At 70.4% G+C, this 56,292-nt stretch carries 53 protein-coding genes and 2 pseudogenes (1 of these 55 only partly in view); 22 read left to right on the plus strand and 33 right to left on the minus strand.

The genetic code is table 11. The features are described 5' to 3' along the window. Positions 1-224: transposase (locus tag H5397_RS11250; RefSeq protein WP_182814264.1), on the plus strand; the 224-nt coding region annotated here is incomplete at its 5' end. Between the two features lie 70 nt (positions 225-294). Next, entirely contained in the window at positions 295-1,227 is a 933-nt protein-coding gene (locus H5397_RS11255) for a DMT family transporter (protein WP_182817502.1), read from the plus strand. Positions 1,228-1,242: 15 nt separating this feature from the next. Here H5397_RS11255 and H5397_RS11260 read toward each other — a convergent pair whose 3' ends face one another. From H5397_RS11260 to H5397_RS11270, 3 genes are read right to left on the minus strand one after another with little or no spacing between them, the layout of a single operon-like run. After that, the gene (locus H5397_RS11260) at positions 1,243-2,091 is read right to left on the minus strand and encodes a MaoC/PaaZ C-terminal domain-containing protein (RefSeq protein ID WP_182817504.1); all 849 of its coding nucleotides are present in this window, start codon (positions 2,089-2,091) and stop codon (positions 1,243-1,245) included. 3 nt (positions 2,092-2,094) lie between these two features. Then, positions 2,095-3,492, minus strand: a complete 1,398-nt coding sequence (locus H5397_RS11265) for a 3-oxoacyl-ACP reductase (RefSeq protein WP_182817505.1) — start codon at positions 3,490-3,492, stop codon at positions 2,095-2,097. Then, the gene (locus H5397_RS11270; RefSeq protein ID WP_182817506.1) at positions 3,492-4,733 is read right to left on the minus strand and encodes an acetyl-CoA C-acetyltransferase; all 1,242 of its coding nucleotides are present in this window, start codon (positions 4,731-4,733) and stop codon (positions 3,492-3,494) included. The genes H5397_RS11265 and H5397_RS11270 overlap by 1 nt, the downstream gene beginning before the upstream one ends. A 76-nt stretch (positions 4,734-4,809) precedes the next feature. Here H5397_RS11270 and H5397_RS11275 point away from each other — a divergent pair, with 76 nt between their 5' ends. From H5397_RS11275 to H5397_RS11300, 6 genes are all read left to right on the plus strand, one after another. Then, positions 4,810-5,427 (plus strand): TetR/AcrR family transcriptional regulator, encoded by a 618-nt coding sequence (locus H5397_RS11275; RefSeq protein ID WP_182817508.1) that lies wholly within the window; start codon positions 4,810-4,812, stop codon positions 5,425-5,427. After that, positions 5,424-7,343: an acyl-CoA dehydrogenase gene (locus H5397_RS11280; RefSeq protein WP_182817509.1), complete on the plus strand. Its 1,920-nt coding sequence runs from the start codon at positions 5,424-5,426 to the stop codon at positions 7,341-7,343. Before H5397_RS11275 ends, H5397_RS11280 begins: the two co-directional genes overlap by 4 nt. A 20-nt stretch (positions 7,344-7,363) precedes the next feature. Next, positions 7,364-8,776 (plus strand): bifunctional ADP-dependent NAD(P)H-hydrate dehydratase/NAD(P)H-hydrate epimerase, encoded by a 1,413-nt coding sequence (locus H5397_RS11285; RefSeq protein ID WP_182817511.1) that lies wholly within the window; start codon positions 7,364-7,366, stop codon positions 8,774-8,776. Between the two features lie 48 nt (positions 8,777-8,824). Beyond that, a complete protein-coding gene (locus H5397_RS11290; protein WP_182817512.1) occupies positions 8,825-9,994 on the plus strand; it encodes a M20 family metallopeptidase in 1,170 nt (389 codons plus the stop codon). Between the two features lie 70 nt (positions 9,995-10,064). Further along, positions 10,065-11,588: an aldehyde dehydrogenase family protein gene (locus H5397_RS11295; RefSeq protein WP_182817514.1), complete on the plus strand. Its 1,524-nt coding sequence runs from the start codon at positions 10,065-10,067 to the stop codon at positions 11,586-11,588. After that, positions 11,588-12,010 (plus strand): DUF779 domain-containing protein, encoded by a 423-nt coding sequence (locus tag H5397_RS11300; protein WP_182817516.1) that lies wholly within the window; start codon positions 11,588-11,590, stop codon positions 12,008-12,010. Before H5397_RS11295 ends, H5397_RS11300 begins: the two co-directional genes overlap by 1 nt. A gap of 206 nt (positions 12,011-12,216) precedes the next feature. Here the strand turns inward: H5397_RS11300 and H5397_RS11305 are convergent, their stop codons facing one another. From H5397_RS11305 to H5397_RS11335, 7 genes are all read right to left on the minus strand, one after another. Further along, the gene (locus tag H5397_RS11305; RefSeq protein ID WP_182817518.1) at positions 12,217-13,338 is read right to left on the minus strand and encodes a sodium ion-translocating decarboxylase subunit beta; all 1,122 of its coding nucleotides are present in this window, start codon (positions 13,336-13,338) and stop codon (positions 12,217-12,219) included. Between the two features lies 1 nt (position 13,339). Beyond that, positions 13,340-13,873, minus strand: a complete 534-nt coding sequence (locus tag H5397_RS11310; RefSeq protein ID WP_182817519.1) for an acetyl-CoA carboxylase biotin carboxyl carrier protein subunit — start codon at positions 13,871-13,873, stop codon at positions 13,340-13,342. Between the two features lie 3 nt (positions 13,874-13,876). Further along, complete coding sequence (locus H5397_RS11315) at positions 13,877-14,299, minus strand: OadG family transporter subunit (RefSeq protein WP_182817520.1); 423 nt, start codon at positions 14,297-14,299, stop codon at positions 13,877-13,879. 31 nt (positions 14,300-14,330) lie between these two features. Beyond that, on the minus strand, positions 14,331-15,896 hold the full coding sequence (locus tag H5397_RS11320) for an acyl-CoA carboxylase subunit beta (RefSeq protein WP_220492207.1): 1,566 nt from the start codon (positions 15,894-15,896) through the stop codon (positions 14,331-14,333). 145 nt (positions 15,897-16,041) lie between these two features. Further along, entirely contained in the window at positions 16,042-16,536 is a 495-nt protein-coding gene (locus H5397_RS11325; RefSeq protein WP_182817523.1) for a DUF456 domain-containing protein, read from the minus strand. Positions 16,537-16,642: 106 nt separating this feature from the next. Beyond that, positions 16,643-18,244, minus strand: a complete 1,602-nt coding sequence (locus H5397_RS11330) for an ABC-F family ATP-binding cassette domain-containing protein (protein WP_182817524.1) — start codon at positions 18,242-18,244, stop codon at positions 16,643-16,645. Positions 18,245-18,290: 46 nt separating this feature from the next. After that, positions 18,291-19,142: a M20/M25/M40 family metallo-hydrolase gene (locus H5397_RS11335; protein WP_309224348.1), complete on the minus strand. Its 852-nt coding sequence runs from the start codon at positions 19,140-19,142 to the stop codon at positions 18,291-18,293. A gap of 70 nt (positions 19,143-19,212) precedes the next feature. Between H5397_RS11335 and H5397_RS11340 the strand changes: the two are divergent. The 3 genes and pseudogenes from H5397_RS11340 to H5397_RS18335 form a co-directional block, all read left to right on the plus strand. Continuing rightward, positions 19,213-19,770 (plus strand): annotated as a pseudogene (locus H5397_RS11340) (beta-galactosidase small subunit); the annotation flags it as partial. Position 19,771: 1 nt separating this feature from the next. Continuing rightward, on the plus strand, positions 19,772-20,209 hold the full coding sequence (locus tag H5397_RS11345; RefSeq protein ID WP_182817528.1) for a beta-galactosidase subunit beta: 438 nt from the start codon (positions 19,772-19,774) through the stop codon (positions 20,207-20,209). Positions 20,210-20,254: 45 nt separating this feature from the next. Continuing rightward, positions 20,255-21,553 (plus strand): annotated as a pseudogene (locus H5397_RS18335) (amino acid permease); the annotation flags it as partial. 232 nt (positions 21,554-21,785) lie between these two features. Here the strand turns inward: H5397_RS18335 and H5397_RS18895 are convergent. Genes H5397_RS18895 through H5397_RS11380 form a run of 6 tightly spaced genes read right to left on the minus strand, consistent with a single transcriptional unit; the run spans position 21,786 to position 28,044 of the window. Beyond that, positions 21,786-23,594 carry a glycoside hydrolase family 13 protein gene (locus H5397_RS18895; RefSeq protein ID WP_220492208.1) on the minus strand — a complete coding sequence of 603 codons (1,809 nt, stop codon included), beginning with the start codon at positions 23,592-23,594 and terminating at the stop codon, positions 21,786-21,788. Between the two features lie 22 nt (positions 23,595-23,616). Beyond that, positions 23,617-25,161, minus strand: coding sequence for an amylo-alpha-1,6-glucosidase (locus H5397_RS11360; protein WP_182817531.1), 1,545 nt, complete (start codon positions 25,159-25,161; stop codon positions 23,617-23,619). After that, on the minus strand, positions 25,161-26,036 hold the full coding sequence (locus H5397_RS11365; protein ID WP_182817532.1) for a carbohydrate ABC transporter permease: 876 nt from the start codon (positions 26,034-26,036) through the stop codon (positions 25,161-25,163). Before H5397_RS11365 ends, H5397_RS11360 begins: the two co-directional genes overlap by 1 nt. A 3-nt stretch (positions 26,037-26,039) precedes the next feature. Then, positions 26,040-26,960, minus strand: a complete 921-nt coding sequence (locus H5397_RS11370; protein WP_220492209.1) for a carbohydrate ABC transporter permease — start codon at positions 26,958-26,960, stop codon at positions 26,040-26,042. Beyond that, positions 26,960-27,538 (minus strand): extracellular solute-binding protein, encoded by a 579-nt coding sequence (locus H5397_RS11375; RefSeq protein ID WP_182817533.1) that lies wholly within the window; start codon positions 27,536-27,538, stop codon positions 26,960-26,962. Before H5397_RS11375 ends, H5397_RS11370 begins: the two co-directional genes overlap by 1 nt. Then, positions 27,535-28,044, minus strand: coding sequence for a M20/M25/M40 family metallo-hydrolase (locus H5397_RS11380; RefSeq protein WP_182817535.1), 510 nt, complete (start codon positions 28,042-28,044; stop codon positions 27,535-27,537). The genes H5397_RS11375 and H5397_RS11380 overlap by 4 nt, the downstream gene beginning before the upstream one ends. A 70-nt stretch (positions 28,045-28,114) precedes the next feature. Between H5397_RS11380 and H5397_RS11385 the strand changes: the two genes are divergently transcribed. Beyond that, complete coding sequence (locus H5397_RS11385) at positions 28,115-29,350, plus strand: AI-2E family transporter (protein ID WP_182817536.1); 1,236 nt, start codon at positions 28,115-28,117, stop codon at positions 29,348-29,350. 4 nt (positions 29,351-29,354) lie between these two features. On the opposite strand, the gene H5397_RS11390 is transcribed toward H5397_RS11385, so the two are convergent. The 8 genes from H5397_RS11390 to H5397_RS11425 are packed head-to-tail and all read right to left on the minus strand — an operon-like array spanning position 29,355 to position 35,964. Then, positions 29,355-29,744: a metal-sulfur cluster assembly factor gene (locus H5397_RS11390; RefSeq protein ID WP_182817538.1), complete on the minus strand. Its 390-nt coding sequence runs from the start codon at positions 29,742-29,744 to the stop codon at positions 29,355-29,357. After that, positions 29,741-30,190: a Fe-S cluster assembly sulfur transfer protein SufU gene (gene sufU / locus H5397_RS11395; RefSeq protein WP_182817539.1), complete on the minus strand. Its 450-nt coding sequence runs from the start codon at positions 30,188-30,190 to the stop codon at positions 29,741-29,743. Before sufU ends, H5397_RS11390 begins: the two co-directional genes overlap by 4 nt. Continuing rightward, positions 30,187-31,515 carry a cysteine desulfurase gene (locus H5397_RS11400; protein ID WP_182817540.1) on the minus strand — a complete coding sequence of 443 codons (1,329 nt, stop codon included), beginning with the start codon at positions 31,513-31,515 and terminating at the stop codon, positions 30,187-30,189. Before H5397_RS11400 ends, sufU begins: the two co-directional genes overlap by 4 nt. Then, complete coding sequence (sufC, locus tag H5397_RS11405; RefSeq protein WP_182817541.1) at positions 31,508-32,272, minus strand: Fe-S cluster assembly ATPase SufC; 765 nt, start codon at positions 32,270-32,272, stop codon at positions 31,508-31,510. The genes H5397_RS11400 and sufC overlap by 8 nt, the downstream gene beginning before the upstream one ends. 30 nt (positions 32,273-32,302) lie before the next feature. After that, the gene (locus tag H5397_RS11410) at positions 32,303-32,629 is read right to left on the minus strand and encodes a non-heme iron oxygenase ferredoxin subunit (protein WP_182817543.1); all 327 of its coding nucleotides are present in this window, start codon (positions 32,627-32,629) and stop codon (positions 32,303-32,305) included. Continuing rightward, on the minus strand, positions 32,629-33,828 hold the full coding sequence (gene sufD / locus H5397_RS11415; protein WP_309224349.1) for a Fe-S cluster assembly protein SufD: 1,200 nt from the start codon (positions 33,826-33,828) through the stop codon (positions 32,629-32,631). Before sufD ends, H5397_RS11410 begins: the two co-directional genes overlap by 1 nt. A 22-nt stretch (positions 33,829-33,850) precedes the next feature. Then, positions 33,851-35,287, minus strand: coding sequence for a Fe-S cluster assembly protein SufB (sufB, locus tag H5397_RS11420; RefSeq protein ID WP_182817544.1), 1,437 nt, complete (start codon positions 35,285-35,287; stop codon positions 33,851-33,853). Next, positions 35,284-35,964 carry a metalloregulator ArsR/SmtB family transcription factor gene (locus H5397_RS11425; RefSeq protein ID WP_182817545.1) on the minus strand — a complete coding sequence of 227 codons (681 nt, stop codon included), beginning with the start codon at positions 35,962-35,964 and terminating at the stop codon, positions 35,284-35,286. The genes sufB and H5397_RS11425 overlap by 4 nt, the downstream gene beginning before the upstream one ends. Before the next feature lie 230 nt (positions 35,965-36,194). Here H5397_RS11425 and H5397_RS11430 point away from each other — a divergent pair, with 230 nt between their 5' ends. The 5 genes from H5397_RS11430 (at position 36,195) to H5397_RS11450 (ending at position 43,799) form a co-directional block, all read left to right on the plus strand. Next, positions 36,195-38,693 (plus strand): sodium-translocating pyrophosphatase, encoded by a 2,499-nt coding sequence (locus H5397_RS11430; RefSeq protein WP_309224350.1) that lies wholly within the window; start codon positions 36,195-36,197, stop codon positions 38,691-38,693. A 193-nt stretch (positions 38,694-38,886) separates the two neighbouring features. Continuing rightward, on the plus strand, positions 38,887-41,376 hold the full coding sequence (locus tag H5397_RS11435; RefSeq protein WP_375539437.1) for a sodium-translocating pyrophosphatase: 2,490 nt from the start codon (positions 38,887-38,889) through the stop codon (positions 41,374-41,376). 31 nt (positions 41,377-41,407) lie between these two features. After that, the gene (locus H5397_RS11440; RefSeq protein ID WP_182817550.1) at positions 41,408-42,115 is read left to right on the plus strand and encodes an ABC transporter ATP-binding protein; all 708 of its coding nucleotides are present in this window, start codon (positions 41,408-41,410) and stop codon (positions 42,113-42,115) included. Then, positions 42,112-42,876, plus strand: coding sequence for an ABC transporter permease (locus tag H5397_RS11445; RefSeq protein WP_182817551.1), 765 nt, complete (start codon positions 42,112-42,114; stop codon positions 42,874-42,876). Before H5397_RS11440 ends, H5397_RS11445 begins: the two co-directional genes overlap by 4 nt. After that, on the plus strand, positions 42,864-43,799 hold the full coding sequence (locus H5397_RS11450; protein ID WP_131167014.1) for a heme A synthase: 936 nt from the start codon (positions 42,864-42,866) through the stop codon (positions 43,797-43,799). Before H5397_RS11445 ends, H5397_RS11450 begins: the two co-directional genes overlap by 13 nt. Here the strand turns inward: H5397_RS11450 and H5397_RS11455 are convergent. Beyond that, positions 43,772-44,356: an alkaline phosphatase PhoX gene (locus H5397_RS11455; RefSeq protein WP_309224351.1), complete on the minus strand. Its 585-nt coding sequence runs from the start codon at positions 44,354-44,356 to the stop codon at positions 43,772-43,774. The genes H5397_RS11450 and H5397_RS11455 overlap by 28 nt on opposite strands. Before the next feature lie 9 nt (positions 44,357-44,365). On the opposite strand from H5397_RS11455, the gene H5397_RS11460 reads away from it, so the two are divergent. Further along, positions 44,366-45,832 (plus strand): MauE/DoxX family redox-associated membrane protein, encoded by a 1,467-nt coding sequence (locus H5397_RS11460; RefSeq protein WP_182817555.1) that lies wholly within the window; start codon positions 44,366-44,368, stop codon positions 45,830-45,832. 7 nt (positions 45,833-45,839) lie between these two features. Here the strand turns inward: H5397_RS11460 and H5397_RS11465 are convergent, their stop codons facing one another. Continuing rightward, entirely contained in the window at positions 45,840-46,778 is a 939-nt protein-coding gene (locus tag H5397_RS11465; protein ID WP_182817556.1) for a heme o synthase, read from the minus strand. A gap of 188 nt (positions 46,779-46,966) precedes the next feature. On the opposite strand from H5397_RS11465, the gene tal reads away from it, so the two are divergent. From tal to pgl, 4 genes are all read left to right on the plus strand, one after another. Beyond that, entirely contained in the window at positions 46,967-48,073 is a 1,107-nt protein-coding gene (tal, locus tag H5397_RS11470; protein WP_182817557.1) for a transaldolase, read from the plus strand. Between the two features lie 65 nt (positions 48,074-48,138). Beyond that, positions 48,139-49,674, plus strand: a complete 1,536-nt coding sequence (gene zwf, locus H5397_RS11475; RefSeq protein WP_182817559.1) for a glucose-6-phosphate dehydrogenase — start codon at positions 48,139-48,141, stop codon at positions 49,672-49,674. A 15-nt stretch (positions 49,675-49,689) separates the two neighbouring features. Further along, positions 49,690-50,607 carry a glucose-6-phosphate dehydrogenase assembly protein OpcA gene (locus tag H5397_RS11480; RefSeq protein ID WP_182817560.1) on the plus strand — a complete coding sequence of 306 codons (918 nt, stop codon included), beginning with the start codon at positions 49,690-49,692 and terminating at the stop codon, positions 50,605-50,607. Position 50,608: 1 nt separating this feature from the next. Continuing rightward, entirely contained in the window at positions 50,609-51,337 is a 729-nt protein-coding gene (gene pgl / locus H5397_RS11485; RefSeq protein ID WP_309224352.1) for a 6-phosphogluconolactonase, read from the plus strand. A 51-nt stretch (positions 51,338-51,388) separates the two neighbouring features. Here pgl and H5397_RS11490 read toward each other — a convergent pair whose 3' ends face one another. From H5397_RS11490 to gap, 7 genes are all read right to left on the minus strand, one after another. Next, entirely contained in the window at positions 51,389-51,745 is a 357-nt protein-coding gene (locus tag H5397_RS11490) for a GntR family transcriptional regulator (RefSeq protein WP_182817561.1), read from the minus strand. Next, complete coding sequence (locus H5397_RS11495) at positions 51,732-52,565, minus strand: hypothetical protein (protein ID WP_182817562.1); 834 nt, start codon at positions 52,563-52,565, stop codon at positions 51,732-51,734. Before H5397_RS11495 ends, H5397_RS11490 begins: the two co-directional genes overlap by 14 nt. Before the next feature lie 118 nt (positions 52,566-52,683). After that, positions 52,684-53,040, minus strand: coding sequence for an RNA polymerase-binding protein RbpA (locus tag H5397_RS11500; RefSeq protein WP_182817563.1), 357 nt, complete (start codon positions 53,038-53,040; stop codon positions 52,684-52,686). 50 nt (positions 53,041-53,090) lie between these two features. Further along, positions 53,091-53,351 (minus strand): preprotein translocase subunit SecG, encoded by a 261-nt coding sequence (secG, locus tag H5397_RS11505; RefSeq protein WP_182817580.1) that lies wholly within the window; start codon positions 53,349-53,351, stop codon positions 53,091-53,093. Between the two features lie 140 nt (positions 53,352-53,491). Next, complete coding sequence (tpiA, locus tag H5397_RS11510) at positions 53,492-54,253, minus strand: triose-phosphate isomerase (protein ID WP_220492217.1); 762 nt, start codon at positions 54,251-54,253, stop codon at positions 53,492-53,494. 27 nt (positions 54,254-54,280) lie between these two features. Then, positions 54,281-55,483, minus strand: coding sequence for a phosphoglycerate kinase (locus H5397_RS11515; protein WP_182817566.1), 1,203 nt, complete (start codon positions 55,481-55,483; stop codon positions 54,281-54,283). Between the two features lie 39 nt (positions 55,484-55,522). Then, positions 55,523-56,292 carry the 3' portion of a type I glyceraldehyde-3-phosphate dehydrogenase gene (gap, locus tag H5397_RS11520; protein WP_182817568.1) on the minus strand. The gene runs 235 nt beyond the window's last position, so the window shows 770 of its 1,005 coding nt (coding positions 236-1,005); its start codon lies beyond the right edge, outside the window — the gene reads right to left on this strand; its stop codon occupies positions 55,523-55,525.

A 56,292-nucleotide genomic window follows, 5' to 3' on the forward strand; every position in this document is an offset into this window, starting at 1 on the left:
AGATCGCCCGTCGCAAGGCCAAGGGCAGCCGCGGCGGTCGCCCACCTGCCTTCGATCCCACCATCTACAAGGGCAGGAACGTGGTGGAACGCTTCTTCAACCGGATCAAGGAGTTCCGCGCCATCGCCACCCGCTACGACAAACTCGCTCGCAACTACCGCGCCGGCCTCGTCCTGGCCAGCACCATCATCTGCCTACGAGACCAGTTACGCGACACGCCCTAGGCCGTGGGGTCGGCGTCCGCCTGTCGGCGACGGCCCACCCACATCTGGCGCGGAACTACATTGACCGGCCATGGACAGGTCGACGCGCACGGGGGTGCTGGCGGCGCTCGGCACGGAGGCGCTGTACGGCGGCTCGTTCGTCTTCACCAAGGGCGTGACCGCCACGATCGACCCGTTCACGCTGCTGGCCTGGCGGTTCGCGACGGCCCTGGCCGTCCTGGGCGTGCTGGTCGCGCTGCGCGTCGTCCGGCTCTCCCTCGACCGCGCCGTGGTGAAGCCCCTGCTGGTGCTCGCGCTGCTGCAGCCGCTGGTCTACTACACGGCCGAGACGTACGGCGTCATGCGCACGACGGCGTCGGAGAGCGCGCTGATCATCTCGGCGATCCCCGTGGCGATGCTGGCGACGGCGGCGGTGCTCCTGGGGACCAGGCCCTCGCGGCGGCAGGCCGCGGGCATCGCGGTCACCCTGGTCGGCGTCCTCGTCACGGTCGTCGCCGGCGGCCTCTCGGCCCGGTTCGACGCGTGGGGTTACGCCCTGCTGTTCGTCGCCGTCCTCGCGTTCTCGCTGTACGCCGCCCTCGCGCACCGGTTCGCCCACACCCGCGACGTCGACCGGACGTTCGTGATGGTCGCCTCCGGCGCCGTCGTGTTCGGGACCATCGCCGCGGCCCAGCACGCCGCCGGCGGGACGCTGGGCAGGCTGGCCACGCTGCCGCTGGCGGAGCCCTCGTTCGGACTGTCGGTCGCGGCGCTGGCACTCGGGCCGACCATCGGGGCGTTCTTCCTGCAGAACGTGGCGATCCGGAACCTGGGCGCCACCCGCTTCTCGACGTTCATCGGCATCTCGACGCTGGTCACCCTCGCGCTCGGCGCCGCCGTGCTCGGCGAGCGGCTGGGGTGGGCCCAGTTGCTGGGCGGGGCCGCGATCCTGGGCGGCGTCTACCTCGCCAATCGTCCGCGACGGGGCGAGCCGGCGGCCCTCCCCGACCAGGCCGTGGCCTGATCGGGGAGGGACCGGTCAGGCGGCGGTGATCGCCCCGGTCAGGTAGGGCTTGCCGTCGCGGTTGGTGACGGCGAAGGCCGACCCGTCGGTGGCGAAGCCCACCTTGTTCGGCAGCAGGATCGGCTTGGTGAACCGCACGTCCACCGCGTACGCCTCGGGCAGGCGCGGGCCGAGCGCGGCGAGGGAGCGCGCGTGCGTCCACATGCCGTGCACGATCGGCCGCTTGAAGCCGAACAGCCGCGCGGTCAGCGCGTTGAGGTGGATCGGGTTCACGTCGCCCGACACCTCGGCGTACTGCCGGCCCAGGTCGCCGGGCAGGCGCCACTGCTGGCTCGGTGCCGGCAGCTCGACCACGGACGCCGCGGGCTCGGCCGGCTGCTCCCCGGCCGGGGCCTTGGCCCCGAGCGCCAGGTAGGTGCTGGTGCCGCTCCAGGCGACCTGGCCGCCCTTGCCGCGCACCTCGCCGATGACGTCGAACAGGGCGCCCTTGCGGTGGGCCCGGGCGTTGCCGGTGCGCACGATCAGCGCCAGTTCCTCCCCCACCCCGACGGGGCGGTGCAGCGTCATGCTGTTGGAGGCGTGGACCAAGCCGGCCAGGGCGTAGGGGAAGTCCTTCGCCGCGAGCAGCGCGGTCTGGAGCGGGAACGTCAGCACGTGCAGCCACGTCGCCGGCACCTGGTCGCGCAGGGTGAACCCGCACACCCGGTTGTAGGCGGCGAGGCGGGCCAGGTCCTGCTTGTGCGAGGCCACGATCGCGGACCGCTCGGGCAGCGGGCGGCCACCCTTGGCGCCGATCCCGCCGGCCACGCCCTTGACGAGCAGTGGGGCGATGGCGGGGAGCTCGGAGAAGACGAGGTCAGCCATGGTTCACCGCCCGATCAGGTTCTGGCCGCAGACCCGGATGACCTGCCCGTCGACGCCGCTGGAGGCGGGGTCGCACAGGTAGGCGATGGTCTCGGCGACGTCGACCGGCTGGCCGCCCTGCGACAGTGAGTTGGTCCGGCGGAACACCTCGCGCTGCACGTAGGGGATCTTGCCGGTCATCTCGGTCTCGATGAAGCCGGGAGCCACGCCGTTGGTGGTGACGCGGCTGTCGGCGAGCTCGTCGCGCATCGCCCAGACCAGGCCCATCACGCCGGCCTTGGACGCCGCGTAGTTGGTCTGGCCCTTGTTCCCGGCCCAGCCGGAGGTCGACGCGATGCCGACGATGCGGCCGTCCTCGGCGAGCGCGCCGGGGCGGTCGTGGTCGAGGAGGACCTCGTTGATCCGCATCTCGGCGGCGAGGTTGACGTCGAGCACGGACGCCCAGACCTTCTCGTCCAGGTTGGCCAGCATCTTGTCGCGGGTGATGCCGGCGTTGTGGACCATGGCCCAGATGCGGGCCTCGGGGCCGTGCACGCGGGCCACGTGGTCGGCGATGCGGGCGCCGGCGTCGGGGGCGGTGATGTCGAGCTGCAGGGCCGAGCCCTTGAGCTCGTTCGCCACCTGGGCGAGGCTCTCGCCCGCGGCCGGGATGTCGACCACCACGAGCTTGGCGCCGTCGCGGTGGAAGGTGCGCGCGATGGCCGCGCCGATGCCGCGGGCGGCGCCGGTGACGACGACGACCCGGTCGGCGAAGGGCTTGTCGGACGCCGCGCCCTCGACCGGGGTCTTGGCCGGGGCGACCCGCCAGACCTGGCCCGAGACGAAGGCCGAGCGGCCCTCGAGCAGGAACGACATCGTCGAGACGAGGTCGGACGCCTGAACGCCCTCGGCGAGCAGCACCAGGTTGGCGGTCGAGCCGCCGCGCAGCTCCTTGCCGACGGTGCGCATGATGCCGTCGATGCCCTGGGCCACGGCCTTGGCCTCGAGCCCGTCGACCGCGTCGGCCTCGGTGGCGAGGATGATGACGCGCCCGGACTTCTCCAGGCCCTTCATCACCGGGCGCAGCACCTGGCGGAGCAGCTCGAGCTGCGCGATCTCGCGCACCCCGGTGGCGTCGATGACGAGCGCGCCCGGCCGGGTCTCGTAGCGCGGCGGCTGCGGGCGGCCCTTCTCGTCGTCCGTGCGGTTGCCCGGCAGGTCGAGCAGGGGCTCGACCGGGCTGACGCCCACGGCGTCCAGCACCTCGGCGGCGATGCCGCCTCCGGGCAGGGACGCCAGCGCGACGGGCCCGGCGGGCAGCACCCGGCCGCGGCGCAGGCGCGGCGGCTCGGCGAGGCCGGCCTTGGCGGCGACCTTGCGGCCGACGGGGCTGGTCAGGATTCCCTCGAGGAGGCCGGTCATCACACCGCCTCCAGGATCGCGGTGACGGCCATGCCGCCGGCGGCGCAGATCGAGATGAGGCCCTTCGAGCCGGGGCCCTTCTCGGCGAGCATCTTGGCCAGCGTGGCGACGATGCGCCCGCCGGTCGCCGCGAAGGGGTGGCCGGTGGCCAGCGAGGAGCCGTTCACGTTGAGCCTGGCGCGGTCGATGGTGATGCCGCCCTGCTCGAGCGCGGCGAGCGTGGCCAGCACGGTGGACGCGAACGCCTCGTGGATCTCGAACAGGTCGATGTCCGCGGCGGTCAGGCCGTTGCGCTCGAGCAGTTCGGGGATGGCGCGGGCGCCGGCGAGCAGCAGGTCCTCGTTGCCGGTGACGTAGTCGGACGCCGCGACCTGCGCGTCCACGACCCTGGCCAGGACCGGCCAGTTCTGCGCGCGGGCGTGCGACTCCTCGGCGAGGAGGACGACGGCGGCGCCGTCGGTGAGCGCGGTGGAGTTGCCGGCCGTCATCGTGCCCTCCGGGCCGCCGAAGACGGGCTTGAGCTTGGCCAGGGCGGCGGCGGTGGTCTCGGGGCGGAGGATCTTGTCCTTGGCCACCTTCAGGAAGGGGGTGACCAGGTCGTCGAAGAAGCCGGAGTGCCACGCCTTGGCGAGGTTCTGGTGGGAGGCGAGGGTCAGGGCGTCCTGGTCCTCGCGGCTGATGCCCCACTTCTGGGTGGTCTGCGCCTGGGACTCGCCCATCGACAGGCCGGTGCGCGGCTCGACGACCGCCGGCGGGACCGGCGCGAGGTCGGCGGGGCGGACCTTGGCGAACGCCTTGATCCGGTCGACCGGCTTGCGGGCGTAGGAGGCCTTGAGCAGCGCGCGTCGCAGGCCCTCCTTCACCACGATCGGCGCGTCGGAGGCGGAGTCGACGCCGCCGGCGATGGCCGTGGTGGCCTGGCCGAGGCGGATCTTGTTGGCCGCGTAGATGACGGCCTCGAGGCCGGTGCCGCAGGCCTGCTGCAGGTCGATGGCCGGGGTGTGCGGGTCGAGGGCGGAGCCCAGGACCGACTCGCGGGTCAGGTTGAAGTCACGCGTGTGCTTGAGCACCGCACCGGCCACGACCTCGTCGACCTTGGTGCCGGCGAGCCCGAAGCGGGCCACGAGACCGTCGATGGCCGCGGTGAGCATGTCCTGGTTCGACGCCTGGGCATAGGCGGTGCCGGCCTTGACGAAGGGAGTGCGGTTGCCGCCGACGATGACGGCGTTGCGCTCGAGCATGGGTTCTCCTCTGTGGGAACGGGATTGACCGAAACTCAGGGTAGCAGGTACGTGAAGTTTCGGATACCCTCGGTACATGACAACTTCCGTGGACGGCCGCACCACGCGCTGGGCGGAGCACAACGCCCAGCGTCGGCGCGAGCTCGTCGAGGCCACCCTGCGCGCCATCCGGCGCAAGGGGCACGGCATCGGCATGGACGACCTGGCGGCCGACGCCGGGACGTCCAAGACGGTGTTCTACCGGCACTTCGGCGACCGCGCCGGGCTGTACGCGGCGGTGGTCGAGTCCGTGCAGGAGTTCATCCTGGGCAACCTGACCGGCCACCTGGCGTCCGAGCTACCCCCTGACCGGTTGGTGGCCCAACTCGCGGACGCCTACCTCGCCGTCGTCGAGGCCGACGGCGAGATCTACCGGTTCGTGTCCAACCGGCCGGGTGACTCGCCCGACCCGGTCCTGGGCATCACCAACCGGATCGGCGACGAGGTGTCGGCGGCCTTCCGCCGGTGGCTCGAGGCCGAGGGGCTCGACCCCGATCCCGCCAACATCTGGGGCCATGGCGCCGTCGGCTACATCTGGGCCGTCGCCGACCGGTGGATCCTCACCGACCTGCGGCGTCCGCGCGCCGAGGTCGTCGCCTACGTCAACCAGTTCTTCGTACCCGCGTTCGCCGCACAGACAAGGAAGTCCGCATGACCGCCACCGCACCCGCCCGCACCAGCTCCCTGACCGCCACCGGCGAGGCCCTGCGCCGCGCGCTCGACGGCCCGTTCCACGACGTCAAGCAGCGCTGGCGCGACGAGGTCACCGCCTCCGACTTCGTGCGTGACCCCGACTGGGACATCCCCACCGCCCGCGAGTGGGCCCTCGACAAGCTCCTGGCGCTCGCCGCCCGCGACTTCGCGATCGCCGGTTTCCCCGAGGCCCAGGGCGGCCGCGGCACGGTCGCCGAGTCGGTGGCCCACTTCGAGATGCTCGCCATGGGCGACCTCTCCCTGACCATCAAGTCCGGCGTCCAGCACGGCCTGTGGGGCGGCGCGGTGACCAACCTCGGCACCCAGTGGCACCACGAGACCTGGCTGCCCGGCACCATCACCGGCGAGGCCACCGGCTGCTTCGCCATGACCGAGCTCGGCCACGGCTCCGACGTGCAGTCGATCGAGACCACGATCACGTGGATCCCCGAGGACGGCGAGTTCGAGGTCCACTCCCCCACCCCGGGCTCGACGAAGGCCTACATCGGCAACGCCGCCACCCACGGCAAGTGGGCCGCGGTCTTCGGCCAGTTGATCGTCGACGGCGAGAACCACGGCGTCCACGTGATCGTCGTGCGCATCCGTGAGGAGGACCTCGGCGCGGTCGAGGGCGTCACCTGCGGCGACCAGGGCCACAAGGGCGGCCTGCTCGGCGTCGACAACGGCACCATCACCTTCGACCACGTCCGCGTCCCGCGCGAGCACCTGCTCGACCGCTTCGGCGGCGTGAACGCCGACGGCGTCTACGAGTCGACCATCGAGTCGCGCAACGCCCGCTTCTTCACGATGCTCGGCACGCTGGTCCGCGGCCGCATCTGCGTCGGTGGTGGCGCGGCGTCCGGCACCCGCAAGGCCCTCTCGATCGCCACCCGCTACGCCCTCAAGCGCACCCAGTTCCGCCAGCCGGGCCTGGGCGAGGAGATCCTGCTGCTGGACTACCAGACCCACCAGCGCAAGCTCTTGCCGAACATCGCCAAGGCGTACGCCTACGGCTTCGCGCAGAACGAGATCGCGCTGCAGCTGCAGCGCGTCACCGAGGCCGCCGGCTCCGACCCGACCGCCGCCCGCGAGCTCGAGACCCGCGCCGCCGGCATGAAGGCCCTGCTCACCCGCTGGGCCAACGACACCATCCAGGTCTGCCGCGAGGCCTGCGGCGGCGCCGGCTACCTGAGCGAGAACGGCCTGACCATGCTCCGCCAGGACGCCGACGTCTTCGCCACCTTCGAGGGGGACAACACCGTCCTGCTGCAGCTGGTCGCCAAGGCCCTGCTGCTGGACTACAAGAAGACCTGGGGCGACATGGACATGCGCGGGACCGCCCAGGCGACCGCCCGCATGCTGGGCGGCACGTTCCTCGAGCGCACCACCGCCAAGGCGGTCATCGACCGCATCCTGTCGGGTTCGAAGAGCAAGGACGTCGGCTCCCGCGCCTGGCACATCGAGATGTTCGAGGACCGCGAGAAGCACACCGTCGAGGGCCTGGCCAAGCGCATGCGCGCCGCCGCCAAGGCGTCCGACAGCTTCGCGGCCGTCAACGCCTGCCAGCAGCACATGCTCGCCGCCGCCAGGGCGCACACCGACCGCGTGGTGCTCGAGGCCTTCATCGAGGGCATCCACGAGTGCCAGGACCCGTACATCGCCTCCATCCTCGGCAAGGTCTGCGACCTGTACGCGCTGGCCACCATCGAGGAGAACCGCGGCTGGTACATGGAGCACGAGCGCTTCGACGGCGCCCGCTCCAAGGCCGTCACCGAGGCCGTGGACGCCCTGTGCCGCGACCTGCGGGGCAAGGCGCTGGAGCTCGTCGAGGGCCTGGGCGTCGAGGAGGGCTGGCTCAACGCCGCGATCCTCGACTGAGGACGGCTAGCGTGGGCTCCATGGAGCCCATCGCCAGCGCCCAGTCGATCCGCGACGCCGAGGCCGCGTGGTTCGCCGCCCACCCGGGCGGGGACCTCATGGGGGAGGCGGCCTCGGCGGTCGCACGCACCTGCGCCGAGGTGCTCGCCGGACGCGAGCACCTCGGCGTCCTCGTCGTTGCGGGACCGGGCAACAACGCCGGCGACGCGCTGTTCGCGGCGTCCGAGCTCGGTGAGCTGTGCGAGCGCCGGGTGCCGCTCTGGGTCTGGCCCGTGGTCGACGCCACCCACGCCGACGGGCTGGACGCGGCCCTCGCCGAGGGCGCCGTGGTCGTGGACGCCGCGGCCGCCCTCACGCTCTGCACGGGGGTGGGCCTCGTGCTCGACGGCGTCTCCGGGCTGGGCGGGAGGCCCGGCCTCCCGGACGCCGTGGCCGCGGTCGCCCGCGCGGCGCACGAGGCGGGCGTGCCCGTCGTGGCTGTCGACATCCCCTCCGGCCTGGTGGCCGACTCCCCCGTCGCGCACGACAGCTTCGTCGCCGACGTCACGGTGACCTTCATCGCCCGCAAGCTCGCCCACGTGGCCGAGCCCGCGGCGTCCCGGTGCGGCCGGGTCGAGCTGGTCGACATCGGGGTCGCTCCCCCGGCGGTCGACGTGTGGCGGGTCACCGCGGACGACCTGCGCGCCTGGTACCCCTGGCCCGGCCCCACCTCCGACAAGTACGCCCGCGGCGTGGTCGGGATCGACACCGGCACCGCCACCTACCCGGGTGCGGCCGTGCTCGGGGTCTCGGGCGCCCTGCACGCGGGGGCGGGCATGGTCCGCTACGCCGGGCCCGCCCGCGACGAGGTGCTGCGGGCGTTCCCGAGCGTAGTCGCACCGGTCGACCCGGCCGAGCCGGGGCGCGTCCAGGCCTGGGTGTGCGGTTCCGGCTGGCCGGGCGGTGACGCCGACCGGCTCGCCCGCCGGGTCGACGACTGGGCGCCGATGGTGCTGGACGCCGGCGCCCTCGACGGCCTGCCTGCCGAGCTGCCGGACGGCTCGGTGCTCACCCCGCACGCCGGGGAGCTGGCGCGCCTGCTGGGGGTGGAGCGGTCCGCCGTCGAGGCCGATCCCCTCGGACACGCGCGCCGGGCCGCCGCGGAGACGGGGGCGTGCGTGCTGCTCAAGGGGGCGTCCCAGTACGCGGTGGCACCCGACCGGACCGCGATCCTCGCCGAACCCGGCCCCGCGTGGACCGCCACCGCCGGCTCGGGCGACGTGCTCGCCGGGATGCTGGGCACCCTCCTCGCCGCCGGCGTTCCCTCGTTGTGGGCGGCCGCGCTCGCGGCGTCCCTGCAGGCCCGGGCCGCCGCCGCGCTGCCGGGCCCGCACACCCCCGAGGAGGTCGCGGCGCGCTCCCTGCCCGGGGTGGTCGCCGCGCTCCGAACCTGATGCAGCCGTGCATCAGGTGGGGAGCACGCCTGCACTAGGCTCGCTCGGGTGACCGACTCGCTCCTGCCACGCCTGGTCGCCGGCATCGATGCCGTGCTGCCCGAGGCGGCCTCGCTGCGCCGCGCCATCCACGCCGACCCGCACCTGGGCGGCGACGAGATGGACACCCGGGACTCGATCACCCAGGCGATCGACTGGCTCGACTGGCTGCCCGTCGCCGAGACCGGGGCGTACGCCCGCTTCGGCCCCGCCGGGCCGGCCGTGGGGCTGCGCGCCGAGCTCGACGCCCTGCCCATCACCGAGGCCACGGGGGTCGAGTGGGCCTCCCAGCGCCGCGGGATCATGCACGCCTGCGGCCACGACGTGCACATGGCCGCCCTGTGGGCGGTCGTCACCGCCGCGCGCGACCTCGACCTGCCCGTCGCGATGGTGCCGCTGCTGCAGCCGCGCGAGGAGGAGAACCCGCCGGGCGCGACCGACGTCGTGGCGTCGGGCTTCCTCGACGACGTGGAGGTGGCCGCGATGGTCGGCGTCCACGTGCAGCCGCAGGTCGAGAAGGGCGTCGTCTCCACCGGTGCCGGCGCGGTCAACGCCGCCTTCGACTCCTTCGAGATCACCGTGCGCGGGCGCGGCGGGCACGGGGCCTACCCGCACACCGCGCTCGACCCGATCACCGTGCTCGCCGCGATCGTCGGCGGGCTGGGCGAGCTGCCGCAGCGGATCGTGAACCCCATCCACCCCTCCGTGGTGTCGGTGGGCACGTTCAAGGCCGGCACCGCGGCCAACGTGATCGCCGAGACCGCCACGTGCACGGGGTCGATCCGCACCTTCCACGAGGCCGACCGGGTCGCCCTCCACGAGGCGATCGCGCGTCTGGCCGAGGGCACGGCGCTGGCCCGCGGCGCGACCGCCACGGCGACGTTCGTCCGCGGGGGGCCGGCGCTGGTCAACGACCCCGACCTGTCGCGCCGGGCCGACCACCTGCTGGGTGGGCTCGCGATCCCGGTGGCGCACGTGCCGTTCCGCTCGTGCGGATCGGACGACTTCTCCGAGTACGGCCACGTGGTGCCGTCGCTGATGAGCTTCGTCGGGGTCGGGTCGGAGGGGGGCGTCGGCCTGCACCACGCGCAATTCCTGCCCGGGCGCGGCGCTCTGCGCCTGTGCGCGGTCGCGCTGGCCGCCAACTACGTCGCGGCGGCGGCGCAGATTCGCAGCTGAGGCCCTTCCCGTTGGGGCGGGCCGATCGTTAGGGTGCCCTATCCGCCCAACGACGAACGGAGCCCCTGCAGTGACGCGTTACGCCAGCCCCGGGTCCAGCGACTCGAACATCGAGGTCAAGGACACCTACGGCCACTGGATCAACAACGAGTGGCGCGACCCCATCAAGGGTGAGTACTTCGACAACCCGACGCCGGTCACCGGCGAGGTGTTCACCCGCGTGGCCCGCGGCACCGCCGAGGACATCGACGCCGCCCTCGACGCCGCCCACGCCGCCGCCGACGCGTGGGGCAAGACCTCCCCCGCCGAGCGCGCGAACATCCTCAACCAGATCGCCGACCGGATCGAGGCCAACCTCGAGGACATCGCGGTCATCGAGACGTGGGACAACGGCAAGGCCGTCCGCGAGACCCTCAACGCCGACATCCCGCTGGCCATCGACCACTTCCGCTACTTCGCCGGCTGCATCCGTGCGCAGGAGGGCGGCCTCAGCCAGCTCGACGACACCACGGTCGCCTACCACTTCCACGAGCCGCTGGGCGTCGTGGGCCAAATCATCCCGTGGAACTTCCCGATCCTGATGGCCACCTGGAAGCTCGCCCCCGCCCTGGCCGCCGGCAACTGCATCGTGCTCAAGCCGGCCGAGCAGACCCCGTGGTCGATCCTGAAGCTGTTCGAGATCATCGGCGACCTGCTGCCCCCGGGCGTGGTCAACATCGTCAACGGCTTCGGCGTCGAGGCGGGCAAGCCGCTGGCGTCCAGCCCGCGCATCGCCAAGATCGCGTTCACCGGCGAGACCACCACCGGCCGCCTGATCATGCAGTACGCGAGCCAGAACATCATCCCGGTCACCCTCGAGCTGGGCGGCAAGAGCCCGAACATCTTCTTCGAGGACATCGCCGAGAAGAAGGACAACTTCTACGACAAGGCCCTCGAGGGCTTCGCGTTCTTCGCCCTCAACAACGGCGAGGTCTGCACCTGCCCGAGCCGCGCGCTCATCCAGGCGTCGATCTACGACGAGTTCCTCGCCGACGGCATCAAGCGCGTCGAGGCGGTCAAGCGCGGCCACCCGCTCGACACCGACACGATGATGGGCGCGCAGGCCTCGAACGACCAGTACGAGAAGATCCTCTCCTACATCCAGATCGGCAAGGACGAGGGCGCCAAGGTTCTCAGCGGCGGCAACAAGGTCGACCTCGGCGGCGAGCTGTCGGGCGGCTTCTACATCGAACCGACCGTGTTCGAGGGCGTCAACACGATGCGCATCTTCCAGGAGGAGATCTTCGGCCCGGTCGTCTCGGTGACGAAGTTCGCCGACGACGCCGAGGCGCTGCAGATCGCCAACGACACGCTGTACGGCCTCGGTGCCGGCGTGTGGTCGCGCCACGTGCACCGCGCCTACACCATGGGCCGCGCCATCAAGGCCGGCCGCGTCTGGACCAACTGCTACCACCACTACCCCGCGCACGCGGCGTTCGGCGGCTACAGGCAGTCCGGCATCGGGCGCGAGAACCACAAGATGATGCTGGCCCACTACCAGCAGACGAAGAACCTGCTCGTGTCCTACTCCCAGGACAAGCTGGGCTTTTTCTGATGGACGAGTGCCGGTTCGACGCCGTCGGGGTGGACGAGCTCGTCACCGACGGGCCCACGCGCGTCGCCCTCACCCCGGCGGCGGCCGACCTGCTGCGTACGGTGGTCGGCCGGCACGGGCCGGTGATGTTCCACCAGTCGGGGGGCTGCTGCGACGGCAGCGCGCCCATGTGCTATCCGGTGGGTGACTTCCTGACCGGGGACGCCGACGTGCTGCTCGGCACGCTGGCGGTGCCCGGGCTCGACCCGATCGAAGTCTGGATCGGTCGGGCCCAGTTCGAGGCGTGGAAGCACACGCGCCTCACCATCGACGCCGTCCCCGGACGCGGGGCCGGCTTCTCGCTGGAGGCACCCGAGGGCATGCGGTTCCTCACCCGGTCGCGGCTGTTCACGCAGGAGGAGAAGGACGCCCTGGGCCTGTGAGGCCGAGCCCGCGGCGTCCGGGCCGTGGAACGCCGTGTGGCACCACCGCGGTGCGAAGGGCGCGTCTGGCGCGCCTGCTGCACCGCGGTGGTGCCACACAAGGGTCGGGCCGACCCGCGGTCCGATGCGGGTCGGACCCACCGGCCGGGCACAGGCCCGGTCGGACCCACCGACCGGGGTGGAAGGATCCCCGGCCGGACAACCAGCTAGCTGGCGCCCATCAGGGCCAGCAGCACACCGCCGGCGACGACGGAGGCGACCTGACCGGCCGCGTTCGCGCCCATGGCGTGCATCAGCAGGAAGTTGTCGAAGTTCTCGCGCTGGGCCTCCTTCTGGACGACACGCGCCGCCATCGGGAAGGCCGAGATGCCGGCGGCACCGATCAGCGGGTTGAACTTGCCACCCGAGAACACGTTCATCAGCTTCCCGAACGAGACGCCCATGACGGTGTCGAGCACGAACGCGATCAGGCCCAGCACCAGGATCATCAGGGTCTGCAGGTTGAGGAACTTCTCACCGATCATCGTCGAGCCGATGGCCAGACCGAGGAACAGCGTGACGACGTTGGCGAGCTCGTTCGAGGACGCCCCCACGAGGCGCTCGACGACCTTCGACTCGCGCATCAGGTTGCCCAGCATCAGCATGCCGATCAGCGGCGTCGCGAACGGCACCAGCGTGCCGACGACGATCGTCACGATGATCGGGAACAGGATGCGCGTGCGCTGCGAGATCTCCCGCGACGTGTACGGCATGACGATGGCGCGTTCCTTGGCCGTGGTCAGCGCCCGCATGATCGGCGGCATGATGATCGGCACGAGGCTCATGTACGAGTAGGCGGCCACCGTGATGGGGGCGACCAACTCGGGCGCGAGCTTGTTCGACACGTAGATCGACGTCGGCCCGTCGATGGCGCCGATGATGCCGATCGAGGCGGCCTGGTTGTGGTTGAACCCCAGGAGCAACGCCAGCAGCAGCGTCAGGAAGATGCCGAACTGGCCGGCGGCGCCGAGCAGCACCATCTTCGGGTTCTCCAGCAGGGGCCCGAAGTCGGTCATGGCGCCGATGCCGACGAAGATCAGCAGCGGGAACATCTCGTTGCCCACGCCCATGTCGTAGAGCGCCTGGAGCATGCCGTGCTCCCCCACCATCGGCGAGAGGGGCAGGTTCGCCAGGATCGCGCCCGAGCCGATGGGCAGCAGGAGCAGGGGCTCGTACTCCTTCTTGATCGCCAACCAGATCAGGAGCAGGCCGATGGCGATCATCGTCAGGCTCTGCCAAGTGACGTTGTTGATCCCCTGCAGCAAGTAGTGCAGTGTGTCCGGACTCATCTCAGGCCTCGAACCTCACGAGGGTCTCGCCGAACTTCACCTGCTGGCCGGCCGCCACGTAGATCTCGGCGACGACACCGTCCTTGGGCGCCTTCAGCTCGTTCTTCATCTTCATGGCCTCGAGCACCATAAGCGAGTCGCCCCGCTTCACCGACGCCCCGACCGCCGTGTCGACGGTCAGGATCACGCCGGGCATGGGCGCGGTCATCTTGTCGCGACCGCCACCACCGGCGGCGGCTGCGGCGCGGGGCGCCCCACCTGGCGCCGTGGGTGCAGCCCCCTGCGTGGGTGCGGTGGCCGCCGGGGCTGGGGCGTCCGAGGCCAGGGGCGCGGACGCCGCGGGTGCGGCCGGGGCGGCGGCCACGGCGCGCGCGGTCACCGCGGGCGTGATCGCCGAGTGGGCCAGGTCGCGGTGGTCGTCGAGCGTGACGTCGACGAGGCGTCCGTCGATCTGGACGCGGAAGTTGTTGGCGCCGACGGCCTCGACGTCCACCACCTTGGACGTGTTGTTGACGCTGATCGTGTAGCGGCGCATGGCCTACCTCCGGGAGAACGGGTTGGTCTGGTAGCCCCGGCCGACGGCGAGCCAGCGGCTCGCGAAGAGCTGGCTGCCGGGCGCGTGGGCGCGGGTCTCGGGGCCGGCGGACCGGCGTCGGATCTCGGCGTGCTGGATGACGGCGACCGTGATCGCCGCGACCTGGTTCTCGTCCAGGCCGTCGGCGATGATCCGGACGGCGGGCGCCGCGGGCTTGGCCACGGCGTCCTTCGTCGGGTCACCCTCGCCCGGCATGATCGTGACCAGCTCCTGCTCGGGGTCGCTGCGGCGGGCCTTGAGCGTGGGCGCTCCGGTCCCGTCGAGGCGTCCGATGATCATCAGGACGGCCATGAGTGCCAGCAGCAGGGCGAAGACCACGCCCATGCCGACGACCATCATCATCAGGCCCCAGGAGAGGTCATCCATCGTGGGGAGACTTGGCATCGGGGTTCGCTCCTTACACCGGGAAGAGGCCGTGCTTCTTCGGGATGGTCTGCGTGACCTTGGTCCGCAGCACCTCGAGGGCACGGATCAGGCGCGGACGGGTCTCGCGGGGCTCGATGACCTCGTCGATCTGGCCCACGTCGGCGGCCTGGTAGGGGTTGAAGAACTTCTCCTTGTACTCGGCGATGAAGCGGGCCTCCTCGGCCTTCGGGTCCTCCGCCGCCTCGATCGCCCGGCGGTTCAGCAGCCGCGCGGCCCCCTCGGCGCCCATGACGGCGATCTGGGCCGACGGCCACGCGAACGCGACGTCGTTGTTCATCTGCTTGGAGCTCAGCGCCACGTACGAGCCGCCGTACGCCTTGCGGGTGACGAGGGAGATCTTCGGGACGGTCGCCTGGCAGTACGCGTAGATGATCTTCGCGCCGTGTCGGATGACGCCGTTGTACTCCTGCTCGACGCCGGGGAGGTAGCCGGGGCAGTCCACGAACGTGATGAGCGGGATGTTGAACTGGTCGCACAGCGTGATGTGCCGGGCGATCTTGTCCGAGGCGTTGATGTCGAGGCAGCCGGACATGACCTGCGGGTTGTTGGCGATGTAGCCCACCGCGTGGCCGTCCAGTCGGGCGAACCCGACCAGGGCATTGGCGGCCCAGTCGCTGTGCAGCCCGAACATCGAGTCGCGGTCGAAGACCTGGGCGAGCAGGGCGTTCATGTCGTACGGGACGTTGTCATCCTCCGGGATGTGGTGGTTCAGCGTCTCGTCCATGCGGTCGGCCGGGTCGTACGGCTCGAGCTGCGGCGGGTCCTCGGTGTTGTTCTGCGGCAGGTAGCTGAGCAGCTGCTTGGTCTTGCGCAGCGCGTCGGCCTCGTCGGTGGCGAGGACCTGCGCGACACCCGAGGTGGCGTTGTGCACCCAGGCTCCGCCGAGCTCCTCGGCGGTGACGTCCTCGCCCGTGACGGTCTTGATGATGTCGGGGCCGGTCAGGAACATGTTCGAGGTCTGGTCGACCATGATCGTGATGTCGGTCAGCGCCGGGCTGTACACCGCGCCGCCGGCGCAGGGGCCCAGGATCAGCGACAGCTGGGGCACGACGCCGGACGCCTTGACGTTGCGGACGAACACCTCGCCGTAGGCGGCCAGCGAGCGGACGCCCTCCTGCACGCGCGCGCCGCCGGAGTCGTTCAGGCCGATGACCGGGATGCCGGCCTCGATGGCCAGGTCGAGGATGCGCGAGATCTTGTTCGACTGCACCTCGGAGAACGAGCCGCCGAGCACGGTGAAGTCCTGGGCGTAGACGGCCACGCGGCGTCCGCCGATCTTGCCGAAGCCGGTGATGATGCCGTCGCCGGGGAAGCGCTGCTTGTCCATCCCGAAGTCGGAGTTGTGGTGCGTCGCGAGGGCACCCAGCTCCTGGAAGGAGGCCTCGTCGAGGAGGATCGACAGCCGCTCGCGCGCGGTGAGCTTGCCCTTGGCGTGCTGGGCCTCGATGCGCTTGGCGCCACCTCCCTCGAGCGCCTGTTGCCGCTTGGCCCGAAGTGTCGCCAGTTGGTCACTCATCAGGTAGAACCTCGTCGTCATTGGGGAGATATGGGCGAAATGTGCCTACTACGCACGGTAGCAGTGACCTCTCCGTGACCCAGAAATTTGGGTGGCAACTACCAATGTCCGGACGTTCGCCGCTCAGTGCGTGGACGTCTCCCCGACAACCCCGGCAACCCCGTGGTCAGGGCACCAGGTGCGTGAACACGCCGATGAGCAGGGTGGTCGCCGCGGCGAGGGCCAGCGACAGCTCGACGAGCATCCCGAGGCCGACGGACTTCAGCGCCGCCCAGGAGGTCGACGCCGCCTCACGCAGGTTGCGCACCCGCGCGTACTCGGACGCCAGCAGCCCGACCGTGAAGCCGATCGGAAGCCCCAGGAAGGGCAGCACGAAAAGTCCCACGACCCCGCACACGAGGCCGATGACCACCGAACGGTTGGGGATGGAGCGTTCCTTGAGCCGGCGTCCGGTGATCAGGTACTGGGCACTCATGCCGGCCACGACGAACAGCGCGCCGATGCCGAACACGAGCCAGCCGAAGGGCGACCCGCCCCAGACCGCCCACACCAGCAGGCCACCGAGGATCGCGATGCTCCCCGGCAGCACCGGGACGACGATCCCGCACACGCCGACGACGACGAGCACGACCGACAGGGCGGCGATCAGTTCCACGGGCACCCGGTCAGGGTACAGACGACAGGGTCGTCAGCACAGGCTGTCGGAGCACGGAAGGCAGGCTCTTGGCGCAGGGAGGGCAGGCTGTCGGCCCCGGGGCCGGCCCCGGTCAGGCCAGGGAGACGAGCTCGGCGTACTCGGGGCTCCAGAGGTCCTCGTCGCCGTCGGGGAGGATCAGCACTCGGTCGGGCTGCAGGGCCTCGACGGCACCCTCGTCGTGGGTGACCAGCACAGTCGCGCCCGCGTAGGTGCGGATCGCCTCCAGCACCTCGCGGCGGGACGCCGGGTCGAGGTTGTTCGTGGGCTCGTCCAGCAGCAGCACGTTGGCGGCGGAGACGACCAGCATCGCCAGGGCCAGGCGGGTCTTCTCCCCGCCCGACAGTACGCGCGCGGGCTTGTCGACGTCGTCGCCGGTGAACAGGAACGAGCCGAGGATCTTGCGCACCGCGGTGTCGTCCAGGTTCGGCGAGGCCGAGACCATGTTGTCCAGCACCGAGCGGGAGACGTCGATGGTCTCGTGCTCCTGCGCGTAGTAGCCCAGCTTCAACCCGTGCCCGGGCACGACCTCGCCGGTGTCGGGGGCCTCGATGCCGGCCAGGATGCGCAACAGCGTCGTCTTGCCGGCGCCGTTCAGCCCGAGCACGACCACGTTGGCGCCGCGGTCGATGGCCAGGTCGACCCCGGTGAACACCTCCAGCGACCCGTAGTGCTTGGAGAGGTCGGACGCCGTCAGCGGCACCCGGCCGCACGGCGCGGGCTCGGGGAACCGGATCTTCGCGACCCGGTCGACCGCCCGCTCCCCCTCGGTGGCCGCGAGCATCTTCTCGGCACGCTTGGCCATGTTCTGCGCGGCGGTCGCCTTGGTGGCCTTCGCCCCGAGCTTGGCGGCCTGCTCCAGCAGCCGGGCGGCCTTCTTCTCGGCGTTGGCGCGCTCGCGCTTGCGGCGCTTCTCGTCGACCTCGCGCTGGACGAGGTACTTCTTCCAGTCCAGGTTGTACTGGTCCAGCTCGGCGCGGTTGGCGTCGAGGTGGAAGACCTTGTTCACCACGGCGTCCAGCAGCCCGGTGTCGTGGCTGATCACCAGCACGCCGCCGGGGTAGTTGGCGAGGTATGCGCGCAGCCAGACGATCGAGTCGGCGTCCAGGTGGTTGGTCGGCTCGTCCAGCAGCAGGACGTCGGCGCCCGAGAACAGGATGCGCGCCAGCTCGACGCGGCGGCGCTGACCGCCCGACAGGGTCTCGATCGGCTGGCCCAGCACGCGGTCGGGCAGGCCGAGGTTGGCCGAGATGCGGGCCGCCTCGGACTCGGCACCGTAGCCGCCGGCGGAGTCCAGCTCGGCCTCGGCGCGCGCGTAACGGCGCATGGCCTCGTCGCGGGCGTCGTCGGTGTCGGCGTCCGCGATGGCCGCCGAGTACGTCGCCAGCCGGCGCAGGATCGAGTCCAGCCCACGCGCGGACAGGATGCGGTCGCGGGCCAGCTGGGAGAGGTCGCCGGTGCGCGGGTCCTGGGGCAGGTAGCCGACGAGGCCGGTCCGCGAGACCTGGCCGCCGGACGCCATCCCCTCGCCCGCCAGGATCTTGGTCATGGTGGTCTTGCCGGCGCCGTTGCGGCCGACGAGGCCGATGCGGTCGCCCGACGCGATCTGGAAGTTCGTGGGTTCCAGGAGGGTGCGGGCGCCGACGGCCACCGAGAGCTCGCGCGCGACAATCACGAGGGGCGAGTCTACCTCCCCCCCGGCCGGCCCGGACGCCGCGGGCTCAGCCTGTCGCGAGCTCCAGCAACGCCTCGTGGGCCAGCGCCGCGTACACGGCCATGGCCTCTCCGATCACGGCGTCGTCGAACCACGCGGTCGCCGAGTGGTTGTAGGTGGTGTCGGCCAGGTCGCGGCCCGCGGGCACGCCGGAGTAGAACACGAACGCCCCGGGCACCTGCTCCAGCACCGCCGAGAAGTCCTCCGACCCGGCCAGCGGGTCGGGCATGTCGGCGTAGCGCTCCCCCACCAACCCGCCCACGACCCGGGCGACGAAGGCCGCGGCGTCCGGGTCGTTGACCGTGGGGCCGACGCCCTGGCGGTACTCGACCTCGGCCCGGCAGCCGTGCGCGGCGCACACGCCCTCGACGAGGGCGACCAGCAGCCGCTCGACCTTCTCCCGCGCCCCGGGCGAGAACGAGCGCACCGACATCTCGAGGTGGCACCGCTCGGGGATGACGTTGGCGGCCCCGCCCGCGTTGGCCACGCCCACGTTGACGACCACCGGGTCGGACGCCGGGAACTTCTTCGCCACCATCGTCTGGACCGCGAGGATCACCTCGGCCATGACGGGCACAGGGTCGTTGGCCAGGGACGGGGTCGAGCCGTGGCCGCCGGTCCCGACGATGTCGAGGTACAGCGTGTCGGCGCCGGCCATCAGCGTTCCGGGGCGCGTGGCCCAGCGGCCGCTGGGCAGGACCGAGCTCAGCACGTGCAGCCCGAACGCGCGGTCGACCTTCCGCCCGGCCGCCTCGAGGACGCCCTCGGCCACGTGGCCGCGCCCCTGCGCGTCGGGTTCTGGAAGCCGCTCGTGGACAACCACCAGCAGGAGGCCGACGACCTGTGGACCCCCAACCACCTGCAGATCATGCAGTCCTCCATGCGCAACGTCGAGTGGCGCACGGACGGCAACGCGGTGGTGGTGGAGTACGACGTCAGCGTGGCGCGTCACGCTCGAGGGCGTCGCCACCGTGCGCGTCACGGGCGAGCCCTACGGCGACTACCGCGACATCATCCCGCGCATCGGGCTCAGCCTCGAGGTGCCAGGCGACCTGCGCCGAGTGGAGTGGTTCGGCCGCGGACCGGGGGAGAACTACCCCGATTCGAAGGCAGCCAACACCATCGGTTTCTGGGAGACGACCGTCGACGACATGATCACCCCGTACGTCGTCCCCCAGGACTACGGCAACCGAGGCGACACCCGCTGGATGGCCATCACCGACGACGCGGGCGTGGGTCTCCACGTCAGCCGCCCCAGCGCCGATGCCGGCTTCCACTTCTCGGCGTGGCCCTACACCGAGAAGGACCTCGACGAGTCCGCGCACCGCACCGACCTGGTCGAGCGCGACACCGTCACCCTCAACCTCAACGACCAGGTCATGGGACTCGGCTCCAACTCGTGGGGATCCGAGGTGCTGGACAGCTACCGCACCCGGTTCGAGTCATTCGACTACAGCTTCACGCTGCGTCCCACCCAGGAGGCCTGACATGCGACTGATCACCCGAGCCGAACTCACCGGCCACAAGAAGTGGATCCGGACCCTCGAAGCGCTGGAGGCCGCGCCGGGTCTCGCCGCCGGAGTCGCGTACTCCATCGGTGACTCCCTGACCTACCGCAAGGGCTCGACCGCCGACCTCTCCACCGAGGACTTCGTCGGCCGCCGCCGCTACCACCTCGTCGTCGCGCCACTGGATGGCGACGCGGCCGTCGAGATCGCCCCCAAGGCCAGCCTGGCCGAGCAAGGCGCCTACTCCGACCTCACCGACCGGCAGCCCTTCGCTGGTTCGGGCGAGACGGTGCGCGTCCCCCAAGGAGAGGTGCTCGTCGTCGACATCGACGAAGCCGCCCGCATCCTGCCCGATCCCGCCGCGGAGGCCGTCGTCCTCCACGTGACGGTCGAGGGCGCAACGTTCCACAACAAATAAGGAAGTCGTCGAACCATGACAACGACCAACCGCGCGAAGATCGGCATGTTCGCGCTGCTCACCATGACGGTGGCCGCGGTGTTCAACATCCGCAACGTGATCAACAACAACGTGGCGATCGGGCTCGCCTCCGCGCCCGCATTCTTCTTCGCCACGCTGCTCTACTTCATCCCATTCACCCTTGTCATCGCCGAGTTCGTGGCGCTGAACAAGAACTCTGAGTCGGGCGTCTACCAGTGGGTGAAGACCTCGATGGGCGGCCGCTGGGCCTTCCTGACGGCCTTCTGCTACTGGTTCGTCAACCTGTTCTACTTCGCCTCGCTGCTGCCCCTGATCCTCGTCTTCGCGTCGTACCTGTTCTACGGCGAGGAGAAGCAGCTCTCCCAGCTGTGGATCACCCTGCTGTCGATCATCATCTTCGCGATCGCCACCTGGGTCTCGACGAAGGGCGCCAAGTGGATCGGCTCCGTCACCTCGATCGGCGCCACGCTGGTCCTCCTGCTGACCGGCGCCTTCATCCTCCTGTCGCTGGCCGGCCTGCTCGGCGGCGTCGAGCCCGCGACCCCGATCACCGGTGCCGCGATGACGCCCGACTTCTCGACCTTCGCGACGGCGTGGGCCTTCATGGGCACCTTGGCCTGGATCATCCAGGGCGTGGGCGGCGCTGAGTCCTCCGCCGTGTTCCTCAACGACCTCCGTGGCGGCGTGAAGGCGTTCGTCCGCACGATCGTCCTCGCCGGCATCGTCATCGCCCTGCTCTACGCCACCGCGTCGCTCCTGATGAACGTCTTCGTGCCGGTGGGCACCCTCGACTACTCCAACGGCATCTTCGTCGTCATGGGCGCCGTGGGCGAGTACTTCGGCCTCTCGGCCGGCCTCGTCACCCGCGTCGTCGGCGTGATCCTGCTGGCCGCCACCCTCGGCTCGCTGCTGATGTGGACCTCGACCCCGGTGAAGATCTTCTTCTCCGAGATCCCCAAGGGCATCTTCGGCGGCAAGCTCGTGGAGCTCAACGAGGACGGCATCCCGTGGCGCGCCGCCTGGCTGCAGTTCGCGATCGTCGTCCCGATCCTCGTGATCCCGGCGCTCGGCTCCGGCAACATCAACGACCTGCTCGGCATCGTCATCAACATGACCGCCGCCACGGCGCTGCTGCCTCCGCTGCTGATCCTGCTCGCCTACTTCGTCCTGCGCCGCAAGTACGACAACGTGGCCCGCGAGTTCCGCATGGGCAGCAAGAGCTTCGGCCTGGCCGTCGCGTCCTTCCTGCTCGTGGTGTTCGCCTTCGTGTTCATCGCCGGCACCATCCCGTTGGGCCAGGAGATCTGGCTGACCCTCGTCTACAACGTGGGCGGCGTGGTCGTGTTCCTCGGCCTGGCCATCCTCTGGTACGAGCGCTACATCAAGCGCCTGAAGGTCTCCGACCCGAAGGCCGCGGCCGACGAGCTGCGTCCCTCCGCCGAGCAGATGCCGCGGCGAGTACGTTCCGCCGGCAGAGCAGGGCGATCCGACGCCCGCGTCCTGACCCCTCACACGAGAGCGACCCCCGGCACCCGCCGGGGGTCGCTGTCGTGTGTCACCAGACCCAGACGGCGATGCCCCCGCGCTCGGCCTCCATCACGACCTGGTTGCCCTCGACCCGGATCCCGCTGCCGAGCGCCAGGCGGCCGGACTCGATGCCCGGCAGCAGCGCCGTCGGAACGGTCTTCTGCCCGGTCGCCTCGCGAGCGGCGACCACCAGCGCCGACCCCTGCCGCGACTCACGCACGAACGCGACGGCGTCCTCCGTCGCCCCGATCCAGCGCAGCCCGCCGTGGCGGAGGGCGTGCGAGTCGCGCCGCAGCGCGCCCAGCTCGCGCACTGCCTGGAGGGTGCCGGTCGCCCACGTCTCCTCGGCCTGCCACGGGAAGGGGCGGCGCCCGTACTCGCCGGTCTCACCGACCAGACCGATCTCGTCGCCGTAGTAGACCATCGGCACGCCGGGCAGCGTGTGGGCCAGGCCCAGCGCGGCCATGGCGCGACCCTCGTCGCCCACCCGCCAGCGGATCCGACCCGTGTCGTGGCTGCCCACGATGTTGAACGACGCCGTCGTCACGGCCCAGGGGACCTGCGCCATGAACTCCGCCATCGTCTCGATCATCGCCGGTCCGTCGATCGACGGCAGCAGCCGCGTCACCGAGAAGTGGGCGTCCTCGGCATTGGTCGAAGGCCGCTCGAGCCAGCCCCACACGGGCCGGGAGAACGCTGCGTAGTTCATGGCGCCGTGCCAGGTGCTGCCGTCGACGTCGTGGTGGAGGTCGTAGAAGTGCTCGGCCACCAGCCAGCGGTCGCCCTCGGCGTCGACGGCGGCGCGGGTCCGCGCGGCGACCTCGCGGTTGAGGTCGATCCCGCCCAGGCGGCCGGTCATGTTGGCCACGTCGATGCGCCACCCGTCGAGCCCGAACCGTAGCCAGCGTCGGATTACGCCATCCTCGCCGTAGAGGCGCTCGGTGAGCCCGGGCGAGGCGTGGTTGAGCTTGGGCAGCGACTTGAACCCGAGCCAGCAGGCGTAGCCGGGGTACTCGTCGGTCCAGTAGTAGAAGTCGCGCTCGGGGGCGTTCCCATCGTTCTGCGCGGCGAGGAACCACTCGTGCGTCGCGCCGGTGTGGTTGGCGGTGAAGTCGCCCATCACCCGGATGCCGCGGGCGTGGCAGGCGTCGATGAGCCGGCGCATGGCGTCGTCGCCGCCCAGCAGGTCGTCGATCCGGTCGAACGTGCTGGCGTTGTAGCGGTGGTTGGTGTCGGCCGGGAACGCGGGTGTGAGGTAGAGCACGGTCGCGCCCAGCGAGGCGATGTGGTCGAGGCGCTCGATGATGCCGTCGAGGTCGCCGCCGTAGATCTGGCGGTGTTGCTGCTGGTCGTAGGTGCGCAGCGGCTCGTCCCAGCGGGCGCCATGTGCCCACTCGGGAGTCGGCCGCTCGTCGGCGCGGGCGCTGCGCGCGAACCGGTCGGGGAAGACCTGGTAGACGACGGCGTCGGCCACCCAGGCGGGCGCGGCGGTGGTGATGAGGCGGAAGTCGGCCGCGTCGGTGACGTCTCGACGGTGGACGCCGGAGCCGTTCAGCCAAGCGGTGCCGCCGTCGGCCATGACGAGGAACCAGCGGTACTGGAGGGTCAGGTTGTCCACCAGCACCCGCGCGGCCCACCACTCGTCGGGCCCGGGCCCGTCGGTGGGCGCGGCTGCGACGAACGCCGCCTCGCCGTCGTGCATGTGCCGCAGGTGCACCGCTGCCACCTGGCCGGCGGGCACGCGCACGCGCAGTTCGACGGTGTCGCCCCGGTGGGGGTGGGGGTCCGAGACGTAGAGCTCGGAGGGGTCGTGGTGGGGCTGGCCGAGGAAGGTCACGGCGACCACCCTAGGCCAGGGCTCAGGAGTGGGCCACCGCCAGATCGACGGTCAGCGCGGCGGACCATCCGAACACCGTCGTGGCCCTCGGGGGCTTGACCCCGGTGTCGGGGCGGAAGTACTCGTTGGGTCCTTGCGCCGCGACCAGTTCGAGGGTCGCGCGCTCAAGGCGTTCGGCCTTGTCGATCAGCCCTTGGCGGCGAAGCCCCTGCGCGACGAGCCAGTTGGTGTTGACCCAGACGGGGCCGCGCCACATCCGGGTCTCGGAGAAGTCGGGGTCGCGCACGGCCACGGTCGGGAGCGGATGCGCGGTCGCGAACCTGGTCGGGTCCTCGATGGCTGCGACGATGCCGTCCACGAGGTGCGGCGGCAGGCCGTCGGCCAGCAGCGGCATGAGCGAGACGATGGCCTCGGAGGCGACGACGTCGCCCGCCTCGCCGACGCTGGGGAAGAACTCCCCGTTCCACGACTCGATGAGGGCCGCCAGCTCGGCATCGGCGCGGGCGGTACAGCGCTCGGCCTCCGCGTCGCGGCCGCGCTCGCGCAGCCAGCCGGCCATGAGCCGGTCCGCCAAGACGAGGTAGGCCGACAGGTCGGGGGAGACGAGGATCGCCTCGTGGTCGAAGATCGGGGAGTCGTCCAGGCCTGACGAGTAGGGGTGGAGGTAGGCGGGGCGGCCGGCCGGGGCCGAGTCGCGGTACCACCACTCCTGCGCCGCCAGCATCGTGGCGAGGAACTCGTCGACGACCGACTGGTCACCCATGAGGGCCACGGCCAGCGCCGTGAGCGGCGGCTTGGTGAGGGGGACGGCGGTGTGGGCGAGGCTGGGGGAGGCCATCGCACGGAGATTCTCGAGGTCGCCCGGGGGGAGGTCGTCGGAGGAGGCGAGGATGCCGTCCTCGTGCACGACGTCGGGCAGTTGGCCGGAGGTGCTGGGGTGGGCGAGCGCGATGCGCAGCTGCTCGCGGGCGAGGCCGGGATCGCCGTGGCGCAACCCGATCGCCATGAAGTAGGCGTCCCACTGCCACAGGCCCACGTAGCCGATCTTCGAGGGCACGACGGCGCGGTTCAGCCCGGCTGGGGCGTCGAGGACGAGGGTGTTCACCCCGAGGGTCCACCACGCGAAGCGGGTCACGTCGCGCCACCGTGGGTCGACGGCGGGGCAACGCGCCAGCCACTCCGCAAGGTCGGCGATCACGCCGGCAGGTGGTTCGGCGGGGTGGATGAAGGATGCCTCGCCGAGCGCCGGGCCGGGCACGTGATCCACGGACCAGCCGTCGGGCAGACCGACGGCGATCTCGTCGTCGGGCGTCACCATGAGCCAGGCGCCGCCGGTGAAGCTGATGCGGAATGGATCGGCAGTGGAGACGGGTGCCTCCAGGCCGTCGTCGTCGAGCACCCGCAGGCGCTCGACGACGACGCTGTCCGCGAGGGATCGCTCGTACGCCGCGCGGTGGACGGTGAGCCCCGTCTCCCCGCGGCGGACGAACAGGCGCGAGAAGCGCACGGTGTAGGGCTCCTCGTCGAGGTCGAACCAGTGCGCCAGGTCTGCGCCGAGGTCGATCATCAGCGGCCGCCCAGACCCGAGGTCGCGAGCGATTCGATGATCTGACGCTGGCCGATGACGAATGCGATGAGCATCGGCACCGTGGACAGCGCGGTGGCGGCCATGACCAGGCCGTAGTTCATGCCGCCGTACTGGCCCTGGAACTGGCTCAGGAGCAGCGGGACGGTGAACAGCTCGGTCGAGTTGAGCAGGACGAGGGGAAGCAGGAAGTTGTTCCACGCGTCCAGCGCGACGATGATCGCCAGCGCGCCCAGACCCGGCCGGATGGCGGGCAGGATGATCGTCCAGTAGATCCGCCAACGCGAGGCGCCGTCGATCATGGCGGCCTCCTCGAGTTCGACGGGCACCGAGGCGATGAACTGCCGGGCGAGGAACACACCGAACGGGTTGACCATGATGGCCGGGATGATCAGCGCCAGGTGCGAATCCACCCACCCGATCTGCGCCATGAGGAAGTAGAACGGCACGAGTGTGACCTGCTTGGGCACCATCTGCATCGCGAGGAACACCCAGAAGAGCACCACCTTGGAGCCCTTGAACGGGATGCGCGCGAAGCCGTAGGCGGCCATCGAGGCGGTGAGCAGCGTGCCGAACACGACGAGCACGGTGATGTAGATCGAGTTGGCGTAGGCGCGGCCGAACGGCAACGAGTTCCACGCGTCGGCGAAGTTCGTGAACACCCACGGATCGGGGAAGACCGACAGTGGGTCCTGCAGCAGTTGCGGGAGGCCCTTGAAGGCCGTCAGCAGCATCCACAGGAACGGCGCCACCATGAGGAGCGCGACGGCGAACACCAACGGGTGCTTCAGCCAGCCCCAGGAGAACCGCTTGGCGGTGTGCTCGGGGGCCAGACGTGTCTGTGTGGTGGTGGTCATCACTCAGCCCTCGTAGTGGACGAACTTCTTCTGCGCGCCGAACTGGAGAGCGGTGATCACCAGGGTCAGCACGAGAAGGACGATGGACGCGGCGCTGGACAGGCCGAACTGGCTCTTGGCGAAGCCAAGATCGTAGATGTGGTAGACGATCGTGCGGGTGCCGTTGTCGGGGCCGGCGTTCTTCACGAGGACGAACACCAGGTCGAACGTCTGCAGCGACGAGATGAACGCGACGACGGACTGGTAGAACACGATGGGACTCAGCAGCGGCAGGACCACCTTGAAGAACCGTGAGACGGGGCCGGCGCCGTCGATGGCTGCCGCCTCCATGACCGACGGCGAGATGGACTGCAGGCCCGCCATGAAGATGACGATGTTGAGGCCCAGAGAGCTCCAGATCGTCACCAGACACACGGCCATGAGGGCCAGCCACGGGTGGCCCAGCCAGTCGATCGGCTCAATGCCGAGCGTGTTGGTCAGGAAGCCCGAGATGACGCCGTCGGCGCGCAGCAGCTGCTGCCAAATGAGCGCGATGGCCACCGAGCTCGTGACGACGGGAGCGAAGAACAGCACCAGGTAGAACGGGCGGCCCTTGATCTTGTTGAGCACCACGGAGGCGACGATGGCCAGGAACAGGCCGATCGGCACCGTGATGGCGGCGATCACGAGGGTGTTGATGATGGCGCGGCCGAGCAGCGGGCTGGTCAACTGGTTCGCGAAGTTCTCGAACCCGATCAGCTTGGGCATGCCGAAGCCGTTCCACTCCGTGAACGCGAGCAGGAACGCGGCGAGGAACGGGAGAAGTGTGAACAGCAGCATGCCGAGCGCTTGTGGCGCCACGAAGAACATGCCCCAGTAATTGTCCTTCTCCCGCCAGCCGCGCCGAGGCCCCGTGTGGGCCTCGGCGACAGCGGGCGCGGACATCAGGCCGTCTTCTCCTGGACGAGGGCGGCAACCTCGTTGAGGGCGGTCTTGGCGTCCTTCTTGCCCTCGTAGAGCGGCTGCATGTACTCAACCGCGATGGTGTTGCTCAGATCCGGGACGGCCGCCTCGGTCGCGTAGTTGGAGTAGCCGATGTCGCGCATGTCGAGCATGGTCTGGGCGTGGGCCGGGTAGCCGCCGTCCAGGACCAGGTTGTCGGCACCGTTGATCGACGGCACGGCGTTGCCCTGACCCTCGAGACGCAGGGTCTGGCCTTCCTTGTTGAGGAACGCGGAGAAGAACTTGAGGGCGGCCTCGGGGTCCTTCGTCTTGGCGTTGATGGCGAGGTAGGACGCGGCGACGCCCGTCGGGGCGGCCTTGCCGTCGTGGGTGGGCCAGCGGACGATGTCGTAAAGGTTCTCGTCCACGCCCGCGCCGCGGATCGCGCCGATCGTGTAGCGGCCGGCGGCGAGGAAGCCGAGCTTGTGCGTGACCAGCATCGAGTCGGAGCCGGCGCCCTCGGGGAGGAGGTCGGCGAGCTTGAGTTCGCCCGACTGGAAGCGCTTGGCGTACTCGGTCATGGCGGCGACGGAGTTGGCGTCCTCGTGGGCGACGTACTTGCCGGCGTCGTCGTAGACCTTGCCGCCGTTGGTGGTTCCCCCGGCTGGAACATGAACACCACGTCGCCGGGCAGCTCGTCGCGGTGCGCGTGGAGCAGGTGCGCCGCCCCGACGAGGGTCGCGGTGTGCACGTCGTGGCCGCAGCCGTGCATGTGCCCGTCCCGCTCCGAGGCGAACGGCAGGCCGGTCTCCTCGTGGATCGGCAGGCCGTCCATGTCGCCCCGCAGCAGCACCACCGGTCGACCGGAGGCCGCGGCGTCCGACCCCGCCCTGCCGCGCAGGACCGCGGTGACCGAGGTGGACGCCACCCCGCGCGTGACCTCGAGGTCGAGCCCCTCGAGCGCCGCCAGGACGGCAGCCTGCGTCCGCGGGAGGTCGTTGCCCAGCTCGGGCCAGCGGTGCAGCCGGTGCCGCAGGTCGGTGATCCGGGGGGCGAGTACGGCGGCCTCGGTGAGGTAGTCGGTCATACCGTGAGCGTAGGACGAACCCCCGTGGGCATGTCGAAAACCGTCGGTGCCAGCGACTAGGTTGGGCCGCATGGATCAGCCCACCCGCGTGAACCCGCTCCCGAACGTGTCGGTGATCCTGCTCACGATCACGGCCGCGGTGGCGATCCTGTTCGGCATGCGGCAGTACGCCGAGATCCTCGGCCCACTCCTGCTGACGGTGAACCTGTTCATCGCCGCGTACCCGATCCAGACCTGGCTGGTGAGCCTGAAGGTGCCCCGCCTGCTGGCGCAGGTGGTGCTGGCCCTGACGGTGTTCGCGATCCTCGCCGTGTTCTTCTACGCCCTGACCTGGTCGATCACCGCCCTGGTGCAGGAGCTGCCGATCTACCAGTCGCAGTTCTGGACGCTGTACCACGAGGTCGTGGCCCTGCTGAGCCAGTTCGGCATCTCCGAGCAGCAGGTGGTCGACCAGATCCGCGGGGTGAACCCGACGAGCCTGGCGGGGCTGCTCTCCAGCGCCCTGGGCAGCGTGACGAACATCGTCTCCCTGCTCGCGATCATCGTGGTGATGATCTTCATGATGGCGTTCGACTCCGACAGCTTCGGGGTGCGCAACGCATCGCTCCAGCGCCACCAGCCGCGGGTGTGGCTCTCGATCGCCGACTTCATCGTCGGCGTGCGCCGCTACTGGGTCGTCACCTCGATCTTCGGACTCATCGTCGCCGTCATCGACGTGATCGCCCTGGAGACCCTGGGCGTCCCGCTGGCGCTGGTGTGGGGCATCTTGTCCTTCATCACCAACTACATCCCCAACGTGGGCTTCATCATCGGCCTCGTCCCGCCGGCGATCATGGCGCTGCTGGCCAACGACCCGCTCACCGCCCTCCTCGTCGTGATCATCTACTCGGTGGCCAACTTCGTCATCCAGTCGATCATCCAGCCGAAGTTCAACGGCGACGCCGTGGGCGTGACCGCGCTGGTCTCGTTCCTGTCGCTGCTGCTGTGGAGCTCGGTGCTCGGCGCCCTGGGCGCCCTGCTGGCCCTGCCGATGACCCTGCTGGCCAAGGCGGTCCTGATCGACCACGACCCGCAGATGCGCTGGGTCAACGCGTTCATCTCCAACGACGTGACGATGGCCGACCCGCACCGGCTCCACCTGAGCCGGGCCGCCCTGCCCGAGGGCCAGTCCGCGGCCCTGGCCGCGGTGCACGAATCACCGGTCCACCCCGCGGAGGCGCACGAAGATCCCGACCCCGACCCCGACAAGACGGACGCCCCCGCCCCGGCTCCCGAGGAGCCGGACCAGGGGCGTCCGGAGAGCTGAGCGGCTACAGGTTGTAGCCCACCGCGCGGAGCTGCTCGCGGCCCTCGTCGGTGATGTTGTCCAGCGTCCACGGCGGCAGCCAGACCCAGTTGATGGTGGCCGAGTTCACCAGCGGCCCGAGCGCGACCTGCGTGTCGTACTCGATGCGGTCGGTGAGCGGGCACGTCGGCGAGGTCAGCGTCATGTCGACGGTGGCGTTGTTCTCGTCGTCCAGGTGGATGCCGTAGACGAGGCCGAGGTCGACCACGTTCACCATGAGCTCGGGGTCGACCACGTCGCGCATGGCCTCCTCGAGGTCCTCGATGGTGGGACGGTCCAGCACCGGCGCCGGCTGCTGCTCGGCGTCGGGGAAGGTGTCGCGCACCAGGTCGGACGGGCGCGGTTCGTCGGTCATGATTCCTCCTTGTTGGTGAGGGCGTGGGCGACGGCGTCCTTCCACGCCGACCACCCGAGCAGCGCGCACTTCACGCGCGCGGGGAACTGGGCGACCCCCAGGAACGCGATGCCGTCCTCCAGGACGTCCTCGTCGGGTTCGTGGTTGCCGCGGCTGTGCATCATCTCGGTGAAGGCGGCGGCCGTGGCCATGCCCTCCTCGACCGTGCGGCCGACCACGAGGTCGTGCATCACCGACGTGGACGCCTGCGAGATCGAGCAGCCCACCGCGTCGTAGCTCACGTCGGCGACGGTGTCGCCGTCGAGGTGCACGCGCAGCAGGATCTCGTCGCCGCAGGACGGGTTCACGTGGGTGACCTCGGCCTCGTAGGGGTCACGCAGGCCGGAGCCGTGCTTGGCCTTGTAGTGGTCCAGGATGATCTCCTGGTACATCGACTCGACGCTCATCGTCCTCCCCCGCTGTGCCCGCCGAAGAAGTCGCGGGTGTGGTCGAGCGCCTCGACGAGGGCGTCCACCTCGTCGGGCGTGGTGTACAGGTAGGCCGACGCCCGGCTGGACGCCTGGATGCCCAGGCGGTGGTGCAGCGGGCGTGCGCAGTGGTGGCCACCGCGCACCGCCACGCCCCGCGAGTCGAGGATCTGCATGACGTCGTGGGGGTGGATGTCGAACCCGTCGGAGCTGGTCAGCGTGAACGAGATCGCTCCCCCGCGGTCGACCGCCTCGGTCGGGCCCAGGATGCGCAGGCCCTCGACGCGCTGCAGCTGCTCCAGGGCGTAGGTGGTGATCAGGTGCTCGTGCTCGGCGACCCGGTCCATGCCCAGCATGGTCAGGTAGTCGACGGCCGCGCCCAGGGCGACGACCTCGGCGATCGGCGGCGTCCCGGCCTCGAAGCGGGCCGGCGGGCGGGCGAAGGTCGAGCCCTCCATGCGGACGACCTCGATCATCTCCCCGCCACCCAGGAACGGCGGCAGCTGCTCGAGCAGCTCGTACCGGCCCCACAGCACGCCCAGCCCGGTCGGGCCGAGCATCTTGTGGGCGGTGAAGGCGAGCAGGTCGGCGCCCAGCGTGGTCACGTCGACCGGCATCTGCGGCACGGCCTGCGACCCGTCCACGACGAACACCGCGCCGACGGCGTGGGCCATCTCGGCGAGCTCGGTGACGGGGTTGACCGTGCCGAGCACGTTGCTGACCCACGTCAGCGAGACGACCTTGGTGCGCTCGTTGACCAGGCCCTGCTCGCGCGCGGAGTCGAGGTCGAGGCGTCCGTCGTCGGTGATGTCGAACCAGCGCAGGGTGGCGCCCGTACGCTGGCACAGCAGCTGCCACGGCACGATGTTGGAGTGGTGCTCCATCACCGACACCACGACCTCGTCACCGGGGCCGACCGCGAGGTGCTGGCCGAGGGTGTGCGCGGCCAGGTTCAGCGCCTCGGAGGCGTTCTTGGTGAACACGACCTCCTCGGTCCGCGCGCCGATGAAGGCGGCGACCTTGGCCCGACCCCCCTCGAACGCCTCGGACGCCTCGGCCCCCAGCTGGTGCATGGCCCGGGCGACATTGGCGTTGTGGAACAGCAGGTGGTTGCTCATCGCCTCGACGACCGCCCGCGGCTTCTGGGAGGTGTTCGCCGAGTCGAGGTAGGCCAGCGGGTGCCCGTTCACGTGCCGCTGCAGGACCGGGAAGTCGTCCCGGACGAGCCCCGGCAGCGCGAACGCGGCCGGGGGCGGCTCGGACGCCCCCAGCCAGCCGGCTGCCGAGAGGTCGGTGTCAGGCATTCGCCCGCGCCGCCGCGATGTACGCGTCGTAACCGGTCTCCTCGAGCTTGGCCGCGAGCTCGGGGCCACCCTCGGTGACGACCCGGCCGTCGACGTAGACGTGCACGAAGTCGGGCTTGATGTAGTTCAGGATGCGCGTGTAGTGGGTGATCAGCAGCACGCCGCGGTCGCCCTGGGCGGTGTAGCGGTTGACGCCGTCGGCGACGACGCGCAGCGCGTCGATGTCGAGGCCGGAGTCGGTCTCGTCGAGGATCGCGTACTTCGGGTTGAGCAGCTGCAGCTGGACGATCTCGGCGCGCTTCTTCTCACCACCGGAGAAGCCCTCGTTGAGCGAGCGGGCCGAGAACGAGCTGTCGAGCCCGAGGTCCCCCATCGCCTGGTTGACCTCCTTGACCCACGTGCGGACCTTGGGGGCCTCGCCGTCGATCGCGGTCTTCGCGGTGCGCAGGAAGTTGGACATCGAGACGCCGGGCACCTCAACCGGGTACTGCATGGCGAGGAACAGGCCGGCGCGGGCGCGCTCGTCGACGCTGAGCTCGGCCAGGTCGGTGCCGTCGAGGGTCACCGAGCCCGAGGTGATCTCGTACTTGGGGTGGCCGGCGAGGGCGTAGGCCAGGGTCGACTTGCCCGAGCCGTTGGGACCCATGATGGCGTGGACCTCACCCGGGTTGATGGTCAGGTTGACGCCCTTGAGGATCTCCTTGGGGCCGTCCTCGGTGAGGACGTCGACGTGCAGGTCGCTGATGACGAGGGACATGGGTCTGGTGACTCCTGGTAGCTGGGTTTGTCAGATCGAGTTCAGGGGGTTGTCGAGGTCGACGAGCACGTCGTCGCCCTCGACGGTGACGGGGTAGACCGGCACCGGGCGGGTCGCGGGCAGCTCGAGCGGCTCGCCGGTGCGCAGGTCGAAGCGGCTGCCGTGGGCGAAGCACTCGATGGTGCACTCGTCCACCTCGCCGAGGCTGAGCATGACGCGGCCGTGGCTGCACTCGTCACGGATGGCGAACAACTGCCCCTCGTGCTGGACGAGGGCGACGATCTCGTCGCCCACCTCCGCCGAGAAGGGCTTGTCGTCCTCCAGCTCGATGACGGAGCACGCGCGGGTCCAGGCCATCAGGCCTCCACGGACGCCGCGGGTGCGGCCCCGACGCTGGCGGCGAGCTCGCGCTCGACCTCGGCGATGAGGCGCTCCTCGACGTCGTCGACGCCGATGCGCCGGATGATGTCGATGAAGAAGCCCATCACGACCAGGCGCTTGGCCTCGACGGGGTCGATGCCACGGCTGGTCAGGTAGAACAGGTGCTCGTCGTCGAAGCGGCCGGTCGTCGAGCTGTGCCCGGCGCCGGCGATCTCGCCGGTCTCGATCTCGAGGTTGGGCACCGAGTCGGCGCGGGCGCCCTCGGTGAGCACGAGGTTCTTGTTCGACTCGTAGGTCTCGATCCCCTCGGCGACCTTGCGGATCACCACGTCGCCGATCCAGACGGCGTGGGCGTCCTGCCCCTGGAGCGCGCCGCGGTAGTCGACGTTGCTCTTGGTGTGCGGGGCGTTGTGGTCGACGAACAGGCGGTGCTCGATGTGCTGGCCGGCGTCGGCGAAGTAGAGGCCGAACAACTCCGCCGACCCGCCGGGGCCGTCGTAGGAGACGTTGGTGTGCATGCGCACCAGGTCGCCGCCGAAGCTGACGTTCACGTGCCGGTAGGTCGCGTCGCGGCCCACGCGGGCGGTGTGCTCGGCCGCGTGCAGGGTGTCGTCGTCCCAGTCCTGCAGCGACACGAACGTCAGGTTCGCGCCGTCGCGGACGTCGATCTCGATGTTCTCGAGCTGCTGGGTCGAGCCCGTGTGGCGGAACACCACGGTGGCCTTCGAGTTCGGCTCGGCCACGATCACGTGCACCGCGTTGTTGCGGCGCGCGGCGTCCCGGCCCTCGATGTCGAGCCGGATCGGCTCGGCCACCTCGGTGTTGGCGGGGATGCGCAGGTACAGCGCGTCCTCGCAGCCCAGGTTCGCCAGCGCGGCCGGGCGGTCGCCGGGCGTGAGCACGGTGCCGCGGGGCGCTTGGCCCGCCCTGAGGTTGGACGCCTCGACGCCGGCCACCTCGTGGAGGGTGAACTCGACGGCGTTGTCGCCGGGCTGGTCCTCGTTCGGGCGCTCGGCCAGCAGCGGGGCGATCCGGCGCATCGGGGTGAAGCGCCAGACCTCCTCGCGGCCGTCGGGCATCGGGTGGTCAGCCAGGTCGAAGCTCGGCTGCGGGTGCAGGTGCGACTCGAGGGTCTCGAGCGCGCCGGCGACGTTGGGGACTTCAGTCACGGTCACGTTGTGGTTCCTCCCGCGGGCGTCAGCCCACGGCTCCTTCCATCTGCAGCTCGATCAGGCGGTTCAACTCCAGGGCGTACTCCATCGGCAACTCGCGGGCGATGGGCTCGACGAAGCCGCGCACGATCATCGCCATGGCCTCGTCCTCCTCCATCCCGCGCTGCATCAGGTAGAACAGCTGGTCGTCGGAGACCTTCGACACGGTGGCCTCGTGGGCCATCGACACGTCGTCGACCTGGACGTCGACGTAGGGGTAGGTGTCGGAGCGCGAGACGGTGTCGACGAGCAGGGCGTCACACTTCACCGAGCTGGCCGAGTGGTGCGCCTGCGGCTGCACCTCGACCAGGCCGCGGTAGGACGCCCGACCGCCGCCGCGAGCGACGGACTTGGAGATGATCGAGCTGCTCGTGTGCGGCGCGGCGTGCACCATCTTCGAGCCGGTGTCCTGGTGCTGGCCCTCGCCCGCGAACGCGATCGAGAGGGTCTCCCCCTTGGCGTGCTCGCCGAGCAGCCACACGGCCGGGTACTTCATGGTCACCTTGGACCCGATGTTGCCGTCGACCCACTCCATGGTCGCGCCCTCCTCGCAGGTGGCGCGCTTGGTGACGAGGTTGTACACGTTGTTCGACCAGTTCTGGATCGTCGTGTAGCGCACGCGGGCGTTCTTCTTCACGATGATCTCGACGACGGCCGAGTGCAGCGAGTCCGACTTGTAGATCGGCGCGGTGCAGCCCTCGACGTAGTGCACGTAGGAGCCCTCGTCGGCGATGATCAGCGTGCGCTCGAACTGGCCCATGTTCTCGGTGTTGATCCGGAAGTAGGCCTGCAACGGGATCGAGACGTGGACGCCCTTGGGGACGTAGATGAACGAGCCGCCCGACCAGGTCGCGGTGTTGAGCGCCGAGAACTTGTTGTCGCCGGTGGGGATCACGGTGCCGAAGTACTCCTCGAAGAGCTCGGCGTGCTCCTTCAGGCCCGTGTCGGTGTCGAGGAAGATGACGCCCTGGCGCTCGAGCTCCTCGTTGATCTTGTGGTAGACGACCTCCGACTCGTACTGCGCGGCCACGCCGGCGACGAGGCGCTGCTTCTCGGCGTCGGGGATGCCGAGGCGGTCGTAGGTGTTCTTGATGTCCTCGGGGAGGTCCTCCCACGTCTGCGCCTGGCGCTCGGTGGACCGCACGAAGTACTTGATGTTGTCGAAGTCGATCGTCGACAGGTCCGCACCCCACGTCGGCATCGGCTTGCGCTCGAAGAGCTTGAGGCCGCGCAGGCGGCGCTCGAGCATCCACTCCGGCTCGTTCTTCAACCCGGAGATGTCGCGCACGACGGCCTCGCTCAGACCACGGCGCGCAGAGGCGCCGGCGACGTCCGAGTCGTGCCAGCCGAAGCGGTAGTTCCCGAGGGCCTCGAGGTGCTCGTCCTGTGTGGCACCGAGCCCGGGGGCCTGGGTCTGGGTCATGAGACCTTCCTCTCAACTGGGTGTGGGATGTGCGTGGTGCACACCCCGTCGCCATGGGCAATCGTCGCGATCCGCTGGACATGGCTACCCAGCAGCTCGGAGAACAAGCGCGTCTCCGCGGCACAGAGTTCGGGGAACTCGCGCGCCACGTGCGCCACGGGACAGTGGTACTGGCACAGCTGCGTCCCGGAGGCCACCGGCTCCAGGGACGCGACGTACCCCTGTTCGTTCAGCACCTCGGCCAACGCGTCGGCCGGGGCATTGTATTCCGCACCCTCGGCGGTGAACCGACGGCGCACCTCCTCCATCACCTGTTCGGCGAAGTCGTTGACCGCCTCCGCCCCGCCGGCGGCGCGGAGGAACTGGAGCGCGCGGATGGCGAGCTGGTCGTAGGCGTGGTGGAAGGTCTCGCGTCCGGCGTCCGTCAGCGCGAACACCTTGGCCGGACGCCCCCGCCCGCGGTGGCCGTACACCCGCTGCTCGCGGGCGACGAGGTGCCCCGCGTCGGTCAGGACCGCCAGGTGGCGGCGGATGGCGGCCGCGGTCAGGTCGAGGCGCTCGGCCAGGTCGGCCGCCGTGGAGGGGCCGTGCTCGAGGATCGAGCGGGCCACCCGGTCGCGGGTCGAGACGTCGTCGGAGAGCGGTTCGACCACCGCGTCTGGCACGTACTCAGCCATCCCCACCCCCTCGACTCCTATTAGGCAACACCATTCTTGCAAATATCCGTCAGCGCGCAACTCGACCACCCGGGTTCTGGGCACCCGGGCCGCGCCCGGGACGGGGTTCGGGATGGGTCCTTCCGAACCGCGGGACAAATTGTGGACCGGACCAAAATCTCCACTACAGGGCGTAGTGTTCAGGGTGGACGACGATCGCGCCGTTGCTCACCCGGACCAAAGGAACACTCGTGGTAACCCGCAGGCTCACTGCCCCGCTCCTTGCCCTGTCCACCCTGATCGCCCTCGCCGGGTGCTCGGCCCCCGCGACCCCCGCGGGCGGCCACGCCGGTGGCGGCGAGGCCAACATCCACCTCCCCGACCTGGGCGCCGCGACCTTCCTGGGCGGCATGGTCAACGGCCGGCTGCTGCTGTTCATCGGCCTCGTGGTCTGCCTCGGGGGCCTCGCGTTCGGCCTGGCCAGCTACGTCCAGCTCAAGCAACTCCCCGTGCACCGCGCGATGCGTGAGATCTCCGAACTGATCTACGAGACCTGCAAGGCCTACCTCAAGCAGCAGGGCCGGTTCCTGATGATCCTGTGGGTGTTCATCGCCTCGGTGATCTTCGTCTACTTCAAGTTCCTCGTCGGCTCAGGCTGGGGCCAGGTGTTCATCATCCTGGGCTTCAGCCTCGTCGGCATGGCGGGCTCCTACGGCATCGCGTGGTATGGCATCCGCGTCAACACGTTCGCCAACGGCCGCACCGCGTTCGCGTCCCTGCGCGGCAAGCCCTACCCGCTGCACCAGATCCCGCTGCGCTCGGGCATGAGCGTCGGCATGGTCCTGATCTCGGTCGAGCTGTTCATGATGCTCGTCATCATGCTGTTCCTGCCCGCCGAGATCGCGGGCTCCTGCTTCATCGGCTTCGCGATCGGCGAATCGCTCGGCGCCTCCGCGCTGCGCATCGCCGGCGGCATCTTCACCAAGATCGCCGACGTCGGCTCCGACCTGATGAAGATCGTGTTCAAGATCAAGGAGGACGACGCCCGCAACCCCGGCGTCATCGCCGACTGCACCGGCGACAACGCCGGCGACTCGGTCGGCCCGTCGGCCGACGGCTTCGAGACCTACGGCGTCACCGGCGTCGCGCTGGTCACCTTCATCATGCTGGCCATCCCCCCGGCCGAGGCCGTCCTCCAGGCGTCCCTGCTGGTGTGGATCTTCTTCATCCGCGCCGTGATGGTGGTGGCGTCCGGTGCCTCGTACTTCGTCAACGCCGCGATCACCCGCCAGAAGTACGAGGGCGCCGAGCAGATGGACTTCGAGGCCCCGCTGTCGTCCCTGGTCTGGATCACCAGCGTCGTCTCGATCGTGCTCACCTTCTTCACGTCGTGGATCCTCATCCCCGACATGGGCGACGGCACCACGTGGTGGAAGCTGTCGATCATCATCTCCTGCGGCACCCTGGCCGGCGCGCTCATCCCCGAGCTCGTCAAGGTGTTCACCTCGGTCAAGAGCCGCCACACCGAGGAGGTCGTGAAGTCGTCCAACTCCGGCGGGGCGTCCCTCAACATCCTCTCCGGCCTGGTGGCCGGCAACTTCTCCGCCTACTGGCTCGGCATGGCCATCGTCGGGCTGATGGCGATCGCCTACGCGATCTCCACCTCCCTGGGCTTCGGCGAGCACATGGCCGCCCCGGCGGTGTTCGCCTTCGGCCTGGTCGCCTTCGGCTTCCTGGGCATGGGCCCGGTCACCATCGCGGTCGACTCCTACGGCCCGGTGACCGACAACGCGCAGTCGGTCTACGAGCTCTCCATGATCGAGGAGATCCCGGGCGTGACCGAGGAGATCGAGCGCGACTTCGGGTTCGACGCCGACTGGGACCGCGCCAAGCGGCTCCTGGAGGAGAACGACGGCGCGGGCAACACGTTCAAGGCCACAGCGAAGCCGGTGCTGATCGGCACCGCCGTCGTGGGCGCCACCACGATGATCTTCTCGATCATCATGGGCCTCACCCTCGCCCTGACCGAGAACCTCGACAAGCTGTCCCTGCTGCACGCCCCGTTCCTGCTCGGGCTGGTCAGCGGCGGGGCTGTCATCTACTGGTTCACCGGCGCCTCGATCCAGGCGGTCACGACCGGGTCCTTCCGCGCGGTGGAGTTCATCAAGGACAACATCAGGCTCGACGAGAACGCCACGCGCGCCTCGGCGGCGGACAGCAAGAAGGTCGTCGAGATCTGCACGGTCTACGCCCAGCGCGGCATGATCAACATCTTCTTGGGCGTGTTCTTCGCCACCCTGGCCTTCGCGTTCGTCGAGCCGTACTTCTTCATCGGCTACCTGATCTCGATCGCGCTGTTCGGCCTCTACCAGGCCATCTTCATGGCCAACGCGGGCGGCGCCTGGGACAACGCCAAGAAGATCGTCGAGGTCGACCTCGCCGCCAAGGGCACCGACCTGCACGACGCGTCCATCGTCGGCGACACCGTGGGCGACCCGTACAAGGACACCAGCTCGGTGGCCCTCAACCCGGTCATCAAGTTCACCACCCTCTTCGGCCTGCTCGCCGTCGAGCTCGGCGTGAGCCTCACGGCGAGCGGCATGGGCGCCCTCGTGCTGGGCCTCGCCGTGGTGTTCTTCCTCGCCGCGTCGTGGTTCGTCTACCGCAGCTTCTACAACATGCGGATCGACGCCCCGATGCTGACGGCCGACGACATCGTCCGCCAGCGGTTGGACCAGCTGAACGCCTGACCCGCCCGACACACCCACCATCAGGGGGTTGCCCGCACCCGCGGGCAGCCCCCTATTGTGCTGGGATCGACGCCCCGCCCCCGCGGGGTGTGCGCTCAACGACGACGCACGAAGGGGTCACGTGACCGCTAGAGAACACCTCCCGGGCTGTAGCAGCCCCCGTAACTCTTCACTTCGCCGCGCCCGCTGGGCGGTGCCCCTGCTGCCCCTGCTGGCCCTGCTGGCCCTGACGGGCTGCACGGTGGCGGCCCAACCGGGCGACGGTGCCCGACCTCCGGGCGGCGAGGCGAACCTGCGGCTGCCCGACCTGTCCCTGGCCACCTTCCTCGGCGGGGCGGTCGACGGTCGCACGCTGCTGCTGTTCGGCGTCCTGATGAGCTTGGTCGGCCTGGGCTTCGGCCTGTGGAGCTTCCTCGGCCTGTCCCGCCTGCCCGTGCACGCGGCCATGCGCGAGGTCTCCGAGCTGATCTACTCGACCTGCCGGGCGTACCTCACCCAGCAGGGACGCTTCCTGATGATCCTGTGGGGGTTCACCGCCGCGGTCATCTTCGTGTACTTCCAGTTCCTCGTCGGGACGCCCTTGGGCCAGTCGCTCATCATCCTGGCCTTCAGCCTCCTGGGCATGGCGGGCTCCTACGGGATCGCCTGGTTCGGCATCCGCGTGAACACGTTCGCGAACTCCCGCACCACCTTCGCCTCCCTGCGGGGGCGTCCGTACGACCTGCACCACATCCCCCTGCGCGCCGGCATGAGCATCGGCACGGTGCTGATCAGCCTCGAGCTGCTCATCCTGTTGCTGATCCTGCTCGTGCTGCCCGGCGAGATCGCGGGGTCGTGCTTCATCGGCTTCGCGATCGGCGAGTCCCTCGGCGCCAGCGCCCTGCGCATCGCCGGCGGCATCTTCACCAAGATCGCCGACATCGGCTCCGACCTGATGAAGATCGCCTTCAAGATCAAGGAGGACGACGCCCGCAACCCCGGCGTCATCGCCGACTGCACCGGCGACAACGCCGGCGACTCGGTCGGCCCCAGCGCCGACGGCTTCGAGACCTACGGCGTCACGAGCGTCGCGCTGGTCACCTTCATCATGCTCGCCGTCGGTGGGCAGATGCTCGGCGCCGACGCCGTGCCGGCCACGCAGGCGACCCTGCTGGTCTGGCTGTTCACCGTGAGCGCCACCATGATCGGCGCCTCGCTGCTCAGCTATGTCGCCAGCTCGGCGATCACGCGGGCCAAGCACACGCACTCCGAGGACATCGACTTCGAGCGCCCGCTCACCGAGCTGGTCTGGATCACCTCGGTGGTGTCGATCCTGGCCACCTTCGCCGTCTCGTGGCTGCTCATCCCCGACCTCGGCGACGGCTCGCTGTGGTGGAAGCTCGCGGCGATCATGTCGTGCGGCACCCTGGCCGGGGCGCTCATCCCCGAGGTGGTCAAGGTCTTCACCTCGGTCAAGAGCAAGCACGTCGAGGAGGTCGTGAAGTCCTCCCAGCGCGGCGGGGCGTCCCTGAACATCCTGTCGGGCCTCGTGGCCGGCAACTTCTCCGCACTGTGGCTGGGCCTGTCCATCGTCGCCCTGATGACCGGCGCGTACCTCCTGTCGATGCTGGGCCTCGACACCCTCATGGTCGCCCCCGGCGTCTTCGCCTTCGGCCTGGTCGCCTTCGGCTTCCTCGCCATGGGACCGGTCACCATCGCCGTCGACTCCTACGGCCCGGTCACCGACAACGCCCAGTCGATCTACGAGCTGTCCACGATCGAGGACATCCCCGGCGTCTCCGAGCAGGCCGAGCGCGACTTCGGCTTCACCCCCGACTGGGAACGCGCCAAGCACCTGCTCGAGCTCAACGACGGGGCGGGCAACACCTTCAAGGCCACCGCCAAGCCCGTGCTCATCGGCACCGCGGTCGTCGGCGCCACCACGATGATCTTCTCGATCATGATGCTGCTGACCTCGGGCATGACGGCCAACATCGACAAGCTGTCGCTGCTGTACGCGCCGTTCCTGCTCGGCCTGATCATGGGCGGCGGCGTCATCCACTGGTTCGCCGGGGCGTCCATCCAGGCCGTCACGACGGGCTCGTTCCGTGCGGTCGGGTTCATCGCCGACAACATCCAGCTCGACGGGGTCACCAAGGCGTCCGAGGCCGACTCCCGGCGCGTGGTCGAGATCTGCACCCAGTACGCCCAGAAGGGCATGTTCAACATCTTCCTGGGCGTGTTCTTCGCCACGCTCGCGTTCGCGTTCACCGACCCGTACTTCTTCATCGGCTACCTGGTCTCGATCGCGATCATCGGGCTCTACCAGGCGATCTTCATGGCCAACGCCGGTGGCGCCTGGGACAACGCCAAGAAGATCGTCGAGGTCGACCTCGCCGCAAAGGGGACGCCGCTGCACGACGCCTCGATCGTCGGCGACACCGTGGGTGACCCCTACAAGGACACCAGCTCGGTGGCCCTCAACCCGGTCATCAAGTTCACCACCCTGTTCGGCCTGCTGGCCGTCGAGCTCGGCGTGAGCCTGCGCCACTCCGAGGCGCACACGCTGGTGACCGTGCTGGCGGTCGCGAGCTTCATCGCGGCGCTGGTCTTCATGTGGCGCTCGTTCTACAAGATGCGCATCGACGCGCCCATGCTGACCACCGCCGACATCGACCCGGTCGTGGACGAGCCGGCGACCTGAGGGGGCGGCGGCCACCGGTAGAGTGGCCGCCATGCCCGCCGCCGCTGCACTCGCCCTCGACGGGGTCGAGGTCACCCTCGGCGGGCGCCGCGTGCTGGACGGGCTGACGTTCACCGCGGTCCCGGGCGCGATCACGGCGCTGCTCGGCCCCAACGGTGCCGGCAAGACCACCACGATCCGCGTGCTCACCGGCCTCGTGCCGGTCGACGGCGGCACCGCGCAGGTGCTCGGCCGCCCGGCCGGCCACCCGGACGCCCTCGCCCGCCTCGGCCTGATGCCCCAGGCCACCGGCGCGTGGTCGGGCATCCGCCCGCTGGAGCTGCTGCGCTACTTGGCCGGCCTGTACGCCCACCCGCACGACGTGGACGCCCTCGCCGAGGCCCTCGGGATCACCTCGTTCGCCAGGACGCCCTACCGGCGGCTGTCCGGCGGCCAGCAGCAGGCGGTCAACCTCGCCGGGGCACTGGTCGGGCGCCCCGAGTTCGTCCTCCTCGACGAGCCCACCGCCGGCATGGACCCCCACGCCCGCCGGCGCACGTGGGGCCTGGTCCGGCAGCTCGCCGACGCGGGCGTCGGCGTCCTGCTCACCACCCACGCGATGGACGAGGCCGCCCAGCTGGCCGACCACGTGTGGATCATGGACGCCGGCCGGATCGCGATCGACGGCACCGTGGCCGAGCTGACCGCCACCGAGTCCCTCGAGGACGTCTTCCTCCGACACACGGGGGCGCAGGCATGACCGCGCTCGACCTCTCCCCCTCCCCGGCGTCCGCGCCGAGGGCCCGGCGCATCGTCGGCCACGCCCGCACCGAGGCGTCACTGCTGCTGCGCAACGGCGAGCAGCTGCTGCTGGCGCTGGTGATCCCGATCGGCCTGCTCGTGGCCGGGGTCCTCGTCGGGGAGCGCGTCGGCCTCGACCCCGCCCTGCTGCCGGCGTCGGTGCTCGCGCTCGCGCTGTGGTCGACGTCGTTCACCTCGCTCGCGATCAACACCGCCTTCGAGCGGCGCTACGGCGTGCTCGAGCGCCTGGTCGCCACCCCCCTCACCCGCGGTGACCTCATCGCCGGCAAGGCACTCGCCACCGCGGGCATCGCCGCCCTCCAGGTCCTCATCATCGCCGCCGTCGCGTTCGCGCTCGGCTGGCGCCCCGTCCTGCACCTGCCCAGCGCGGTCATCGCCGTCGTCGCCTCCCTGCTCGCGCTCGTCGCGTTCGCCGGGTTCGCCCTCGCCCTCGCGGGGCGGCTGCGCGCCGAGGCGACCCTGGCCGTCGCCAACCTGGTCTACCTCGTCGTCGCCGCGGGCGGCGCGCTGGTCCTGCCGGTCGCCGCCTACCCCGACTGGGCCCAGTGGCCGCTGCGGCTCACCCCGTTCGGCGCCCTCGGCGAGACGCTGCGGCTCGCCTCGGTCGGCGCCGCGGACCCCCTCCCCCTGCTCATCCTGGCCGCGTGGGCGGCCCTCGCCCTGCTCGTCGCGCGAAAGGCCTTCCGATGGACCTCCTGACCTCCAGCCGCACGCTGCGCCGGCTCACCATCGCCAACCTCGTGGCGAACATGGTGATCATCTGGACCGGCGCGCTGGTGCGCCTCACCAAGTCCGGCCTCGGCTGCCCGACCTGGCCGCAGTGCGAGCCCGGCAGCTACGTGCCGACCCCCGAGCAGGGCCTGCACGGCGCCATCGAGTTCGGCAACCGGCTCCTCACCTTCGTGCTGGCCGCCATCGCCCTGGCCACCGCCATCGCCGCCTGGCGGGCCTTCCGCCGCGGCACCGCCCCGCTGCGCCTGTTCGAGCTGTCGATCGGCGTGGGCCTGGGCATCATTGCGCAGGCCGTGATCGGCGGCGTGTCGGTGCTCACCCAGCTCGACCCGTGGGTGGTCGGCCTGCACATGGTGGCGTCCGTGGCCCTGATCCTGATCTGCCTGCGCATGGTCCACCTGGCCCACGACATCGCCCCGGTCGTCGCCTCCGGCACCCTGTACGCCCTCACCCGGCTCATCTTCCTGCTGGGCATGGTCGTGGTCGCGCTCGGCGTCGTCGTGACCGGCTCGGGCCCGCACGCCGGCGACGGCGCGGCCACCCGCAACGGCTTCGACCCCGAGTGGACCTCCAAGATCCACGCCTGGGCGGTGTGGGCCCTCGTGGCGCTGACCGTCCTGGCGCTCGTGCTGGCCTGGGGCGACGCCCGCCTGCGCACCATCTGGCTGGCCGTGCTGGCCACCGAGCTGTTCCAGGGCGTCGTCGGGTACGTGCAGTACTTCACCCACCTGCCGATCGTCCTCGTCCTGGGCCACATGATCGGCACCACGCTGTTCGTCGTGGCCCTGGGCCACGCCTGGTACAGCACCGCGTACGCCGACGGCCCGGCCGCCACGCGGGCGACCGGGCCGTCGGAGCGGGATCAGGCCTTGGGGTCCGGGATCCGCTGACCGCGCGGGCCGGCGGGGGCCTTCGGCCCACGCTGGTTGGCCGCCGACTTGCCCTGCTGCCAGATCGTCACCACCGACGGACGCGGCAGCGAGTCACCACCGTCGGGCCAGTGCGAGGACGGGTCCTCGAACGTCGAGCCGTTCGTCTCGCCCGGGTGCTGCACGCAGATGTTCACCCGCTCCTCCGTGACCCACGGGCCACAGGTCTCGGCGCCGGTCGGTACCGAGAGGAACTGGCGCACCTCGCCCCGGTGCTCCCCGGCCAGCGGCACGGCGTACAGGCCGTCGTGCGCGCCCAGCTGGTTGCCGTCGGTGGAGATCCACAGGTTGCCGTGCTCGTCGAACGTGACGTTGTCGGGGCACGAGATCGGCGAGACCTTGGACCGGTCGGCACCCGCGAAGTAGGTGCTGGGGTCGTTGGGGTCGCCGCACAGCAGGAGGATGTTCCAGCCGAAGGTGGTGGCGGCCGGGTCCTGGCCCGCCTCGGACATCTCCATGACGTGGCCGTGCACGGCGTGGGCCGTAGCCGAACGGGCCTTCGGGTGGGGGCCTGCCACAATGGTCGGGTGCTCCCCTTTCTCGTGACCCCCCTCGTGCTGTGCGCCGCCGTGCTGCTCGTCAGCGGCGTGGCCAAGCTGCGCGAGCCCCAGGCCACGCGCGACGCCTTCGTCGCGCTGAGGCTCCCGCGCCGGCTCGCGGACTCCCCCGCCCCGGCGCTGCTGCCGTGGGGTGAGCTCGCGCTCGGGGTCCTGCTCCTGGTCGGGGTCGGCTGGGTCCTGCTGCTGGCGACGGTCGCGACGCTGCTGCTGTTCTTCGGCTACCTGGCCGTGATCGCGCGGGCCCTCGGCTTCCCCGAGAAGGTGTCCTGCAACTGCTTCGGCAAGCTCGGCGAGCAGGGGGTCACCCGGCGCACGTTGGTGCGCAACGCCGTGCTGGTCGCGACGGCGAGCCTCGCGACGGTGGCTGCGCTGCTGCACGTCTCGGTCCCCGCGACCCTGGTCGAGGCCACGGGCCCGACGCTCGGCTGGCTGGCCATGGCCGCCCTCACCGGCGCCGTGGCCCTGCTGGTGCTCGGGCACGGCCCCGCCGACGCCCCCACCGCCGCCGGGCGCCCGACCAAGGGCTCGCGCCTGCCGTGGTTCACCCTGCTGGACGCCACCACGCGCACGCCGGTCCACACCGGTGACCTGCCCAACGAGCGCACCGTGCTCCTGTTCGTCAGCCTCGGCTGCGGCTCCTGCGTCCGGGTGCTCGAGGACCTCGACACCCTGCGCGCCGAGAACCCCGAGGTCGCCATCCGCCCCGTCCTGGCCGACACGTACGCCGGCGACCCCGAGACCTGGGCGCCCGCCGTGCGCACCGACGGCCTGCTCGACCCCCACGGCAACGTCTCCCAGACCCTCGTCGAGTGGACGCCCACCGCCGTGCTCGTCGACCGCAGCGGCACGCTGCTGGCCGACCCGGCCGTCGGCGAGGGCGAGGTGCGCGCGCTGATCGCCTCGGCCGGACCCCAGCCACAGGCCCCGGCCACGCCGGAACCGGCCCCCGCGCCCGAACCGGTCGCCGAGCCGGAGCCCGAACCCGCGGTCGAGGACCTCGACGACGACGAGTTCGCCTACGAGCGCACCCCCATCCCCACCGCCGCGGTGATCGACGCCGACGGCGAGCCGAAGACGCTGCACGAGCTCACCGCGCGCACGGCGGCCCTGCTGGTCAGCATCAACTGCCTGTGCGGCACCTCACGGGAGGCCGCGGCGTCCGTGAACCGCTGGGCGCAGACCCTGCCCCAGCTCGAGGTGCGCCTGCTCAGCTCGCTGAAGCCGGAGTCGCTGCCCGAGGAGATCCGCCCCGACGGGGCTGTCGCCTACGACCACGCCGGACTGGCGCAGAAGGCGCTGGAGCTGTCCGGCAGCCCGGTCGCGGTCCTGCTCGGTGCCGACGGCCTGCTGGCGGGCGGGCCGGTGCACGGCGTCGCGGAGATCGAGCAGTTCGTCGCCGACATCGCCGAGCAGCTCGGCGAGGCGGCGGGCTGAGGCCCGCTCAGCCCCAGGGCAACAGCGGGTCGACCGCCGCCGCGATGAACACGATCGCGAGGTAGCTGTTCGACCAGTGGAACAGCCGCATCGGCTTGAGCGCGGCGTCGCGCATCCCGGCGCGGGCGCGGTTGAGCAGCGCGACCGACTCCCAGACCAGCCACGCGCCGGCGATCCCAGCGACGATCGGGTACATCAGCGTGGTGCCCGCGACCGGCCACAGCGCCAGCGACGTGACCACGGTGAGGACCGAGTAGGCGAGGATCTGCCACGCCACGTGCGGGGCGTCCTTGACGACGGGGAGCATCGGCACGTCCACCGAGGCGTAGTCCTCGCGGTAGCGCAGGCCGAGCGCCCACGTGTGCGGGGGCGTCCAGAAGAAGACGATGAGGAAGAGGATGATCGGCGGCCACGCGACCGAGCCGGTCACGGCCGTCCAGCCGATGAGCGGCGGGAAGCAGCCGGCGACGCCGCCCCACACGATGTTCTGGGCCGTGCGGCGCTTGAGCCACACGGTGTAGATGAACACGTAGTAGAGGATCGCCGTCACCGACAGGGCCGCGGCCAGCCAGTTGGCGCCCAAGCCCAGCATGAGCGTGGAGATGATGCCGAGCACGACACCGAACGTGTAGGCGGCCCGCTTGGACACCTGCTCGCGCACCATCGGGCGGCGGCGCGTGCGGCGCATCTGCTCGTCGATGTCGGCGTCCAGCACCGAGTTGAACACGTTCGCCGACGCGGCCGAAAGCGTGCCGCCCACGAAGGTGATCACGGCCAGGCCCAGCGGGGGGAACCCGCCGGCCGCCAGGAACATGGCGGGGAACGTCGTGACCAGCAACAACTCGATGATGCGGGGCTTGGTCAGGCCGACGTAGGCCTGGACCCTGCCCATGACACCGGGCTGGGCGGCGGCGGGCGCGGGCGCCTCCGTCCGGGCTGGGTGCATGGCGGGCCTCCGACAGGGTTGCGGGCGAGGGGACGCCGGCCCCGTGGGCAGGCGCAATGGGGGTCACTCTACGCCAAGGCAACCCATGGCCTTTCCACCGTTTGCCCGCCCCCACCCGCGGTGACGCCAGTACAGTCGAGGGCGTGGGCGTCCCGCGACGCCTCCCGACGCACCCAACAGGAGAACCCATGAATCCCCGCATGAAGGCGCTCGCCGACTCCGGCGTGTCGATCTGGCTCGACGACCTCTCGCGCACCCGTCTGCAGAGCGGAAACCTCCAGAGCCTCATCGATGACATGTCGGTCACCGGCGTCACCACGAACCCGACCATCTTCGCCGCGGCCCTGACCGGTGGCGACCAGTACCGCGCCGACATCGAGGCCCTGCCCGCCGGCACCGAGGTCCCCACCGCGATCAAGCAGCTGTGGGCCAAGGACGTGCAGGACGCCTGCGACCTGTTCCGCGGCATCTACGACGCCACCGGCGGTTACGACGGCCGCGTGTCGATCGAGGTCGCCCCCGGGCTGGCCTACGACACCCAGGCCACGATCGACGAGGCGCAGGAGCTGTACGACCTGGTCGACCGCGAGAACGTGCTGATCAAGATCCCCGCGACCCTCGAGGGCCTGCCCGCGATCACCGAGACCCTCGGCCGCGGCATCTCCGTCAACGTCACGCTGATCTTCTCCGAGGACCGCTACCGCGCGGTCATGGACGCCTACCTCGCGGGCCTGGAGCAGGCCGAAGCCGCCGGCAAGGACCTGTCCAAGATCCACTCGGTCGCGTCCTTCTTCATCAGCCGCGTCGACACCGAGATCGACAAGCGCCTCGACGAGATCGGCACCGACGAGGCCAAGGCGCTCAAGGGCAAGGCCGCCATCGCCAACGGCCAGGTGGCCCTCGCCGCGTTCGACGAGGTCTTCTCCTCGGAGCGCTTCGCCAAGCTCGAGGCCAAGGGCGCCAACAAGCAGCGCCCGCTGTGGGCCTCCACCGGCACGAAGAACGCCGACTACCCCGACACCCTGTACGTGTCCGACCTGACCGCCCAGGGCGTCGTCAACACCATGCCCGAGAAGACGCTGCTCGCCTTCGCCGACCACGGTGAGGTCGGGGCCCCCATGGAGGGCACCGGCGCCGACGGCGCGAAGGTGCTCGAGGCCATCGAGGGCGTGGGCGTGGACCTGGCCGACGTCTTCAAGGTGCTCGAGGAGGAGGGCGTCGACAAGTTCATCGTCTCGTGGGACAGCGAGCTCGTCACCGCCGTGACCGAGGCCCTCGGCGCCGCCAAGGAGTGACATCCCGCCGAGGCAACAAAGGGGGACCCCCGTCCACGGACGAGGGTGACAGCTAGGATCGGCGCGTGACCGACACCTACGTCAATCCCCTGCGCGACGCGACCGATCGCCGGTTGCCCCGTGTGGCCGGGCCGTGTGCCCTGGTCATGTTCGGGGTGACCGGCGATCTCGCGCAGAAGAAGCTGTTGCCCGCCGTCTACGACCTCGCCAACCGCGGCCTGCTGCCCCCGGGGTTCAGCCTGGTCGGCTACGGGCGACGGGACTGGGACGACGAACAGTTCACCGACTACGTCCTCGAGTCGGTCAAGGAGCGCGCGCGGACGCCGTTCCGGGCCGAGGTCTGGCGCCAGCTGGCCGAGGGCATCCGGTTCGTCACCGGCGGCTTCGACAGCGACGAGGGCTTCGAGCAGCTGAAGGAGACCCTCCGCGAGGTCGACGAGACCCAGGGCACCGAGGGCAACCACGCGTTCTACCTGTCGATCCCGCCGGACGGGTTCGACCAGGTGATCGAGCAGCTGCGTCGCCACGGCCTGGTCGACAAGAGCCGCACCACCCCGTGGAACCGCGTCGTCATCGAGAAGCCGTTCGGCCACGACCTGGCCAGCGCCCGCGAGCTCGAGGAGAAGGTCTCCAGCGTCTTCAGCTCCGACTCCGTCTTCCGCATCGACCACTACCTGGGCAAGGAGACGGTGCAGAACATGTTGGCGCTGCGCTTCGCCAACCAGCTGTTCGAGCCGCTGTGGAACCGCAACTACGTCAGCCACGTGCAGATCACGATGGCCGAGGACATCGGCATCGGTGGGCGAGCGGGCTACTACGACGGCATCGGCGCGGCGCGCGACGTGATCCAGAACCACCTGCTCCAGCTCCTGGCCCTGGTCGCCATGGAGGAGCCGGCGTCCTTCGAGGCGGGCCAGCTGCGCGCCGAGAAGGAGAAGGTGCTCGCCGCCGCCCGCGCGCCCCGCAACCTGAAGAGCCACACCGCGCGCGGCCAGTACACGGCCGGCTGGGCGGGCGGCCAGCGGGTCCGCGGCTACCTGGAGGAGGAGGGCATCGCCCCCGACTCCCAGACCGAGACCTACGCCGCGTTCCGGGTCGACATCGACAACCGCCGCTGGGCGGGGCGTCCGTTCTACCTGCGGGCCGCCAAGCGCATGCCGCGCCGGGTCACCGAGATCGCCCTCATGCTGCGCCCGGCCCCGCACCTGCCGTTCCACCTGGCCGACACCGAGCAGCTCGGCGCCAACGCGCTCGTGCTGCGCATCCAGCCCAACGAGGGCATCACGATGCGGTTCGGCGCCAAGGTCCCGGCGACGCAGATGGAGATCCGCGACGTCACCATGGACTTCAACTACGGCACGAGCTTCGCCGAGTCGAGCCCCGAGGCGTACGAGCGCCTGATCCTCGACGTGCTGCTCGGGGACCCGCCGCTGTTCCCCCAGCACACCGAGGTCGAGCTGTCCTGGAAGATCCTGGACCCGATCCTCGACTACTGGGCCGACAAGGAACACCAGCCCGAGGGCTACGCCGCCGGCACGTGGGGCCCGCCCTCCGGCCGCACGATGCTGGAGCGCGACGGCTTCACCTGGCGCCGGCCCTGACGAGAGGAATCACCCATGATCACCACGCTGAAGGACACCACGGCCCAAGCCATCCAGAACGCGATCATGTCCGCACGCCAGAGCGTCGGCGCGGCGTCCGGCATGGTCTTCACCCTGCTGGTCGACACCCCGGCCAGCGAGTACGACAATGTCTTCGACGCGTGCGTCGAGGCCGGGCGTGAGCACCCCTCGCGCATCATCGTCACGACCGACGGCTCGGCGCGCGCCGACCGGCTGGACGCCGAACTGCACATCGGCGACGAGGTGCCGGGCGAGATCATCGCCCTCAAGTTCCACGGCGAGCTGGCCGACCACAAGTCGTCCACGCTGCTGCCGCTGCTCCTGCCCGACTCCCCCGTCATCGCATGGTGGCCCGGTGAGGCGCCCGAGCCGGTGTCCGAGGACGCCCTGGGCTCGCTCGCCAAGCGGCGCATCACCGACGCCATGGGCTCGGCCGACCCGCTGGCCCGTCTGCTCGCGCGCGCGGAGGGGCTCGCCCCCGGCGACACCGACCTCACCTGGACGCGGCTGACCCCGTGGCGCGCCCTGCTCGCGGCCGCCCTTGACACCCACCAGGCCCCGGTCACGGGCGCGACGGTGGAGGCCGCGGCCAACAACGCGGCCGGCCTGCTGCTGGCGGCGTGGCTCGGCTCGCGCCTGGGGCTGGACGCCGACTTCGTCTCCAGCGGAGGGCCCGGCATCACGGCAGTACGGCTGGCCACCGAGGACGGGGACATCGTCCTGGCCCGCGGGGACGGCAAGATGGCGACCTTCACCGGCCCCCGGACGCCACCGCGCTCGGTCGCGCTGCGCCGCCGGGAGATCAGCGCGCTGATCACCGAGGAGCTGCGTCGCCTCGACACCGACCACGTCTTCCAGCAGTCGATGGCCTGCCTGGCCTCGAACGTGCACCGGCACAACGGGCAGGGCTGACGTGCAGACCGTGGAGCGGTGGGCCACCGGCGCCGACCTCACCGAAGGCGTGGCCGAGCGGCTGATGGCGCGTCTGGTCGAGCTGCAGTCCCAGACCGACGCCCCCGTGCACCTGTGCCTGACCGGTGGCCGGATCGCGAACCGGATCTACGACGCCTTCGCCGACCTCGTCGAGGGCTCGGACCTCGACCCCACCCGGATCGAGCTGTGGTGGGGCGACGAGCGGTTCGTGCCCACCGAGGACTCCGACCGCAACGCGGGCCACACCCTCGCGATCCTCGCGCGGACGCTGCCGCTCACCTCGGCGCGCACGCACTCCATGGCGGCGGCCGACGGCATCGCCGACGCCGACGCGTCCGCGCTCACCTACGCCAAGGAGCTCGGAGACACCACCTTCGACATCTGCCTGCTGGGTCTGGGCGAGGACGGCCACGTGGCCTCGATCTTCCCCGGCCACCCGTCGTTCGCCGAGACCACGCACACCGTGATCGGGGTGAACGACTCCCCCAAGCCGCCGTCGTCCCGGATCAGCCTGACGGTGCCGACCCTCAGCCGCAGCCGCGAGGTGTGGTTCCTCGTCGCCGGGGCCGAGAAGGCGGACGCGGTGGGCCGCGCCTACCGCGGTGACCCGGAGCTGCCGGGCGGCGTCGTCCGCGGCCGGGAGCGCACCCTGTGGCTGGTCGACCGCGCCGCCGGCGCCGGCATCCCGTACCACGAGTGCACCTTCTGACCACGGCGGATTCGCCGAGGGCTTGGATTTTCCGCGCCCAGGGCTTGGGTTTCAGGCCTGCCCGACCGCCTCGCGCACCAACCGCACCGCATCGGACGCCGTGAGCCCCAGCCGCTCGATGACAGCGACGTAGTCGCGCGCGGCCGCGGCGCCAGCCTTCTCGGCGGACTCGACCGTGCCGGTCACGAAGCTGCCCGCGCGGCCGCGCGTCACGATCACCCCGGACGCCTCGAGCTCCCGGTACGCACGGGCCACGGTGTTGGGCGCGATCCCCAGCTCCAGGGCGAGGTGACGCACGGGTGGGAGGCGATGGTTGGCCGGGAACTCCCCCGACTCGCGGGCGGCGACGATCTGCTGCTTGATCTGCTCGAACGGCGGGGTGGCCAGCGAGGGGTCAACGACGAGCACCGGAGACCTCCCCTGCCCCGAGGCGTGCCGTCGCGCGCCGACGGGAGGCGGTCTCGACCACCAGCACCGCGACCATCACCACGACGAAGTTGGCCCAGACAAGGATGCCCACCGGCCCCTGCGCCGTGTCGCCACCCAGCAGCAGCGACCCCAGCACCATCGTGGCGATGGGCCCGAGTGTGAGCAGGGCCACGACGTCCTCGCGGCGCACCGAGTCCGACCAGGCGAGCTCGGTGGCGTCCTCAGCGCGCTGGGGCTGGCGGGCGAGCCAAGCGGCCCCCGCCACGCAGGCCGCGGTGAGCACGAGGCTGGCGAACAGGGCCCACGGGTGCCATCCCGGGCCCGTGACCAGCCAGGCGGCGGCCACGACGAACGCGACCTGGAGGGCCACGATGACGCCGATGGCCCAGGCCGGCACGTGGTCGGCCAGCGTGACGACGCGGCCCCTGGAGACGCGTGGGCCGTCGGCGGCGGCGGACGCCTCGCGTGCGCCAATGACGGCGAGGGCGAGCAGGCGGCCGGCGAATGCCAGGCTGACCAGGATCGGCAACGCAGCGGACGGGTTGGGCAGCGCACCCAACGTCGTCAACCCCGGCAGCATCGCGAGCGCGCTGACCACGCTCGCCCGCCCCTCGCGGTCGCGCAGGCGGCGGACGAACCCCTCGGGCGCGTCGGCGTCGGGGGTGCCCAGGGCCTTGAAGATGCCGTTGCGGACGAACCGCTCCCGCAGCGTCTCCTCGGGCAGCAGGGCCCGCCCGTTGGCGAGCAGGAAGGCCACGCCCGCCTGGACGAGGCCGAAGATGAACAGGCCGATGTCCATGAGTCTCCTTCGTGTATCAGTCTTTGTACCAACTGTACCAATACACAACGAGTGCGCAAGGCGTCCGGACGACAAACATCCGGCGACCGCAGGGCGGTCGCCGGACGTCACGTGAGGATCAGTAGATGACCTCGCCCGCGGCGCGGCGGGCGCGCAGGCCCGCGAGGGCCTCGGCGAGGATCGCCTCGGCCTCGGCGTCGGAGCGGCGCTCCTTCACGTAGGCCAGGTGGGTCTTGTAGGGCGTGATCTTCGGCGGGGGCGGCGGGTTCTCGGAGTCCAGGTTCGCCGGCAGGCCGCAGCGGGGGCAGTCCCACTCCTCCGGCAGCACGGCGTCCGCGGCGAAGGCAGGACGCGTCTCGTGCCCGTTGCTGCAGAAGAACGAAACGTACGTGCGGGGGGCGGAATCGCCACGCTCCGCCTCGCCCATGGGACCCGCACCGACGCGGCTGCCACGGATCGCGCTACCACCGACCACTTTGTTGTTTCTCCTCAGGACTCAGAAGGTGTAGGGATGCCGGGCGGCGCTCAGATCGTGCCGACGTCGCGGAACCAGCGGTACAGCGCCAGCAGCAGCAGGATGCAGGCCAGCCACACCAGGCCCACGATGATCGTCAGCCGGTCGAGGTTCCGCTCGGCGACCGAGCTGCCCCCCATCGTCGACGACATGCCGCCGCCGAACAGGTCGGACATTCCGCCACCGCGGTTCTTGTGCAGCAGCACGAACATCGACAGGGCCAGGCTCGTGATGGCCAGCAGGATCGACACGGTCAGGATGGGCCAGGTCATCAGGGGCAGAACAGTCACCGGACGATTCTAACCCACCTTTGCCGTGGCTCTGACCCGGCCTGCCCCGTGGAGCCCCCGGCCCCCGAGAACGCGGAACGCGCGCCGGGACGGACCCGACGCGCGCTCCTGGAAAAGCGGGATCAGCGCTGGTAGAACAGCACGATCTTGGCGAACTCCTCCGGGTCGAGCGAGGCGCCCCCGACGAGGGCACCGTCGACGTCGGCCTGGGCCATGATGTCGACGATGTTGCCCGACTTGACCGAACCGCCGTACTGGATGCGGACCTTGTCGGCCGCCTCCTGACCGACGAGCTCGGCCACGCGGCCGCGGATCGCGCCGCAGACCTCCTGCGCGTCCTCGGGGGTGGCGACCTCGCCGGTGCCGATGGCCCACACGGGCTCGTAGGCGATGACGAGGGAGCCGACCTGCTCGGCCGTCAGGTCCGCGAGGACCTTGTCGACCTGGGCCAGGACGAAGGGGACCTGCTCGCCGGCCTTGCGGACGTCGAGCTTCTCCCCCACGCAGATGATCGGGGTCATGCCGGCCGCGAGGACGACCTTGGCCTTCTCATTGATGAGCTCGTCGCTCTCGGCGTGGTAGTCGCGGCGCTCGGAGTGCCCGACGACCACGTAGGCGCACTTGAGCTTGGCCAGCATGTCGGCCGAGATCTCACCGGTGTAGGCACCGGAAGCGTGCACCGAGACGTCCTGCGCGCCGTAGGCGAGGGGCAGCTTGTCGCCCTCCACCAGCGTCTGGACCGTGCGGATGTCGGTGAACGGGACGATCACCGCCGCCTCGGCCTGCTCGGCCTCGTACTTGGCATCCTTGAGCGACCACGCCAGCTTCTGGACGACGCCAGCCGCCTCGACGTGGTTGAGGTTCATCTTCCAGTTGCCCGCCATGAGCGGGACACGGTTCGTCACGGGTGATCAGTTCCCTTCGAGGACGTCGAGGCCCGGGAGCGTCTTGCCCTCCAGGTACTCCAGCGAGGCGCCGCCACCGGTGGAGATGTGGCCGAAGGCGTCGTCGGGGAACCCGAGGACGCGGACGGCCGCGGCGGAGTCGCCACCACCGACGACCGTGAAGGCGTCGGTGTCGGCCAGCGCCTGGGCGACGGCCTTGGTGCCGGCGGAGAAGTCCTCGACCTCGAACACGCCCATCGGGCCGTTCCAGAACACGGTCTTCGCGCCCTTGATCGCGTCGGCGTACGCCTTGGCGGTCTCGGGGCCGATGTCGAGGCCCATCTGGTCGGCCGGGATGCCGTCGGCCGCGACCACCGACTTCTCGAACGGCCCGTCACCGGAGGGGAAGCTCGGGGACACGACGGCGTCGGTCGGCACGAGCAGCTGCTTGCCGGCGGCCTCGGCGTCCTTCATGTAGCCGTCGACGGTCTCGACCTTCTCGGCGTCCAGCAGGGACGTGCCGACCTCGTAGCCCTTGGCCTTGAGGAAGGTGTAGCCCATGCCGCCACCGATGATCAGGGTGTCGGCGACCTTGAGCAGGTTGTCGATGACCGAGAGCTTGTCGGCGACCTTGGCGCCGCCGAGGACGACGACGTAGGGGCGCTCGGGGGTCTCGGTCAGCTTCTTGAGGACCTCGACCTCCTTTGCGACGAGGTGGCCGGCCGCGTTCGGCAGCATCTTGGCCACGTCGTAGACCGAGGCCTGCTTGCGGTGCACGACGCCGAAACCGTCGGAGACGAAGACGTCACCGAACTCGGCGTACTTGGCGGCGAGTGCCTCGCGCTCGGCGTCCACCTTCGACTCCTCGGCCGGCTCGTAGCGGACGTTCTCGAGCATGACGATCGAGCCCTCGGCCATCCCGGCGACGGCGGACTTGGCGGAGTCGCCCACCACGTCGCCGGCCAGGGTGACCTCGGCGTCGATCAGCTCACCCAGCCGCTTGGCGGCCGGGGCGAGCGAGTACTTCGGGTTCACCTCACCCTTCGGGCGACCCAGGTGGGCCATGATCACGACCTTGGCACCGGCCTCCGTCAGCTGCTTCAGCGTCGGGAGGGCCGCCTTGATGCGGCCGTCGTCGGTGATGGTCTCGCCGTCCAGCGGGACATTGAAATCGCAGCGGATCAGGACGCGCTTGCCCTTGAGATCCCCGAGATCGTTGATGGACTTCACCTGGGTTCGCCTTTCAGGATGCGGTTGGGTTGCGGACGATCAGAGCTTGGACGCGACGAGCTCGGTCAGCTTGACCAGCTGGTTGGAGTAGCCCCACTCGTTGTCGTACCAGGAGACGACCTTGACCTGGTTGCCGATGACCTTGGTGAGGCCGGCGTCGAAGATCGAGGCGGCCGGGTCGGTCTCGATGTCCTTGGACACGATCGGGTCCTCGGTGTAGACCAGAACGCCCTTGAGCGGGCCCTCGGCGGCAGCCTTCTTGATGATCTCGTTGACCTCCTCGACGGTGGTCTCGCGGGCGGCCTCGAAGGTGAGGTCGGTGGCGGAACCGGTCGGGGTCGGCACGCGCATGGCGTAGCCGTCCAGCTTGCCCTTGAGCTCGGGCAGCACGAGCGCGACGGCCTTGGCGGCGCCGGTCGTGGTCGGGACCATGTTCAGGGCCGCGGCGCGGGCGCGACGCAGGTCCTTGTGGGGGCCGTCCTGCAGGTTCTGGTCCTGCGTGTAGGCGTGGATCGTGGTCATGAGGCCCTTGACGATGCCGAGGCCGTCGTTGAGCGCCTTGGCCATCGGGGCGAGGCAGTTCGTGGTGCAGGACGCGTTGGAGATGATCGTCTGCGAGCCGTCGTACAGGCCGTCGTTGACGCCCATGACGATGGTGATGTCCTCGTTCTTCGCCGGGGCGGAGATCAGGACCTTCTTGGCGCCGGCGTCGATGTGCGCCTTGGCCTTGGTGGCGTCGGTGAAGAAGCCGGTGGACTCGATGACGATGTCGACGCCGAGCTCGCCCCAGGGGAGGTTGGCCGGGTCCT

This window comes from Propioniciclava sp. MC1683 (genome assembly GCF_014164675.1).
Taxonomy (GTDB): Bacteria; Actinomycetota; Actinomycetes; order Propionibacteriales; family Propionibacteriaceae; genus Propioniciclava.

What these genes read in the sequence shown, in the direction of transcription:
- H5397_RS11255 (WP_182817502.1), top strand. Translation starts at nt 295, where the DNA reads ATGGACAGGTCGACGCGCACGGGGGTGCTGGCGGCGCTCGGCACGGAG.
- H5397_RS11260 (WP_182817504.1), bottom strand. Translation starts at nt 2,091, where the DNA reads ATGGCTGACCTCGTCTTCTCCGAGCTCCCCGCCATCGCCCCACTGCTC.
- H5397_RS11265 (WP_182817505.1), bottom strand. Translation starts at nt 3,492, where the DNA reads ATGACCGGCCTCCTCGAGGGAATCCTGACCAGCCCCGTCGGCCGCAAG.
- H5397_RS11270 (WP_182817506.1), bottom strand. Translation starts at nt 4,733, where the DNA reads ATGCTCGAGCGCAACGCCGTCATCGTCGGCGGCAACCGCACTCCCTTC.
- H5397_RS11275 (WP_182817508.1), top strand. Translation starts at nt 4,810, where the DNA reads ATGACAACTTCCGTGGACGGCCGCACCACGCGCTGGGCGGAGCACAAC.
- H5397_RS11280 (WP_182817509.1), top strand. Translation starts at nt 5,424, where the DNA reads ATGACCGCCACCGCACCCGCCCGCACCAGCTCCCTGACCGCCACCGGC.
- H5397_RS11285 (WP_182817511.1), top strand. Translation starts at nt 7,364, where the DNA reads ATGGAGCCCATCGCCAGCGCCCAGTCGATCCGCGACGCCGAGGCCGCG.
- H5397_RS11300 (WP_182817516.1), top strand. Translation starts at nt 11,588, where the DNA reads ATGGACGAGTGCCGGTTCGACGCCGTCGGGGTGGACGAGCTCGTCACC.
- H5397_RS11305 (WP_182817518.1), bottom strand. Translation starts at nt 13,338, where the DNA reads ATGAGTCCGGACACACTGCACTACTTGCTGCAGGGGATCAACAACGTC.
- H5397_RS11310 (WP_182817519.1), bottom strand. Translation starts at nt 13,873, where the DNA reads ATGCGCCGCTACACGATCAGCGTCAACAACACGTCCAAGGTGGTGGAC.
- H5397_RS11315 (WP_182817520.1), bottom strand. Translation starts at nt 14,299, where the DNA reads ATGGATGACCTCTCCTGGGGCCTGATGATGATGGTCGTCGGCATGGGC.
- H5397_RS11320 (WP_220492207.1), bottom strand. Translation starts at nt 15,896, where the DNA reads ATGACGACGAGGTTCTACCTGATGAGTGACCAACTGGCGACACTTCGG.
- H5397_RS11345 (WP_182817528.1), top strand. Translation starts at nt 19,772, where the DNA reads ATGCGACTGATCACCCGAGCCGAACTCACCGGCCACAAGAAGTGGATC.
- H5397_RS11360 (WP_182817531.1), bottom strand. Translation starts at nt 25,161, where the DNA reads ATGATCGACCTCGGCGCAGACCTGGCGCACTGGTTCGACCTCGACGAG.
- H5397_RS11365 (WP_182817532.1), bottom strand. Translation starts at nt 26,036, where the DNA reads ATGACCACCACCACACAGACACGTCTGGCCCCCGAGCACACCGCCAAG.
- H5397_RS11370 (WP_220492209.1), bottom strand. Translation starts at nt 26,960, where the DNA reads ATGTCCGCGCCCGCTGTCGCCGAGGCCCACACGGGGCCTCGGCGCGGC.
- H5397_RS11375 (WP_182817533.1), bottom strand. Translation starts at nt 27,538, where the DNA reads ATGACCGAGTACGCCAAGCGCTTCCAGTCGGGCGAACTCAAGCTCGCC.
- H5397_RS11380 (WP_182817535.1), bottom strand. Translation starts at nt 28,044, where the DNA reads ATGACCGACTACCTCACCGAGGCCGCCGTACTCGCCCCCCGGATCACC.
- H5397_RS11385 (WP_182817536.1), top strand. Translation starts at nt 28,115, where the DNA reads ATGGATCAGCCCACCCGCGTGAACCCGCTCCCGAACGTGTCGGTGATC.
- H5397_RS11390 (WP_182817538.1), bottom strand. Translation starts at nt 29,744, where the DNA reads ATGACCGACGAACCGCGCCCGTCCGACCTGGTGCGCGACACCTTCCCC.
- sufU (WP_182817539.1), bottom strand. Translation starts at nt 30,190, where the DNA reads ATGAGCGTCGAGTCGATGTACCAGGAGATCATCCTGGACCACTACAAG.
- H5397_RS11400 (WP_182817540.1), bottom strand. Translation starts at nt 31,515, where the DNA reads ATGCCTGACACCGACCTCTCGGCAGCCGGCTGGCTGGGGGCGTCCGAG.
- sufC (WP_182817541.1), bottom strand. Translation starts at nt 32,272, where the DNA reads ATGTCCCTCGTCATCAGCGACCTGCACGTCGACGTCCTCACCGAGGAC.
- H5397_RS11410 (WP_182817543.1), bottom strand. Translation starts at nt 32,629, where the DNA reads ATGGCCTGGACCCGCGCGTGCTCCGTCATCGAGCTGGAGGACGACAAG.
- sufB (WP_182817544.1), bottom strand. Translation starts at nt 35,287, where the DNA reads ATGACCCAGACCCAGGCCCCCGGGCTCGGTGCCACACAGGACGAGCAC.
- H5397_RS11425 (WP_182817545.1), bottom strand. Translation starts at nt 35,964, where the DNA reads ATGGCTGAGTACGTGCCAGACGCGGTGGTCGAACCGCTCTCCGACGAC.
- H5397_RS11440 (WP_182817550.1), top strand. Translation starts at nt 41,408, where the DNA reads ATGCCCGCCGCCGCTGCACTCGCCCTCGACGGGGTCGAGGTCACCCTC.
- H5397_RS11445 (WP_182817551.1), top strand. Translation starts at nt 42,112, where the DNA reads ATGACCGCGCTCGACCTCTCCCCCTCCCCGGCGTCCGCGCCGAGGGCC.
- H5397_RS11450 (WP_131167014.1), top strand. Translation starts at nt 42,864, where the DNA reads ATGGACCTCCTGACCTCCAGCCGCACGCTGCGCCGGCTCACCATCGCC.
- H5397_RS11465 (WP_182817556.1), bottom strand. Translation starts at nt 46,778, where the DNA reads ATGCACCCAGCCCGGACGGAGGCGCCCGCGCCCGCCGCCGCCCAGCCC.
- tal (WP_182817557.1), top strand. Translation starts at nt 46,967, where the DNA reads ATGAATCCCCGCATGAAGGCGCTCGCCGACTCCGGCGTGTCGATCTGG.
- H5397_RS11480 (WP_182817560.1), top strand. Translation starts at nt 49,690, where the DNA reads ATGATCACCACGCTGAAGGACACCACGGCCCAAGCCATCCAGAACGCG.
- H5397_RS11495 (WP_182817562.1), bottom strand. Translation starts at nt 52,565, where the DNA reads ATGGACATCGGCCTGTTCATCTTCGGCCTCGTCCAGGCGGGCGTGGCC.
- secG (WP_182817580.1), bottom strand. Translation starts at nt 53,351, where the DNA reads ATGACCTGGCCCATCCTGACCGTGTCGATCCTGCTGGCCATCACGAGC.
- tpiA (WP_220492217.1), bottom strand. Translation starts at nt 54,253, where the DNA reads ATGGCGGGCAACTGGAAGATGAACCTCAACCACGTCGAGGCGGCTGGC.